The organism is Sphingobium sp. UBA5915, from assembly GCF_002431195.1.
Lineage (GTDB): Bacteria > Pseudomonadota > Alphaproteobacteria > Sphingomonadales > Sphingomonadaceae > Sphingobium > Sphingobium soli.
The window spans coordinates 33,653-90,458 of the sequence record NZ_DJDV01000057.1; the positions used below are offsets into that span (position 1 = coordinate 33,653).

Genomic DNA, 56,806 nt, shown 5'->3' on the forward strand with positions numbered 1-56,806 from the left:
TCCAGCTGAGCTACGGGTGCGTTGGAGAGGCGCAGATAGAAGCGCCCGGCCGATTGGGCAAGCCTTTTTTACACTTTTCCTTCCGCTCGATCCGCCTGCGCGGGCATGGGGCAACCTTTGCGTCCGTCCGCCGTTCAAGCCGCAGGAAAGGAGGCCATCATGAGCTTCACCATGAATGACCTGGCGCTGTTGTTGATCGCCCTGATCGTTGGCTGGTTACTCGGGCTGATGATGAGCGGGCGCGGCAAATATAAGCGACTCTGGCGCGACGAGCAGATCGCGCATCGCACCGTTTTGAAGGAGCGGGACGGGGCGATCCGGGAGCGCGATGCCCGCATAGAGGCAGCCAATGCGCGCATCGCCGAGCTGGAACGGCATAGCGGGCCGATCGGCCCGGGCACGGCCACTGCTGTTGGCGGCGCGGTCCATGGTCGGGATGACCTCAGCCGGATCACGGGTCTGACGCAGGCGCAGGAAGTTGCGTTGAACGAAGCCGGCTATCACCGCTACGGCCAGATCGCCGGATTGAGCGCGGAACAGGAAGCCACGCTGGAAGCACGTCTGGGATTGAAGCCAGGCACGATCGCGCACGAAGACTGGCGCGGTCAGGCACGGTCGCTTGAACGCGGCGACAAGCCGGGCCTGCTGGGTCGCCTTACCGGATCAGCGTAAGCCGCCTCAAACCCATGTGATCACGAGAAAGGGCGGGAGCATTCACTCCCGCCCTTTTTTGTCATTTGCTCGCCAATGCCGCCTGGGCGGCCGCTAGTCGGGCGATCGGCACGCGGTAGGGCGAGGCCGAAACATAATCGAGGCCGGTTTTCTCACAGAAAGCGATCGACGCGGGATCGCCCCCATGTTCGCCGCAAATGCCAAGCTTGATGCCGGTGCGGGTCGCGCGGCCGCGCTCGGCCGCCAGCTCGATCAACTCGCCTACGCCCTCTACGTCGATGCTGACGAAAGGATCACGGGCAAAAATGCCCTTGTCCACATATTGCGTCAGGAAGCGGCCGGCATCGTCGCGGCTGATGCCGATGGTTGTTTGCGTAAGGTCATTGGTGCCAAAGGAGAAAAATTCGCCAACTTCGGCAATTTCCCCGGCCTTGAGCGCAGCGCGCGGCAGCTCAATCATCGTGCCGACCAGATAGTCGACCGACGCGTCCTGTTCGGCGAAGACATCCTTTGCGACCTGATCGACGATCGCCTTCATCAATTCCAGTTCCTTGCGGGTGGCGACGAGCGGGATCATGATTTCGGGGATCGGTGCTTCGCCGCTGCGCTGCTTCACCAGCAACGCGGCCTCGAAAATGGCGCGGGCCTGCATCTCGTAAATTTCAGGATAGGTCACCCCCAGGCGGCAGCCACGATGGCCGAGCATAGGGTTGAATTCATGCAGTTCGCTCGCGCGGCGCTTCAACGCCTCGACACCGACGCCGGCGGCCTTGGCCACCTCCTCGAATTCCGCCTCTCCATGGGGCAGGAATTCGTGCAGCGGCGGATCGAGCAAGCGGATAGTGACGGGCAGGCCCGCCATCACCATGAAAATCTGGGCGAAATCGTCGCGTTGTTCGGGCAGCAGCTTGTCAAGCGCGGCACGGCGACCCTTCTCGCTGTCGGCCAGGATCATCTCGCGCACGGCGGTGATGCGCGCCGCATCGAAGAACATATGTTCCGTCCGGCACAGGCCGACGCCCTCCGCACCGAAATCGCGTGCAGTCTGGCAATCGAGCGGAGTTTCCGCGTTGGCGCGCACCTTGAGGCGACGAACCTTGTCGGCCCACTCCATCAGCGTGCCGAAATCCCCGGCCAGTTCAGGTTGCACGGTCGGCACTTCGCCCGCCATGACCTCACCGGTCGCGCCGTCTATCGTCAGGACATCGCCTTCCTTCAACTCGCGCGAACCGATGCGGAGGATCTTCCTGGCATTGTCGATCGACAAGCCACCCGCACCCGATACGCAGGGGCGCCCCATGCCGCGCGCCACGACAGCGGCATGGCTGGTCATGCCGCCACGCGCGGTCAGGATGCCCTTGGCCGCGTGCATGCCGTGAATATCTTCGGGGCTGGTTTCGACGCGCACCAGGATAACCGCGTCACCCAATTCGTTGCGCCGCTCGGCGGTATCGGCATCAAACACGATGAGGCCGCTCGCCGCACCCGGCGAGGCGGGCAGACCTTTGGTCAACACATCGCGCGGCGCGTCGGGATCGAGTGTGGGATGCAGCAACTGGTCGAGCGCCGCGGGATCGACCCGCGCGACGGCCTCCTCCTGCGAAATCAAGCCTTCGGTCGCCATATCGACGGCAATTTTGAGCGCGGCCTTGGCGGTACGCTTGCCCGACCGCGTCTGGAGCATCCAAAGCTTGCCCTGCTGCACCGTGAACTCAATGTCCTGCATGTCGCGATAATGGGTTTCGAGGATTTCGAACACCCGCGCCAGTTCGGCGTAGGTTTCGGGCATCGCCTCTTCCATCGACAGCGGCTTTGCCCCTGCCCGCTCGCGCGCGGCCTTGGTGAGATATTGCGGCGTACGGATACCCGCGACCACATCCTCGCCCTGCGCGTTGATCAGATATTCGCCATAATAGGCGTTCTCGCCCGTTGCGGGATCGCGGGTGAAGGCGACGCCCGTGGCCGACGTGTCGCCCATATTGCCGAATACCATCGCTTGCACATTGACCGCCGTGCCCCAGTCACCCGGGATCGAGTTCAGGCGGCGATAGACCTTGGCGCGATCCGCCTGCCAGGACCCAAACACAGCGCTGATCGCACCCCAGAGCTGATCATGCACATCCTGCGGGAAGGGCTTGTTCCACAGCTTTGCAACAAGCGCCTTATATTCGGTGACGAGCGCCTTCCAGTCGTCGGCGCTCATTTCGGTGTCGAGCGTATAGCCCTGATCTTCCTTTGCGATTTCCAGCGCTTCCTCGAACGCGCCATGGTCGAGTTCCAGCACCACGTCCGAATACATCTGAATGAAGCGGCGATAGCTGTCCCAAGCGAAACGCTCATCGCCCGACGCAGCGGCGAGGCCGAGCACGGTTTCATCGTTGAGGCCAAGGTTCAGCACCGTATCCATCATGCCGGGCATCGAAATGCGCGCGCCCGAACGAACCGATACCAGCAGCGGGTCGGCCTTGTCACCGAACGTCTTGCCGGTCACGCTTTCGATATGGGCGATGCCGTTCGCCACTTCATCGCGCAGGCTGTCTGGATAGACGCCGCCATCCTGATAATAGCGCGTGCACATTTCGGTCGTGATGGTGAAGCCCGGCGGCACCGGCAGGCCGATCGCGGCCATGCCGTCCAGATTGGCCCCCTTGCCGCCCAGAAGATTCTTGTCGCCCTCGCCCCCGTCATTCACGCCACCGCCGAACCGATAGACATAGCGGGTCATGCTGTTCATCTGGGCCTCTTGTGTCTTCACCATGTTCCGGCTCTCCCTGCACTGATTGCCGAGTTTTGTGCGTTGCAATAATATTACCGCAATTAGCGGCTCAATGCGTGGCAGGATAGGAATATCCCACCCGCCTCATCAAAATTCTTGTCACCTTTGCAAGCTTCTTGCTTCAACCCGCAATCTTCGAAAAGTCGGCGACATTGTGCACTGCGTCACGAACCTTTGCCAGCAGGGCAAGGCGACTCGCGCGCTTGTCCGGATCGGGATCGTTGACGGTCACGCTGTCGAAGAAAGCATCGATAGGCGCGCGCAGCGTCGCGAGCGCCGTCATCGCATCCTCGAACCGCTCCTCTGCTACGGCCTGGGCGGCGCGGGGTTCGGCGGCATCGAGCGCGGCGATAAGCGCGGCTTCAGCGGGTTCGGGGGTGTAGTTTGCGCTCATGCCAGCGAAGGCCGGCACCTCAGGCGTTTGCTCTCCGCCGTTGGAGACCCCAGCCTTCGCTGGGGTGACGGATGGGGGAGATTCCTTCTTGAGGATGTTTGCTGCGCGCTTGTAGCCCGCGAGCAGGGTCGCGCCGTCATCGGTAGCAACGAAGGATTGCAGCGCCTTCACGCGCGCCAGTAGGCGGACGAGATCGTCCTCCCCGCCGAGCGCGAACACCGCATCGATCAGGTCGTGGCGGACCCCCGCTTCCTTCTGCTGGACCTTGAGGCGGTCGGCAAAGAAGTCGAGCACACTGGCAGGTGCAGTACGTGCCTGGTCAAGCGTTGAAGTGATCTCGTTATCACCTCGAATCGAAGCCCATAAGCGAGCCTCCTGCAAAAGTGCTTCCAAGGCATCAACACGATATGCTGTTGATAGGGAAGAGTTATCGAAGGCAGCCAGCACAGCCGCTTGATCCTGCCATTCCCGCAGCGCTTGGAAGCCTGTCCAAACCTCTGCCGAGGCAACGGACAATATGCTATCAAGGCTTCCTCGTAGCCTGTTTTCCAGGATCAGTCCGATAACGCTGATAGCGGCTCGACGTAGCGCAAATGGATCGCGCGAGCCGGTAGGTGATTGCCCGATTACGAAAAAGGCAATCAGCGTATCCAGCTTATCCGCCAAACTCACCGCCACCGTCACCGGCGCAGTCGGCACTTTGTCGCCCTGCCCGACCGGCTTGTAATGGTCGCTGATCGCATCGGCCACGGCATCAGGCAGCCCCTCGGCGCGTGCGTAGTAGCCGCCCATAATGCCTTGAAGTTCGGGGAACTCGCCGACCATTTCGGTGACGAGGTCGGCCTTGCACAGTTGGGCCGCCTGACGCGTCAGCGCCGGGTCGCAATTCGGCACGATCCCTTCGGTGGCCAGCCATTCGGCCAGCTTCGCAACGCGCTCCACCTTGTCCGCGACGGTGCCGAGCTTCTCGTGGAAGGTGATGCGCTCCAGCTTCTTCGCGTGGTCCTCCAGCCGAGTCCTGCGGTCCTGTTCCCAGAAGAAGCGGGCGTCCGAAAGACGCGCGGCCAGCACCTTGCGGTTGCCCGCGATGATCGCGGCCCCGCCGTCCTTCGCCTCGATATTGGCGGTGCAGATGAAGGCCGGGGCCAGATTCCCGTCCGTATCCCGCAGGACAAAATATTTCTGATTGATGCGCAGGGTCAGCTGGATGACTTCGGGCGGCACCTCCAGGAAGGCCGGGTCGAAATCGCCGAGCAACGGCACCGGCCATTCGGTGAGGCCCGCATTCTCCGCGACCAGCCCCTTGTCCTCTATGACGGTGTAGCCGTGCGCGGCGGCGGCTTCGGCGGCTTTCGCCGCGATGATCGCCTGCCGTTCCTGATGGCTGGCGATCACATGGCAGGCGCGCAGCTTCTCCACATAGTCATGCGCGCCGCCGATGGTGATTTCGCCCGGATGATGGAAGCGATGGCCAAGTGTCGCATAACCCGATCGCAGCCCTTCCATCTCGATATCGACCAGCTGGTCGCCCAATATCGCGACAATGCCCTTCAATGGCCGCACCCAGCGCAGGCTTTCGGTGGTCTGGCTTGCCGCGCCCCAGCGCATCGACTTGGGCCAGGGGAAGGCGCGGATGACAGTCGGGACCGCTTGCGCCAGCACATCGGTGGTCGCGCGGCCGGGCGTGTTCACGACAGCGAACCAGACGCCGTCCCGCTCCTCCAGCTGGTCCTGGGTCAGGCCGGTCTTGCGCAGGAAACCGTCGAGCGCCTGCGCCGGCGCGCTGGTGCGGGGACCTTTAAATTCTTCGCTGACGGCGGCCGTTTCCAGGGGCAGGCCGCGCACGATCAGGGCCAGCCTGCGCGGAGTCACGAAGCTCTCGATGGCGGACGGCTTCAACCCGGCCTTGGCCAGTTCGTCCGTGAACAGGCGCGCCAGATCGTCCGATGCCTTCAATTGCATGCGCGCGGGAATTTCCTCGCAGCGCAGTTCGAGGAGGAAGTCAGTCATACGGCGGTCCATCCTGGAAATTTTTCATTCCATTCATCCCAGTTGCCGGCGATCCACTCCATGCAACTGCCTTTGGCCATCTCTCGCACCCGGCTCATGTAGCTGGCACGCTCTTGCACCGAAATGACGCCGCGGGCTTGCAACAGATTGAACACATGGCTTGCCTTGATCGCTTGGTCATAGGCTGCGAGCGGCAACCGTGCTGCAATCGACGCCCTGCACTCGGTCTCAGCATCCTTGAACCAGCGCAGCAGCTTGTCCGTGTCGGCGACCTCGAAATTCCATTTCGACATCTGCCGCTCATTTTCCAGGAAAACGTCGCCATAGGTGACGCCGGCGTCGTTGAATTTAAGGTCGTAGACGCTATCGACACCCTGAATATACATGGCAAGCCGCTCAAGCCCGTATGTCAGCTCCCCCGCGACCGGCTTGCAGTCGAAGCCACCCATCTGCTGGAAATAGGTGAACTGCGTCACTTCCATGCCGTCGCACCACACTTCCCAGCCCAGGCCCCAGGCGCCCAGCGTCGGACTTTCCCAGTCGTCCTCGACAAAGCGGATGTCGTGAACCAGCGGATCGATGCCGATTTCCACCAGCGACCCCAGATACAGCTCCTGCAAATTTGCGGGGCTGGGCTTCATGATCACCTGATATTGGTAATAATGCTGGAGCCGGTTGGGATTTTCGCCGTAGCGGCCATCGGTCGGTCGACGGCTGGGCTGCACATAGGCTGCGTTCCAGGCGTCCGGTCCCAGGCTGCGCAGCGTGGTGGCCGGGTGGAATGTGCCCGCGCCCACTTCCATGTCATAGGGTTGCAGGATGACGCAGCCCTGCTTCCCCCAATAGGCGTGGAGGGTCAGGATCAGGTCCTGGAAGGAAAGCGCCTTGCTCGTCGCCACCGATGGTCCTTTTCGCTCGAAACTTGGCCTCGCGCCTTGGCGCATGGCAGGAAAAGGGTCAAGGGGAAGCGGCCGCAAACAGGGTTAAGGGCCTTGCCCTGCGCGCCTGCGCTGCGCATGGATGGAACATGACGATTTTTTCCACCTTGCTGCGCGTCGCAGCCGCCGCGATGCTGCTGGTCGGCGGAAACGCGCAGGCCCGTTCCGATACTGTCGCCACCCCTGCCCTCTGGCGCGTCAGCGATGCGGACACCACCATTTATTTGTTCGGCACCGTCCATGTCATGAAGCCGGACGTCGTCTGGTTCGATGGCAAGGTGAGGCGCGCCTTCGACGCATCGGACGAGCTGGTGCTTGAGATTATCGAACCGGACGATCCCCGTGCTCTGGGCACGACCATGGCCGGCATGGCGCTGGCCAAGGACGAGGTGAAGCTGTCCGATCGCCTGTCGCCGCCCGCCCGCACCGCCTATCAGGCCGCGATGGAGGCCAATGGCCTGCCTTGGCAGAGCTTTGAATTGTTCAACCCCTGGATGCCCGGCATGGCGCTGTCGGTCGCTCCCCTCGCCCGCGCAGGGTTTCGCACCGATCTTGGCGCGGAAAAGATCCTGCGCGCGGCCGCCACCGACGCAGGGAAGAGCCTCGACGCCCTCGAAACCATCGAACAGCAGATCGGCTTCTTTGCCGGGCTGCCCATGGATCAGCAGATCAGCTTTCTCAACGCCACGGTCGATGGCCTGCCCGATCTAGACAAGAGTTTCGACTCTCTGCTGCGGCACTGGAAGGCTGGAGAGCCTGAACAACTGGCGCGGGAGATGAATGAGTCGCTGGAGGCCACGCCGGAATTGGCCCGCGTGCTTCTTACCAATCGCAACGCCAACTGGGCGCAATGGATCAAGGCGCGCCTCGATCGCCCCGGCACAGTCTTCGTCGCGGTAGGCGCGGGCCACCTCGCCGGCAAGGGCAGCGTACAGGAGCAACTGGGCGCGCTCGACATCAAGGTCAGCCGGGTGAAGGATTGACAGCATGACCAGCCTTATTCTCCGGTTCCTCGCGCTCTGTTCGCTGACGCTGGCCGTCGCTTGTGACAAGGCGCCGCCTTCCCCCACGCAAGAGCAGGGCGGACCGGCGTTGTGGCAGGTGGAGCGCGGCGCGCTCAAAGGCTGGCTGTTTGGCACCATCCACGTGCTGCCAACCGGCGTGGCGTGGGACACGCCGCCGATCCGCGACGCGATGGCGAAGGCCGACAGACTGGTGCTGGAGGCCGCGGACTTGCAGGATCAGCAAAAGACGCTCGGCATTTTCGAAGATATGGGCCGCAGCCCGAACCTCCCTCCGTTGGAGCAGCGCGTTCCTGCGAAGGAAAGACCGGCGCTGCTCAAGGCGATCAGCGATGGCGGCACATCCTCCCAGCTTCTGTCGGGATATGAAAGCTGGGCCGCTGCCATGCTGCTGTCCGCCGCCAGCCAGCAGGCGCTCCACGTCAGTCAGGATAATGGCGTCGAACCCGCGCTGATCGCCGCCTTCAAAACGGCCGGGAAGCCAATCAGCGGACTGGAAACCGTCGAACGCCAGTTCCGCGCGTTCGACACGCTGCCCCCGGAGGCACAATCGAAATTGCTGGTGCAGACCGTGCACGAGGCCAAGGGCATGAAGGCGCTCTACGATCGCATCCTGACCGCCTGGCTCAAGGGCGATATGGAAGCGATCGCGAAAGAGGACCAGATCGGCGAACAGCCCGACCCGGTTGTCGAGGAAGCGATATTGACCGCACGCAACCGGGACTGGGCCGAAACCATAGAGCCGATGACCGGTCGCCCCTTTATAGCCGTGGGCGCGGGCCACCTGACCGGCAAGGACAATCTGATCGAGCTGCTGAAGGACCGAGGGTTCACGGTGACGCGGGTTCAGTAGAAGCGGAATCACAACTGCCCGCTGCTGTCACTTTCGCTGTCGGCCTGCTTTGCCATCCCGGCGACGTCCTATGCTTGCCTTTTGCCCATTTTCTGCTAATGGCGCGCCTTCCCGCGATGGTCATCCCTGGAGGCGTGGCGGGAATTTGTGCAATCAAGCTTTTGGAGACACGCAATGAGCGAGCAGCTTACGCTGTCGGCCGAGGCACGCGATCGGGCAGGCAAGGGAGCCTCCCGCGCTCTCCGCCGTGAGGGCCGCGTACCCGCCGTCATCTATGGTAACAATGAAGAACCCCAGTCCATCCATGTCGAGGAAAAGCTGCTGAGCAAGCTGCTCGGCACCGGGCACTTCTTCAATTCGGTCGTCATGGTCGAGGTGAACGGCAAGGCCGTGCGCACCCTGCCCAAGGATGTCGCTTTCCATCCCGTGACCGACCGTCCGCTGCACGCCGACTTCCTGCGCGTTTCGGAACATGCCACCGTCAACGTCAATGTGCCGGTGCGCTTCGAAAATGAAGACGCGGCGCCGGGCCTCAAGAAGGGCGGCGTGCTCAATGTCGTTCGTCATGACGTCGAACTGATCGTCGATGCCGCCAACATCCCAGAAGACGTCGTCGTCGACCTCAAGGGCTTTGAAGTGGGCGATTCGATCCACATCAGCGCGGTGACGCTGCCCAAGGGCGCGAAGACCGCGATCGACGATCGCGATTTCACCATCGCCACCATCGTCGCGCCGTCCGCGCTCAGGAGCTCGGAAGGCGACACGACCAAGGAAGACGAAGGCGAAGCAGAGGCCGAATAAGGCTTTTGCCGGCCTTTCGGCTGGAAAAGATCATCCCGCCCGCCTACCCGGCGGGCGGGATTTTTCATGGGAGCGCGGGATATGCAGATATGGGCCGGCCTCGGCAATCCGGGCACGCAATATGCGATGCACCGGCATAATGTCGGCTTCATGGCCATCGACCTGATCGCCGACATGCATCGCTTTTCCGCGCCGAAAAAGCAGTTTCAAGGCTGGGTGCAGGAAGGCCGGATCGGCAATGACAAGATCCTGCTGATGAAGCCCGCGACTTTCATGAACGAAAGCGGGCGGTCGATTGGCGAAGCGATGCGCTTCTACAAGTTGACGCCCCAGGATGTGACCGTCTTTCACGATGAACTGGATCTGGTGCCGATGAAGGTGAAGGTGAAGCGCGGCGGTGGCAATGCCGGGCATAATGGCCTGCGCTCAACCGACGCACATATCGGGAATGACTTTCGCCGCGTGCGGATCGGCATCGGCCATCCCGGACACAAGGACAAGGTGCATGGCTATGTGCTGGGCAATTACGCCAAGAGCGAGATGGACGCGCTGGCCGACATGTTGGGCGCGATTGGCGCGGAAGCGCCCTGGCTCGCTGCCGGCGACGACGCGCGTTTCATGAACGAAGTCGCATTGCGCCAGGCATGAAAACAGCGCCCGGTCGTACCGGGCGCTGCTATATGGCTATGGCCTTTAGTTTCACTTAGACGATGACGAATTCCGCGTTGGTCATCGCCAGACCAGCGGACAGATGCGCGAACAGCACTGCGGCTCCTGCGCCGCTGCCATCGGCATCGTAAAAGAGATCGCCGGTCGCGCTGTTGTAGATGATCCGGTCATTGGCATCCGCAGCCGCCGCACCGATGTGGAAGGCGTTTGCCGCCAATGTGCCGGTTGGCAACCCGCCGACTGCCGCCGACAGGATGTTGATCGTATCGTTCGCGACGCTGTAGTCCGTAATCGTGTCGACATTGGTCGGACCAAAGCCGTTGAGGAACGCAAACACATCATTACCGCCACCGCCGGTCAGACTGTCACTGCCCGATCCGCCGTTGAGGTAATCGTTATTGTTGCCGCCATTCAGGTCGTCATCACCGGCACCACCATTGAGCGTGTCATTCCCATTTCCGGCCAGAATGAAGTTGCTGAGCGAGTTACCAGTCAAATTATCATTATAGGATGATCCAAATATGTTCTCGATATTGCTCAAGGTATCTGTACCAGCACCCCCAGTATTCTGAGCCACTCCCACGCTCAAATTCACCGTAACTGCGGCACTTGAGGAACGATAATCCGCAGCGTCAATTCCATTACCGCCATCCAGGATGTCGTTGCCTACGCCGCCATCCAATATATCATCGCCACCTTCGCCCAGCAGAGTATCATCCCCCCCGCCGCCGACGAGTTTATTGCCAATAGCACTTCCGGTGATGATATTATTTAGTCCATTTCCGGTGATTAAGGAAGCTGATCCAACAGCTGTAATATTTTCAACATTTGTTCCGGCAATGGAATAGGTCACCGATGCATAAACGATATCGGTCCCGGAATTTGAGAACTCGATGACTGCATCGCTGGCGCTATCCACATAATAGGTATCATTGCCCGTGCCACCGGCCATATAATCGACGCCAGTTCCACCATCGAGCAGATCGTTACCATCTTCGCCATACAGAAAATCATTTCCTCCTTGGCCAAGGAGTGTATCGTTGCCGCTGCGCCCCCATAGCGAATTGACCTCTCCAGACCCGCTAATCGCGTCCGAACCAGTGTTGCCAATAACATTCTCGATACTGGACAGGCTTATCGCTCCTGCGCCACCGGGCGTATAATTGAAGGTTCCGTCGGCCAGATCGATCGTGGAGGTCGCTACGTTGGTACCGGAGATATCAAAAGTGTCGGACCCCGCGCCCCCTACGATTATCTCTCCATAGCTGCCGTTCCATCCGTCAAAAAGTCGGAACAGATCATCGCCAGCTTCGCCATACATCAGGTCACGGCCACTGCCACCGTCGAAGACATCATCACCATCACCGCCGATGAGAAGGTCGTCTCCAGCACCGCCGTCAAGGATGTCATTGCCAGCGCCGCCATAGAGCATATCGGAACCGGCACCTCCGAAGATGGAGTCGTTTCCGCTCATCCCATCAATACTATCATCTCCAGATTGACCGTATAAAGTATTGCCGGCCGCATTTCCCGTGATCGTATCGGCCAATTGAGTGCCGTAGACATTTTCGACCCCCGTAATCGTCCACGGGCCACCATAGAGCGGGTTATACTGCCAGGTTCCGCTGGCCAGATCGACGATCGCGCCGTAAAGATCGATCTGGCTGAGATCGAGCGTATCGACCCCGGTACCGCCATTCATATTGTCGCCAAATTCTGCAACGCCGCCGATCTGGCGCTGGATGAACCAGTCGTTCCCCGCTTCGCCATAGACGCTATCGGTTACGAAACCGCCATAGATGATGTCGTTACCATTGCCGCCATAGATGACATCGGTGCCGCCCGCGCCGTCCAGGATATCGTCACCGTCACCACCATAGAGCGTATCGTCGCCCTCGCCTCCGGCCAGATAGTCGTTTCCAGCATTGCCGTAGAGCGTGTCATTGCCGTCATTGCCATAGAGGCTGTCATCCCCTCCATTGCCGCGCAGCACGTTGTCGATGCTGTTGCCGCTGATGACGTCATTGCCCGACCCGCCATTGGCATTTTCGATCATCGATGCGGTATTGCCCTGATAGAGCATCGCATTGAAGATATTGCCGCGCGCATAGACGCTGCTGCCATTATTGCCGAGATAGGCAAGCTGCGCCTGGCTGAAGACGGAATAACCACCGGGATTGAGGTCCAGCGTCAGGTTGCTGGAGTAATTGGACAGGTCATAGGTATCGACTCCGCCGCCGTCCCAGATGGTCGCGAAGATGCGATTGCCACCCGGATCGATCGCGACTTGCCCGTTGATATAGGTTTCACCGGTTGTCGGATTCCACGAATAGGTGGTGTTGCCCGAGTTCACCGTGAAGTCAGCGCCATACATCGCCTGCAAGGCCGCAATGTCGAGCATCATATAGGTTTGGGGCGCCCCCCACTGCTCGTAGGAGTAGCCGCTCAAAGGCGCGCCGACGTAGCTGCGATAGGTCATGACCGTGAATTCGATCGAATCCCAGGCGGTTGGCAATGGGCCATAGGCGCCGCCCGTCTGACCATGCGCCAAGCCCAGCGAGTGGCCCAGTTCATGGAACATGGTGTGCCAGGCATAGTTGCCGGCGACGGGCGTCTTGTAGGAATAGATCGTCCCATCATAGCCATTGCCGAAGAATGTATCCCCGCCATAGATGCTGCTGCTGGGATAATAGGCATAGGCCGTGCCCGGATCGCTGGAATTTGCGCCGCGGATCGTCGCGATCGACGAGCCTGCTCCATCGTAGGACAGGCTCAATCCCGTGAAGGACTCTACGCCGAAAGCGGTAGCCGCGCTTGTTTGGGTATAGGCGACTGAATTGAGAGCCGTGTGAAAGGCTACCATCTGCATAGCAGTGAATTGAGAGAAACCCTCATTTTGCGCGCTGACGCCGTCGCCATCCGAATCCGAAAAATAGCCAGACTGATAATCCGCCGCAGAATCCGTGTCGCTATAATAGACGGTTTGCGAGGTGTCCCATTTGATCCCGCTCAAAATACCGTCAATCAACTGATTGCCGGTCGCAGCCTGCGCCAGCGTGGTATTGCCATTCCCATTGAATTGCGGATCGCCCAGACTGCCTGGCTGCCCGACAGGATCGCCAGGGTCTTCCATGACATCCTGGGGATACAGCAGCAGAATATCGCTGCGGACGGCTTCGTTGCCCATTATCGACCAAAGGTCGGCGGTGCTGCTGATGGAATAGGAAGTAGGCAAAACAGACGCGCTATTGTCGTCTTCGTTAAAGATGATCTTGGCCGGCCCGGCCCCCGAGAGCTTGAGCATACATCCTCCTGCAATGTGAGTTGGATGACACGTTCACTGTGCCCGTTGGCGACCCCTTACCAAGCCGATATAATCTTTATTTCATTTTATTGCCAAACATTAGTTTTTGATGATTTTTCATTATGATAGCATGTAGTAAAAACCAAGATATTGAAATGTTTTGACTTATTTTCTACTTGATTGTCAATTAAAGTTTCACAATATTTCAATTGGTTAGCGTTTGATTGTCAGGGCGATGGCCATAGTTGCCATGAGCAAGATTTTTCCTAGGGCTTTTCCGTCTATCGGCGCGGTGAACCCAGCACTGAGTCGAGCCTCTTTTCCGCGTCGCTAGCCAGCGGATGATCAGGATAGCGGGAGATGAACAGCTGGTAGGCGGTAACTGTGTTTCGCTTCACTGCTTCTACATATTGATCGCGGATCGCCTTTTCGGCATCGCCCGGCGGCGGCATCACGCCGCCTGTTCCCGGGGGTGCATGCGGCATGGTGGCAGGGACGGCATCATCGGTTGAGGCGGAACTGGCGGCATTGCCCGCACAACCGCTCACCGCGACAAGGATCATCAAGACCGGATTGGCACTATGGACAAACATGGCGCGTCCCTCTCCACTTGATCATATCAGCGCAGATGCGCGCATATCGACCCAAGCAGCCCGCAGTCTTTATTCGCGGAATGCCGTTTCGCTCAAGCGCGTCAGCGGTGTCAAAATATAGGCCAGCACGGTTCGCTTGTCGCCCAGAAGATTGACTTCGGCACCCATGCCGGGGCCGATCGGCAGCCGGCGCCCGGCGTCATCCGTGATGGCGTTGGCTGTAGTGCGAACCCTGACCAGATAATGGCTTTCCCCGGTTCGTTCGTTGAGCACCGCGTCGGGCGACACAGCGACCACCTTGCCCTTCATCGATCCGTAGACGGCGCTGTCATAAGCAGAAATTTGGACCTTGGCCTGCTGACCCAGCTTGACCGATGCGATATCCTTTGCCGCCACAGCGGCTTCGATCAGCAAAGTGTCGTTAATCGCCACCATTTCGAGCAGCGGATCTCCGGGGCGGACGCTGCCGCCCACTGTCGTGACGAACACCCGATTGATCCGGCCATCCAGCGGCGCGCGAACCACCGTCCGCCGCAGCTTATATTCATAAGCTGGCATTGTCGCCTGGCGTACGGACAGGTCAGCGCGCGCCGCCGTCAACTCGTCTGCCGCGCGCGTCAGCCAGTCGCGCCTTTGCTGCTGCGCGCTTGCCTGCGCCTCCGCCAATACCGATCGTGCCCGGGCAAGGGCCGCCGCTGCCCCCGCCGCCTCGCTCGTCGATACGGCATAGCTGCTTTCGGCCTGCAACAATGATCGGCGTGGTTCAATGCCCTCCCGGACCAGAGGTCGAACGAGATTGAGGTCGGCTTGGGCCGCATCGCGCGCCGCAATCCGCGCTTGCTCGGCCGCGCTCGCCTCCGCGATCGCGCGCCGGGCCTGATCGACCCTGGCCGACGCGACATTCGATATGCTGGCCAGTTCGGCCATTCGCGACCGATAAAGCCCCTGCTCGACCGCGATCTGGGCTGCCATCATCGCGTTGCGGGACTGGGGAAATTTCGGTGTCTGCCCCGTTATCTCCGCTGTCAGCCGGACGATCTTGAAATTGAGAGCATCGCTGCTGGCAAGATTGCCTTCCAATTCTGCGCCTGGCTGGACCGGGCTGAGACGGACGAGCGGCGTTCCTTGCCTCACATCCTGCCCCACCTTGACCATGATCTGCTCGACAACGCCGCCTTCCAGGTTGGACACAACCTGCAATTGCGAGCTGGGAATGACACGGCCGTTGGCGCGAACCGTGCGATCGATTTCGGTCAAGGCGGCCCAGCCTATGGCGACGAGCACGAACGCCAGGATGATCCACAGGATGATGTTCGCCGGAACCTTTGGCTTTATGGTCATGGGATGGCGGAAGCCAATCTGCGCGGTCATGCTGCTTTCCCCCGCGCCAGGCGCTGCAGCATTGCATCGCGGGGGCCGTCCGCCACAACCTTGCCACCATCCAATATGACTATGCGGTCCACCAGAGCGAGGAGCGAGGTGCGATGGGTGATCAGGATCATGGTCTTGCCGGCGATTTCCGGTTTCAGCCGGGCGATCAAATCCGATTCTGTCTGTGCATCCATCGCACTGCTGGGTTCATCGAAGATCAGCACCGGCGGGCTGCCCGCAAGCGCGCGCGCTATGGCGATTGACTGACGCTGCCCACCTGAAAGGCCATCGCCTCTGTCCGCCAGGCGCAGGTCATAGCCATTGGCGATCTGCCCCATGAAACGGTGCGTCCCGCTGATTTCTGCGGCGCGAATCATTTCGTCCTGATCGACGACGGCCCTATCGAGGCAGATATTCTGCCGGACGGATCCGGCAATCAGGACATTGTCCTGCATCGCCGATCCTATCAATGCGCGAAGCTGCGCCGGCGCATATTGGCGCACGTCGATCCCGTCGATCATCACCACGCCCTCTTCCGGCTCATACAGCCCGAGCATCAACCGCGCGAGCGTTGACTTGCCGGAACCGACGCGGCCCAGAAAGCCGACGCGCTCGCCGGGTTTGATGGCCAAGTTGACGCCATCGAGCGCGCGTTCAGGCGCGCCTGGATAGCGAAACCCGACATTGCGCAGCTCAATGGCCCCCTCCAGCCGGGCTGGGTGCAGCGCATCGCCCGTTGGCCCTTCCGTCGGCGTATCCATCAGCGCGCTGATTTGCCGGTAGGCCACACGCGTCGCGGATAGGCGCGAGAGCAGGGTGGCGATCTGCGCTAAAGGCGCCAGGGCCCGCCCGCACAGGATGGAACAAGCCAGCAGCGCACCTGTCGTGATCGTGTTGCTGCGCAACAGGCCCACGCCTACGATGATGATGCCGCAATAGGCGATGGTCGAGGCGCTGTTCGCGACTGTCATGGGAACAGCGGCGGCAAGGCGCTGGCCCAGCGAACTTTCCGAGTGGCTGACGAGGGCAGCCTGCCAGCGACGGCTGAGCATGGGGCCAGCGCCGATCGCCTTGACGGTTTCAAGGCTGCCGATCGCTTCCACCAGCACGGACTGCTTGACAAGGCCATCCCCCAGGCTGCGCGAGGACAAGCGATCAAGCGACGGCGTGGCCAGCAGTCCGGCGCCGATGACCACGGGGATCATCGCCAGCGGCAGCACAACCAGGATGCCCCCCAGCATCGCGATCACCGCCAGTGTCACAATGATGAACGGCACGTCGATGATCGCCGTCAACGTCACCGACGCGAAGAAGTCGCGGAGCGTTTCTAGCTCGCGCATCAGTCCTGTCAGCGTGCCGGTGGACCCACGCTTCTGGTCCAGACGCAGCGCCAGCAGATGCGCGAACAGCGTTTCGCCCACATCATGGTCGATATTGGCGCCGGCGATATCGACGAAATAGACGCGCAGCAATCGCAAGACGAAGTCAAAAATGATGACGAAGATGAGCCCGATGCTCAGCCCGATCAGCGAAGACGACCCTTCGTTCGGCACGATACGGTCATACACCGTCATCGTGAAAAGCGAGGAGACAAGCGCGAAAATATTGATAAGCGCGGCTGCGACCGCGACCTTCATATAGGTTGCGCGATTGCGTAGCATCGGCTCCACCAGCCAGGGAGCGAAACGCGGCTTGTGGTCCACGAGCAAGCGATCTTCCCTCATGGCATCTGCCTTCCGTCGGTGTGCTCGGTGGCCGGGTCCACCTGAATATGCAGTTCGTCCAGCAAGGCGCCCGCCTTGGCGAGGAGCACGAACCGGGACAGATCCCGTTCCGCCAGCGTCTGGACATAGGTGGCGATCGAATAGAAATAATTATCTTCGGACGTGACGAGGTCGAATAGGGTGCCGCCGGACGTTTCGAAACGCGCCGCATAGACGTCGCGGTTATTCCGACTGGCCAGATAAGCGGCCTCGGCTGCCGCAAGCTGAGCCTCCAGCCCCTTCACATCGCTCCATGCCATTTGCGCGTCACGCAGCGCCTCTTGCCGGACACGCAGCGCGTAGGCATCGGCCGCGTCCGCCCGAGCTATGGCCTGATCAGCGCGCGCATTGAAGCCCGCACCGATCTGCGCCCGCATGATCACGCGGCCTCGCACGTCATAGTCGCCGGAATTTTCGAAAACGCCGTAGCGGCCTGCATCGACCCCGGCGGCAATGGTGGGCAGCCGTTCCGACCGCGCGGCGCGCGCATCCTGCCGCGCCGCCCGCGCTTCAGCTTCAGCCTTCTGCACGACCGGCGCGCGCAGAGCCATGGCCTCCACGACATCCTGACCGAGCCGGTCGGCCAAAGACAATGGCACGCGATAGACATTCGCTGGCGCATCGTGGCCAGAAAGAGCGCGATATTGCGCCTCGGCGCTGGCCCGGTCGCGGCGAAACATCGCCAGCCTCGTGCGGACATTGGCGATGGCGCTGTCAATGCGCGGAAGGTCACCGGTTGCTGAAAACCCTTGCGTGATTCGGCGTTCAACCGCGGACCGAAGGTCTGCCTGACGCATGCCATAGTCGATGGCAGCTTGCTCCATGAGGCGCTGAGCGAGAATGCTGTACCAAGCCGTGACGAGCCGCAGCGCCACATCAGCCCCTGAAGCGAAGGTAGCGGCGCGCGCTGCGCTGACCCGCGCATTACCGGCATTGATCCGGCTCGACGTCGCGCCGAAATCCAGTAATCGCTGACGCACAGACGCGGTCGCGTCGGTACGCCCCTCGGGCCTTGATCGCTCAATGATGTTACCGGGATCGTTCGAGAAGTTCCGTGCAAACGAGCGATTGGCATCGACCGTCAGGTCAAGCGAAGGGAATAGCGCGGCGCGCGATTGCATGCGCGCGGCTTCAGCCTCCCGCTCTCCGGCACGGGCTTCCTGGATCAGCATATTGGTCTGAACGGCAGCTTCGACCTCGCTGCGGAACAACGCTATTGGGCCGACCTGTTGCGACATTTGCAGCAAGGGGTCGGATTGCACAGGCTGCGAAAAAGGCTCAGGATTGGGCGGCAGAAGCAGGCTTTTGTCGGCAATCTCGGTCGCACTGACGGCAGGCGCGATCAGAAGGGCGAGCGTCGCGGCAACCCGCTGCGCCCAACCGGCATGGAAGGCCGGCCTTCCCCAAGGCCGAAACTCTCTAAACAAAATGTCTGGCACCCCAAAGCCGCACACATTTTCGCCCGCGCAGAATCCGTTGGCGACAACGTATCCCGCATGAGTGCGACCAAGGCGATTATGCCCTAGACTAGAGTGCCGCGCAATGCGGGTTTCCAGCGTGAACAGCCTTTGTCATCAACAGGGGAGCCGGCCGACATCGGGCCAATGGTGCGGGTGGTCGGAATCGAACCGACACTCCTTTCGGAACCGGATTTTGAGTCCGGCGCGTCTACCAGTTTCACCACACCCGCATCGTCACTGCGCAGCGGTCGTCACACCTGCTGCTATGTGCTCAGCGCCGTGGGGTACTTCAGAAGGTTCCCAGCGACGCCGGTCCGCCAGATGGCAAAATCTGCTCTCTGCGTCCAGCCGAAAAAGGACTTGGCGAGGGGCGATGTGAACAAAAGAAGTCGATATGCCTTGTCCCATGGGTCGGCAACGGCCGGCAACGAGACATGATGCTCAGGCCACACCTTGGCCGGGGAAAGGGTTTGCAGCGAATAGCTGCGCGAGGTGGGCTGCATTGCCGGCCACCATCTGCGCGGTTTTGGCGACAGGCTCGGGGGTCTTGTCGAGATCCTGGAAATCTTTCGATCCCATGGCTTCTCCCACCCAATAACAGGCGCCCACGGCTGGAATCGTCCAGCCCACGTCATTGAGCGCCTGAAAAATCTGCGCCGAGGCGAAATGGGCGCCATCTTCATTCCCCACAATCGCTGCGACAGCGACCTTGGAATAGCTGGGCATCCGCCCCTGATCATCGGTTTCCGACAGAAACGCATCCATTCTTTCCATCGCCCGCTTGGCGACACTGCTCGCCTGGCCCATCCAGATGGGCGTGCCGAAAATAAGGATGTCGGCTGCCAATATTCTTTCCCGGATCGCCGGCCATTCATCGCCATCGCCTTCATCCGATGTCACGCCGGCCGGAACATTGTGCGCTGCCAGGCGGATCGTATCCGCGACCTCGACGCCCAGAGCGCTGAATTCGCGCGCCAGGACGGCAATCATCGCATCCGTCGAGCTTGGCGTCGAATCATCCCGCTTGAGCGTGCAGTTGAGGGGCTGGGCTTTAAGCATCTCATTCTCCTGTCTTCTGGCTCCAAGCGCAGCGCGACCGGCTAAGTTCCGGGGCAACCAAAGCCCGCCGCCAGGCGTAATGTTGCGACGGACGCCTTCGGGCGATACCCTGCTTGCGTAACGATCCGCGCCCGGTATAAAGGCGCCATCGTGCAGACATGACAAACACCAACCGGAGAAGGATCATCCTTTGACCGAACCGTCTGCCACGTTCCTGCTATTCGGTGCCACCGGCGACCTCGCCCGGCGCATGATTTTTCCATCGCTCTACAATCTTCTGGCCGATGGGCTGTTGCCCGATGATTTCATGATCGTGGCCTCGGGCCGATCGGAAATGTCGGATGACGCATTTCAAAAGGATGTCTGCGCGGCATTGCGGCAGTTCCTGCCCAAGGATCGTTATGACGACGATGTCGCCGCCCATTTACGTGAAATGATCTGCTACCAGCCGGTGGATGCGGCGAAGCCTGAGCAATTCGCGGCGCTAGCGCAGAGGATCGACGGCAGGCTGGAGCGCGGCCTGTCAATCTATCTTTCGACGCCCCCAGCGCTTTTTGCGCCCACGGCGCAAGGCCTGGCCGACGCCGGCCTGATCGCCGCCAATACGCGAATCGCCATGGAAAAGCCCATCGGCAAGGATCTGGCATCCTCCAAACAGGTGAATGACGGCATTGGCGCCCTGTTCGTCGAAGAGCAGATTTTTCGCGTCGATCATTATCTGGGCAAGGAAACGGTCCAGAACTTGCTGGCGCTGCGCTTTGGGAATGTCATGTTCGAGCCGCTCTGGAATACCGGGGCGATAGATCATGTTCAGATCACCGTTGGGGAAACCGTCGGCCTGGAGGGTCGCGTCTCCTATTATGACGGGGTCGGAGCGCTGCGCGACATGGTGCAGAACCATATCCTCCAGATCCTGTCGATCATCACGATGGAGCCGCCGGCGCGCATGGATCCGACGGCAGTGCGCGATGAAAAGGTAAAGGCGCTGCGGTCGCTGCGGCCGATGACGGCGGAAACGGTCAAGACCCATAGCGTGCGCGGCCAATATACGCCGGGTGCAGTGCAGGGGGAAATTGTCACTGGCTATGCCGACGAACTGGGTCAGCCGTCCGACACGGAAACCTTCGTCGCGCTCAAGGCCTACATCGACAATTGGCGTTGGCAGGGTGTCCCCTTTTACCTGCGCACGGGAAAGCGGATGCCCGCGCGCCAGTCGGAAATTTTGATCCAGTTCAAGCCAGTGCGTCATTCCATCTTCTGGCGCGCCGGGCACGGCACGGGTCTTGAGCCCAACACGCTTATCATCCGGTTGCAGCCCGAGGAATATATCCGCCTGCTGATCATGAGCAAAAGGCCGGGGCTGGAGCGGCAGGTCCATCTGGAGGAAGTGACGCTCGACGTATCCCTCACCGCAGCCTTCGCCGGGCAGCGACGTCGCATCGCCTATGAACGGCTGATCCTGGACCTGCTGGCAGGCGACCAGACGCTGTTCGTCCGCCGCGACGAGGTGGAAGCGCAATGGACCTGGATCGACAGCATCATCGATGGCTGGAAAGAGGCGAATATGAAGGTCGCCCCCTATAGTTCGGGGAACTGGGGTCCGTCCTCGGCCATTGCCCTGATCGAACGCGACGGAGCAAGCTGGCATGACTGATCTTCACCCCACAATCGCCAAGGTGACGGAGCGCATCGTCAAACGCAGCGCACAAAGCCGTCGCAAATATCTCGACCTCATCGAACGGGGCCGCGACGCCGGCACCAATCGCGACCAGCTGTCCTGCGGCAATCTGGCCCATGGTTTTGCCGCCAGTGGCGAGGACAAGCCCGTGATCCGCACCGGCAGCGCCATGAATATCGGCATCGTCACCGCCTATAATGACATGCTGTCGGCGCATCAGCCCTATGGCCGCTACCCCGAGCAGATCAAGATCGCCGCCCGCGAGGTAGGAGCGACGGCGCAGGTGGCCGGTGGCGTGCCCGCCATGTGCGATGGCGTGACCCAAGGCCAGGCAGGCATGGACCTTTCCCTGTTCAGCCGTGACACGATCGCGCTCGGCACCGCTGTTGCCCTGTCCCATGCAATGTTCGAGGGCGCGCTGCTGCTTGGCATCTGCGACAAGATCGTGCCGGGCTTGTTGATCGGCGCTTTGCGCTTCGGTCATCTGCCGACCATCCTGATCCCAGCCGGGCCGATGCCATCGGGCCTCGCCAACAAGGAAAAGGTCCGGATCCGCCAGCTTTATGCGGAAGGGAAAGTTGGGCGCGACGAACTGCTCGAGTCGGAAAGCGCCTCTTACCACGGCGCAGGCACCTGTACCTTCTACGGCACCGCCAACAGCAATCAGATGATGATGGAGATGATGGGCCTGCACATGCCCGCAGCGTCCTTCGTCAATCCGGGCACTAAGTTGCGCGCCGAACTCACCCGCGCGGCAACGCATCGGATCGCGCAGATTGGGTGGGATGGTGATGATTACCGCCCGCTTGGGCACTGCATTGATGAAAAAGCGATCGTCAACGCGATCATTGGCCTGATGGCCACAGGCGGATCGACGAACCATGCGATTCATCTGCCCGCGATTGCCCGATCGGCTGGCATTCACATCGACTGGACCGACTTTGCCGACATTTCCAATGCAGTGCCGCTACTGGCCCGCGTCTATCCCAACGGATCGGGCGACGTGAACCATTTTCATGCAGCCGGTGGCATCAGCTTTGTCATCCGGGAATTGCTGGATGCCGGGTTGCTCCATCGGGATATCATGACCGTTGCGCGCCAGGATATGACCGACTATGGCAAGGAACCAGCGCTGGAGAATGAAGCGCTGACGTGGAAGGACGTACCTTCGTCCCGCGATGAGGCCATGCTGCGACCGGTGTCCAATCCGTTCCAGGCCGATGGCGGCATGAGGCTTTTGCAGGGCAATCTTGGCCGGTGCGTCATGAAGACGAGCGCGGTCGATCGCGAACGCTGGACGATCGAGGCTCCAGCCGCCATTTTCCATGATCAGGATGACGTGCTGCGCGCGTTCAAGGCAGGCGAGCTTGAGCGCGACGTCGTGGTCGTCGTCCGCTTCCAGGGGCCGCGTGCCAATGGCATGCCCGAATTGCACAAACTGACCCCGGCGCTCGGCGTATTGCAGGATCGCGGCTTCAAGGTCGCGCTATTGACCGACGGCCGCATGTCCGGTGCGTCCGGCAAGGTGCCCGCCGCCATTCACCTGTCGCCAGAGGCGCTTGGCGGTGGGCCCATCGGCAAGCTCCGCGATGGAGATATGGTCCGCGTCTGCGCGCAAAGCGGCTCGGTCGAGGCGTTGGTTGACCAGGCCGAATGGGACCGCCGGGACCATCCCGAAGCCCCGCCCCCGCCCTATGATACGGGTCGCGAACTGTTCGCGCTGTTCCGTCATCATAGCGACCTTGCCGAACAGGGCGCGTCGCCAATCCTGGCGGCGATGGACAGCGAAGTTTGATTTGATCCCGTTCGCGCCGAACCTGTCGACGCCCTTCTCCCTTTGAAGAGAAGTGCGGCCTTTCGACGGGACCCGGGCGAACGGAGGGAGAGTGACATGACCGACATCATCGCCGCCGATATCGGCGGCACCAATGCCCGCTTCGCCCGCGCCGCTCTTGATGAAAAGGGTGTGCCAACGCTCGGCACCGTACGCAAGTATAAGGTGGAGGATTATCCCAGCCTCACCGCTTGCTGGGCGGCCTTCGCCGCTGATGAGAAAAAGGATGGCGCTGGGGACCTGCCCGACGCGGCCTCCATCGCTTTTGCGACCGCAATCGGGCGGGACGTCATCAAGCTGACCAACAGCAACTGGATGATCCGGGCCGATACGCTGGCTGCTGACATCGGTGTGCGCACGGTTAGGCTGGTCAATGATTTCGAGGCGGTGGCCTTTGCGGTGTCGCGGCTGCCCCAGGAAAATCTTCCGCTGCTGTTCGGAGAGGACAAGCCTTTCCCCTTTGATGGCGGCGTGACCGTCATGGGGCCGGGCACAGGTCTGGGCGTGGCCATGATCGCGTTCGACAACGGCCATCCGCATGTCGTTGCGACCGAGGGCGGGCACCTCGACTTCGCGCCGCTGGATCATATGGAAGAGCGCATCCTGTCCTACCTGCGGGACAAATTCCTGCGCGTGTCCACCGAGCGAATGGTATCGGGGCCAGGCCTCAACAATATCTACAAGGCAATGGCGACGATCGGACATGAGCGCGTGGTGCTGATGGAAGATCCCGAATTATGGCAGGCAGCGCTCGACGGGACGGATGATTTCGCCCGGCGGGCGCTGGAGCGTTTCTGCCTTTGCTATGGATCAGTCGCGGGCGATCTGGCCTTGGCGCATGGGCCGCACAGCGTCGTGCTGGCTGGCGGCCTCACCCAACGGATGCGCGATTTTCTGCCGCAGAGCGGTTTCCATACGCGGTTCAAGGCCAAGGGCCGGTTCGAGAGCCTGATGGCGACCGTGCCGATCCGCTGCGCCATTCATGACGAAATCGGGCTATTCGGCGCTGCCGCGGCCTTCAGGGAGAAATAAGAATGAGCAAGCTGACGGTCGAACAGGTGATGGGGCTTGCCCCGGTTATTCCGGTGCTGGTGGTCGAGCGCGTAGAGGATGCGTTGCCGATCGCGCAGGCGCTGGTGAAGGGCGGCCTTCCCGCCCTGGAAGTCACTCTGCGCACACCCGCAGCGCTGGACGTGATCCGCGAAATGTCACAGGTCGAAGGCGCGGTCGTGGGCGCAGGCACCGTGCTCAACGCAGCGCAACTCGACGCTGCGATGGAAGCGGGCGCGCGCTTCATCGTTAGCCCCGGCCTGACCGAACCGCTGGGCAAAGCGGCCATCGCCGCGGACGTGCCTTTCCTGCCGGGAACCGCCACGGCGGGGGACGTCATGCGCGGCATGGACATGGGCCTGTCCCGCTTCAAATTCTTTCCGGCCGAAACGTCGGGCGGACTGCCTGCGCTCAAGGCCCTGGCCGCACCGCTCCACGCCGCCCGTTTTTGCCCGACCGGCGGCATCACGGCGCAAAGTGCGCCGGAATGGCTGGCACAGCCCTTCATCACATGCGTCGGCGGCAGCTGGGTCGTGCCCAAGGGACCGGTCGATGCGCAAAAGATCGAGGCGCTGGCGCGAGAGGCAGCGGCGTTGCAGCGCTGAGGCGGTTGCCACGGCGCGCGGCCCGTCTTAAATGCGAGGGATGACACCCCGACGCCTGCTCGCCGCCCTTGCCCTGATGCTGTCGGGTTGCGCCAGCGCGCCGCAAAATTATCCCTCGCTTGCCAAAAGGCCGATCGAAAGCGCGCCTGTAGCCGACGTTGCGCCGCCCCCAGCGCCGCAGCCCGCCGACGCGGCTTTATCCGCGCAAATCGCCCGCTACGCCGAACAAGCCGACAAAGGAGCATCCGCGTTCGATGCGGCCTATGCCAAGGCTGACCGACTGGTCGGCGCCGCACGTACTGCCGGCGTGTCGAGCGATGCCTGGGTCAGCGCCCAGGTCGCAATCAGCGCATTGGAATCCGCCCGAAACGACAGCGTATCCGCGCTTGCAAGCCTCGACACCCTTTATGTCCAGCGCAGCAATGATGTGGCCGACGGACAAGCCGCAGGCGGCGTGCAGGATATTGACGCTGCCCGCAGCGCTGCGCTGGCGTTGGTCGATCAGCAGAATGACCGGATCGACGCGCTGAAGGCCCGTCTCCCCCAGCCCTGACCCGTCACCCATAGCTCGCCTTGACAGAGCCTTTGTGGGCTTTGCCATTATGGACATAATGATCGACGCCTTCGCGCATGTCGATCAGTGCTTCATCACTGAGATCACGCATATATTTGGCCGGACGACCCGCCCATAATTGCCGGTGTGCCACCGTCTTGCCCGATGTCAGCATGGCGCCCGCCGCCAGCATGGCGTCGCTTTCCACTGTGCAGCCGCTCATGACGATCGCGCCCAGCCCGACAAAGGCGCGGTCCTCCAGCACGCAACCATGCACCATCGCCATATGGCCGATCAGCACATCGTCACCGATAATCGTGGGCCATCCATCAAGCGGTCGGCCGTCAGCGCGGTCACCGGGACTGTCGCAGTGAACGACCGTTCCATCCTGGATGTTGGTCCGTGCGCCGATCCGGATGCGGTTCACGTCGGCTCGCAGGACGCAATTATACCAGATGCTGGCATCCTCGCCGATTTCTACGTCTCCGATGATCCGGCAGCCGGGCGCGATGAAGGCGCTTGGATGAATGACAGGCGTCCTGCCGTTGAAAGGAATGATGCTTGTTTCAGGATGGGCCGTCATGCCGGATGCTCCAATGTGTAAGTAATATGCCGGCGCAGGGGATGGCCGGGTGGCAGATCGGGATGGTCGAAATCCATGTTCGGTTGCCGCTGCATTCCCAGCGCCGTCATCAGACCCCGGGACGCGCTGTTGCCGGGAACCGTATAGGCAATCAGCCGGCCGTCGAGCGGACGATGCTGGCGGCACCATTGCACAGTTGCGGCTGCGGCTTCCTTGGCATAGCCCTTGCCCCAATGCGACGAGGCCAGCCGCCACCCCAGTTCCAGGGCGCCATGGATGGGCGTTCCGAGATGCCGCCCGCGCCGCGGCCCGCAAAATCCGATGATCGCCCCTTCGGCCTTGTCTTCCATGATCCAGAAACAGTGGCCGTGCTCAGCCTGGCTCTGCTGCATAGCCGCGCAAAGACGGTCATAATATTCAGCCGGCTGCCGGCCGCCGAGCCAGCGCGTGACCTCATCCGTATCCAGCGATCGCCTGAAAGGTTCAGCGTCGCCCGACCGCCATGCGCGCAACCATAGCCTGTCCGTTTCCAGACAAAATTCAGCCATGCAGCAACCGCGCGGCGTGGAGCGCGTGGTAGGTCAGCACGCCCGAACAGCCCGCCCGCTTGAACGCCATCAGCGTTTCAAGGATCAGCGCGTCGCGATCGCCCGCGCCTGCCGCGGCAGCATGTTCGATCATCGCATATTCGCCCGACACCTGATAAGCGAAGACCGGGACGGCGAACCGGTCGCGCACGCGCGCGACGATGTCGAGATAGGGCAGGCCCGGCTTCACGATGACGCTGTCCGCGCCTTCAGCCAGGTCGAGCGCCACTTCGCGCAGCGCTTCTTCGCCATTGGCGGGGTCCATCTGATAGTTTTTCTTGTCGCCTTTGAGCAAGCCGCGCGACCCTACCGCGTCGCGGAAAGGACCGTAAAAGGCGCTCGCATATTTGGCGGCATAGGCCATGATCTGGACATTGGCGTGGCCGGTTTCCTCCAGCGCCTCGCGGATCGCACCGACACGGCCGTCCATCATGTCGCTGGGCGCGATGATGTCCGCGCCCGCTGCCGCCTGGTTCAGCGACTGGCCGATCAGCACGTCCACCGTCGCGTCATTGACGACATAGCCGGTGGGGTCGAGCAGGCCGTCCTGCCCATGGACGGTATAGGGATCGAGCGCGACGTCGGTCAGAACGCCGATATCGGGAACGGCATCCTTGATGGCGCGAATCGCGCGGCACATGAGATTGTCGGGATTGAGCGCTTCGGCGCCATCGTCGCTGCGCCGGTCCGCCTGGGTATTGGGGAAAAGGGCGAGGCATGGAATGCCGGCGTCGTGGGCTTCGCGCGCGCGGGCCACGATGCCATCGACGGACCAGCGCGACACGCCGGGCAGCGCGCCGATCGGCTGTTCCGCCCCCTCTCCATCAGTGACGAACAAGGGCCAGATGAAGTCGCTGGGAGACAGGCGGTTTTCCGCGTGCATGGCGCGGCTCCACGCCGATGCGCGAGTGCGGCGCAGGCGCAGCGCGGGATAGGGAGCATAGGTCATGGATCGGGTGTAGGCGCGGCCGCAGGGTCGATCAAGCATGGCCGCGTCGCTTGCACTTGAAGCACGCGAGGGGGGCGCTATCGATAGGTCCATGACCGCCAAATCCGCCTTTCCCAACCGCCGCCGATCCCGCTGGATCACGATCCCGCTGCGTGTCATCGCGGGTTTCGTTCTGCTGTCGCTGCTGCTGGTGACGCTGTACCGCTTCGTGCCGCCGCCGGTCACGATGACGATGCTGCTCGACCCCAAGGGCATCACGAAGGACTGGACCAGCCTGAAGGATATTGACCCCGACATGGCGCGCGCTGCAATCGCGGCCGAGGATGGCAAATTCTGTAGCCATCACGGGTTCGATGTGGACGCCATCGCCAAGGCGGCGATGCACAATGCCAGTGGCGGGCGCATCCGGGGCGGATCGACGATCAGCCAGCAAACGGCGAAAAACGTGTTCCTGTGGCAAGGGGGCGGGTTCGTCCGCAAGGGGCTGGAAGCCTGGTTCACGGTGTTGATCGAGGCGATCTGGGGCAAGCGGCGGATCATGGAAGTCTATTTGAACGTCGCGGAGACCGGCATCGGCACCTATGGCGTGCAGGCCGGCGCGATCCGCTATTTCCGCCATGGCGCGGACCGGCTGAGCCGGGCGGAGGCGGCGCGGATCGCCGCGGTCCTGCCGCTGCCCAAGAAACGCGCCGCGGTGGCGCCGAGCGGCTTTACGCGGCGCTATGGAAATACGATTGCGACACGCATCGGCGTGGTGCAGCGCGATGGGCTGGACCGCTGTGTGAAATAGCCGACCCGGACTGTCGAAGTTCACAGTGTCGTCGGGCTTTTTCGGCCCGAAGCGACCAGTAAGCGACCACGAAGCGACCACAAGGCGACACCGAAGCGACAGGTGAGCGGAAGGCGCGGCAGCGCTGTGCGCTGGCGGTCGATCGGGGGCATGGGACGTGGCGGCCTGTTCCATCCAGCAGGATAAACCGCGAAATTTCCAACATTTCCAGCGAAATAGGAAAGCTGGAGCGCAGCCCGCAATGGGCCATGTCGCGCACCCAAAGAAAAAGGGCGGGGATCGCGCCCCGCCCTTTCCTTTTACCTGCGTCGGTCGATTAGAACGCGACGACCAGCGATCCGCTGATGGCGCGCGGGGCGCCATAGTTGACGAAGGTGCTCGACGCCGTGGTCAGGCCACCGCTGAACGAACCGATGTAGAATTTATCAAACAGGTTCGACACGTTGAACTGAACAAAGGACTTTTCCAAGCCCAGATTGGCCAGGTTGTAGCGCAGGTCGAGATCGACGACCGTGTAGCCAGCAACCTTGAACGTGTTGATGTCGTTCAGGTAGCGCGAACCGGTGCGCTTGATCTGCGCGCCAAGATCGACCGGGCCCAGCGTACCCTGGATACGACCGCCGACCAGATAGGACGGCGCGCCACGTTCGCGATTGCCCTTGGTCGCGGCGAAGTCGGTCGGACCGGTCTGAACGTCAGAACCGATTTCCGATTCGATCCACGAACCGAAGGCGTAGACCAACAGGCCGGGGGTCGGACGGACCGACACATTGGCGTCGATGCCGTATTTCTTCACGCCACCCAGATTGGTGTCGATCGAGCAATCGCATTCGATGCTGTAGGCCGATGCGATGCGGTTCTTATACTTGGCATACCAGCCGGTGACGGCCGCCTGCACGATGTTGTTCTGGTAGCGCAGGGCGAGGTCGAAGCTGTCCGACGTTTCCGCAACCGGCTTCGACGCGGCATTTTCGGCCGGCAGATAGATCGAGTTGTAGAGCGTGTCGGTGCCGGGAACCGAGATGTTTGCGGCATAGCTGCCCGCGATGCTGATTTCCGGCGTGATCTTGAAGATCGCACCGACGTTCGGCAGCAGCTTGTCATATTTATAGTTACGCGACTGCGGCGCGGCGAAGGTCGGGTTGGCAGCGGCATAGGCCGCCACGTCGCCACCAGCGACGCAGTTGACGTTGCCGTTGGGCGCCGAAGTGAAGCAATATTGGTTCAGTTCGCGCTTGAAGAAGGGCGCACGGACGCCAAGGTTGACGGTCAGAAGATCGTCAAAGAAGGTGCCGCGATATTCGCCCGCGACCTGGTTGAGCGTCGCATAGGATTTGCGGTCACGCTTTTGCAGGACATTGCCGTCCGCGTCGGTCAGCGGATCATTGACCGGGAAGACGTCGGTCGGTTCGCCGTTGAACAGCACGCGCGCGCCTTCGCCGGTCTGGCGGTGACGGGCACGGTCGAAGCTGTACGACAGACGGACGCGGTTGTTTTCGTCAATCTCGTAAGAGAGGTTGGCGATCGCGACATAGCGCTTCGTCTGCGTCTGGCTGGGATTGTTGATGAGGACGCGGTCGGATTCACGCACGGTCGTACGGGTGCCGTCAGGGTTGGTGACGGTATAGTCCTGGATCACGCCGTCGCCGTTGACGTCCACGCCGAGCGTGCCGTCGCCGTTCAGATCGCGGTTGAAATAGGCGCTGCCATTGAAATAGCCCGACAGAGCGTCGCCGCCCTGAACGAAGGGCGATTCATAGGCAGAGGTCGTGCCGCCGCCGTTCGCCTTTACATATTGATAGGCCGCGTCCGCCGAGAAGATCAGGCGATCGGTCAGGGTCAGGCGGGTGCTGAGACGCGCGTTGCCGGTGTTCGACGGGTTGTAGCGACGTTCGAACTGCGTGCCGCAGCTGTTGGTCTGATCCGCGATCGCCGGATTGGCTTCGGTGTTGATTTCGCACGGAATGCCGCCCGAAACATTGTAGAAGCGCGCGCTCTTGTCGCCGCTGAACGCCGCGGCCGAGGCAGGTGAACCGCCGAAATTGTTGCGATTGACGTTATAGTGGCCGGCGAGCGAGATGAAGTCGCCATTCGCACCGATGTCCTGCCAGATCTTGCCGTTATACTGGGCCTTTTCAATCCTGCCATAATCCGCGAAGCTCGCCTTGTTGTAGGCGCGCGAGGCGGACACCCATGCCTTGGTGCCATGGCCGGTGAAATCGCCGGTCTGGATCATGCCGAACACGCGATGGAAAGGACGGTCGCCCGAGCCGTCGGCGACGATGTTGCCGTAGCTGACGCTACCCATCGCGCCGAAATCATCCTTAGGCACCATGGTGTTGATGTTGACGGTGCCGCCAACCGCAGCGGCGGTTGGGCTGTCGACGTCGGTCGCACCGAGGTTGACGTTGATGCTTTCGACGATTTCCGGGTCAACCTGCTGGTTGGTGTAGATCGCGTAGTTGCCCGAGTCGTTGAGCGGAATACCGTCAAGGATCTGCGCGATACGATCCGAGCTGAAGCCGCGGATGGTGAAGCTGCCGCCCGACGAACCCCAAGGATCGTTGTTGGTGAAGCTGACGCCCGGCACCAGATTGATGATTTCGTTGACCGACTGGCCAGGACGCTGACGTTCGATGATTTCCTGCGTCAGAACGACCTTCGCCTTCGGCGAGTCCGGGATCTTCACGCCGCCGACGCCCTGGTCGACGGTCGCGCCAGTCACGACGATCGTGTCTTCGAAATCCTGCGAACCGGTCGACTGCGCGAGCGCAGCACCAGGAATGGCAACGGCGAGGACCGCCGCGCTGCCCATGAGAAACTGTTTCATTTGACCCTTGTCCCTTTGCAAGAGTGGCGTCCGCCACGCTTCAAACTGCTTTGCTCTCTCAAGCTGACGCCGCTCTTTGCGGCTTCTGGCGTCGCCCCTGTGATGCTCCTTTTGCATTTTTGTTACAGCGCATCATCGGGATTGTCACATTCCCCCCACCGCCTGCGCCCATGGCGTCGACGGCAGCGTCCCTATTGTCCTAATATGTTGAAATTGTGTGACATTGGAGGAACTGCAAAGGTTCCTGCGCGTATGATGCAATTTTGCAACGCAGCGAAATTATTTGTGCGATGGCGAAGAAAAATGCAAAAAGCCGGCAATCGCTTGCCGGCTTTTTCCTAAATTTTGGAACGGATGACGCTGACAGGGATCAGGCTGCGTCGTCGGCGCGCTTCTTGGTTTCGCTGAAGACGCGAATCGGCTCCTTCGTGCCGGCCACGACATCCTTGTCCACAACCACTTCGCCTACGCCCTCCATCGAGGGCAGATCGAACATCGTGTCGAGCAGAATCCCTTCAAGGATCGAGCGGAGACCGCGTGCGCCCGTCTTGCGCTCGATCGCCTTCTTCGCAATCGCGGTCAAAGCGTCGTCGGTGAAGCTCAATTCGACATTCTCCATGTCGAACAGCTTGGCATATTGCTTCACCAGAGCGTTCTTGGGTTCGACCAGGATCTTCACGAGCGCGGACACATCCAGATCTTCCAGCGTCGCGATGACGGGCAACCGGCCGACAAATTCGGGGATCAGGCCGAATTTGAGCAGATCCTCAGGCTCGCTTTGACGCAGCAATTCGCCGGTCTTGCGCTCCTCGGGCGCGGCAACATGAGCGCCGAAACCAATCGACTTGGCTTCCAGACGATCGCCGATGATCTTTTCGAGGCCAGCGAAAGCGCCGCCGCAGATGAACAGGATGTTGGTCGTATCGACCTGGAGAAACTCCTGCTGCGGATGCTTGCGGCCACCCTGGGGCGGCACGCTGGCAGTAGTGCCCTCCATCAGCTTGAGCAGTGCCTGCTGCACGCCTTCGCCCGACACGTCGCGCGTGATCGACGGATTCTCGGCCTTACGGCTGATCTTGTCGATCTCATCGATATAGACGATGCCGCGCTGCGCCTTTTCGACATTATAGTCGGACGCCTGGAGCAGCTTGAGAATGATATTCTCCACATCCTCGCCGACATAGCCCGCTTCGGTCAGGGTCGTCGCGTCCGCCATGGTGAAGGGCACGTCGAACGTCTTGGCGAGCGTCTGGGCCAGCAGCGTCTTGCCGCAGCCGGTCGGCCCGACGAGCAGGATGTTGGACTTGGCGAGTTCCACCTCGCCTGGCTTGGAGCCGTGGTTGAGGCGCTTGTAATGGTTGTGGACCGCGACAGAGAGGACGCGCTTGGCGCGGCTCTGGCCGATCACATAATCGTCGAGCACATCGCAGATTTCCTGCGGGGTCGGCACGCCGCCATCCTTCTTACCGACGAGACCGCCCTTGGTCTCTTCGCGGATGATGTCGTTGCACAGTTCCACGCATTCGTCGCAGATGAAGACGGTCGGCCCTGCGATCAGCTTGCGCACCTCATGCTGCGACTTGCCGCAGAAGGAGCAGTAAAGCGTGCTTTTCGAGTCCGAACCGGTAAGCTTAGTCATTCGCCATTCTCTCTATCCCCCCCGGAAGTTAATCACCAGATCCGCGCCGGCGGGAGATTTTTCTGGTCCAAAGGCCATTCTAGCCCGCAGCGCGTCCGTTCCACAAGGGGAGAAAGTGACGCGCTGCGGTAAAGATAGTCTTTAGGCCTCGTTGGGGTCCGCCATTTGCGGGCGGCGGTCGAACACTTCGTCGACCAGGCCAAACGCCTTGGCTTCGTCCGCTTCCAGGAAGGTGTCGCGGTCCATTGCCCGCTCCACGGCCTCCAGCGTCTGGCCGGTATATTGGACATACAGGTCATTGAGGCGGCGACGGATACGCAGGATTTCCTTAGCCTGAATCTCGATGTCCGAGGCCATGCCCTGCGCGCCGCCCGAAGGCTGGTGCACCATGATGCGCGCATTGGACAGCGCGATGCGCTTGCCCGGCTCGCCAGCGGCGAGCAGGAAGCTGCCCATGGACGCGGCCTGACCGATGCAGACAGTGCCGACCTGCGGCCGGATATATTTCATCGTGTCATGGATCGCCATGCCGGACGTCACCACGCCGCCGGGCGAATTGATGTACATCCAGATATCCTTCTTCGGATTTTCCGATTCCAGGAACAGGAGCTGGGCGACGATCAGCGAGGCCATATGATCTTCGACCTGGCCGGTCACGAAGATGATCCGTTCCCGCAGCAGCCGCGAAAAAATGTCGAAGCTGCGTTCGCCGCGGTTCGACTGTTCGATGACGATGGGGACCAGCGCGGCCATGGGGTCGGACATGATATCGGTCATTTTTCTCTTTTCCGGGTAGTTGCTTTTGCCCACGCCCTACATCGGCACAAAAAGCCACGGGTTCAAGGGGGAACCAACCATCCCGCAATCTATTGATCGGCCAGCATCCAACCGAAGGAAAGACCCGTGTCCGATCAGTCCCCGCCCTTTGCCACCGTCGCCGGCGGTCGTTGGCCCTACTCCTCACGGTGGAAGGCGCTGCTGGCGCGCGGGGTGATCGGCGTACTGCTGGGCATCGTGGCGATGCTGTATCCCTTCACCGCGCTGGTGGCCTTCACGATGGTGTTTGCCGTCTATGCCTTTGTCGACGGGGTGTTTTCGTTCATCGCCGCAATTCGGCGCGCTGGCGAAGGCGCGCACTGGATCGCGATGCTGGTGCGCGGCCTTCTGGGCATAGCGCTGGGCGTGCTGTTCGTGATGATGCCGCTGGCGGCGACGGTCAGCTATGCGATGCTGACGCTGTTCTTCGTGGCGGGCTGGGCAATATTGGCTGGAATGCTGGAAATCGCCGCCGCCATCCGGTTGCGCGACGAGATCGAGGGCGAATGGCTGCTGGCCGTCAACGGCCTGCTCACGCTAGCGCTGGGGATCGGCATCATCATCCTGTTCACGCTTAATCCGGTGGTCAGCATCCTGTCGCTGGGATGGGCGATCGGCGCCTATGCGCTATTGTCCGGGCTATTGCTGATCGTCCTGGCCTTCCGCCTGCGCCGGAAGGCTCAGGGACGGGCGTAATCCGACGGCGCGCGGAAGGCGAGATAGGCAAGCCGGCGCACTTCCCGCCGGCCGCGCACGACTGTATCGAGAATGAGCCCGCAAGTGGCGGACAGGGTGGCGAGGATCATGAGGCCCGTCACGAGGATCGCGGTCGGAAAGCGCGGCACCAGGCCGGTTTCGAGATAGGTGACGATGAGCGGCGCGGCGAGACCCAGCGCGAGAACGGCTAGCAGCGCCGCGATGATCCCGAAAAACAGCACGGGCCGTTCGATCCGGTATAGCGTGATGATCGTGCGCAGGATGCGAAAGCCGTCGCGATAGGTGCTGAGCTTGCTGACCGATCCTTCGGGCCGCGCGCCATAGGCGGTGACGACTTCGGCGACGGGCATGGCCAGTTCCAGCGCATGGACCGACATTTCCGTTTCAATCTCGAAACCCGCGGAGAGGACGGGAAAACTTTTCACGAAGCGGCGGGAAAAGACGCGATAGCCAGACAGAATGTCGGTGAAGCTGCGTCCGAACAGTTGCTTGAGCAAGGTGGTGAGCGCCCAGTTGCCGAAGCGGTGGCCGCGGCGATAGGCCGCCTCCACCTCGTCCCGGCGGCTGCCCACGACCATGTCGAGATTATCCTCCAGCATGGCCGCGACCATGCGGGGCGCGGCGGCGGCTTCGTAGGTCGCATCGCCATCGGCCATGACGTAGATATCGGCGTCGACGTCTGCGAACATGCGACGCACGACATGGCCCTTGCCCTGTTGGCTGACGCGGCGCACGATGGCCCCTGCCCCGGCCGCCAGCTCACGGCTGTTGTCGCTGCTGTTATTGTCGAACACATAAATGTCGGCATGCGGCAAGGCTCGGCGGAAATCCTCCACCGTCTGCACGATGGCGCCGGCTTCATTATAGCAGGGCAGAAGGACGGCGATGCGCGGGGTGGCCGCGCCGGTTTCGCTGTTCACTGCGGGAAATTCCTTCATCGCCTTCTCATGCCCTGCCTTATGCGTGCGACAGCCATGGCGCATCATGATTAAAATTTCATCTGCCATGCCGGTCCCGAAATGAAAAGCGCCCGCGCTTCCGTAGAGGAAGCGGGGCGCCTGTTCATCTGTGGCCGTAAGGCTTATTCAGCCTTGGCAGCAGCCTTCTTGGGAGCAGCCTTCTTCTTGGGCTTTTCCTCGGTCGTGGCATCGGCCTCTACGGCATCGTCCTTCTTGGCCGCAGCTTTCTTGGCAGCCGGCTTCTTGGCAGGCGCTTCTTCGGCGGCCGGCGCAGCGTCTTCATCAGCCTTGGCGGGTTCGGCGGCCTTTTTCTTGGGGGCAGCCTTCTTCGCTTTGGGCTTGTCGTCATGATCATGGTCATGACCGCAGTCGGGGCCATGGACATGCGGCTTGATGTCGCCATCTTCCGCCTCGATTGCCGCTTCCAGTTCCTCACGGGTCACGGCGCGATCAGTGATTTCCGCCTTTTCGAACAGGAAGTCGACGACCTTGTCCTCATAGAGCGGAGCGCGCAGCTGAGCGGCGGCCATCGGGTCCTGACGGACATATTGCACGAAGCGCTCGCGATCCTGCGGGCCGTACTGCTGCGCAGCCTGCATGATGAGGCGATTCATTTCCTGGTCCGACACGGTCACACCATTGGCCTGGCCGATTTCCGAGAGCAGGAGGCCCAGGCGGACGCGACGCACGGCGATGGCGCGGTAATCCTCCTTTTCGGCTTCCATTTCCTTGAGCGCGGCTTCGGGATCTTCCTCGTGGCTCGCTTCATGCTCAAGCTGCTGCCAGATCTGGTTGAATTCGGCCTCCACCATGCTGGGCGGGACGTCGAAATCATGATTGGCGGCCAGCTGGTCCAGCAGCTTGCGCTTCATATGGGTGCGGGTGAGGCCGTTATGCTCCTGCTCGATCTGGCCCTTGAGCAGTTCGTTGAGCTTGTCGAGGCTTTCCAGGCCCAGCGACTTGGCGAAATCTTCGTCGACCTTGGGCTTGTCGCCGTTCAGCACCGCCTTCACCGTGACATCGAAGGTCGCAGCCTTGCCGGCCAGATGTTCAGCGCCATAATCTTCGGGGAAAGTGACGTCGATCGTCTTTTCCTCACCCTTCTTGACGCCGGTCAGCTGCTCTTCGAAGCCCGGAATGAACTGGCCCGAACCGATCTTCAAGCGGATATCCTCGGCGCTGCCGCCTTCGAACGCTTCGCCGTCGACCTTGCCGACGAAATCGATCACCAGCGTGTCGCCTTCGGCCGCGGCATGATCATCGGCATGGTCTTCCAGCGCGCCCTGCTGGCCGGCGATACGGGCGGCGGCTTCGGCGACCTTGTCGTCGGCGACTTCGACGGTCAGCCGCTCAAGCTTGAGCCCGTCGATGCTGGGCGCCGTGATTTCAGGCAGCACTTCCAGCTCGACCTTGACCTCAGCATCCTTGCCGAATTCGAACCCTTCGTCCAGTGCGACCGACGGCTGCATCGCGGGACGCAGCTTTTGGTCGGCGATCAGCTTCTGGATGCTGTCCTGGATGCTGTTGTTGAGTGCATCGCGCTGAAGCGATTCACCGTGCATCTTCTTGACAAGGTTGGCCGGCACCTTGCCGGGGCGGAAGCCGGGCATCCGCACCTGCGGCGCGATCGCCTTCACTTCCTTGTCAACGCGAGCGTCGATATCCTTCGATGTGATGGTCACGGTGTAGGCGCGCTTCAGGCCCTCGTTCAACGTCTCGACAGTCTGCATCTCTTCTCTCAAACGCTTTCTTCAGCTGAATTTCGGTGGCGCCTGCGATGGCCTGGACCTGGCGCACTGGTGCGGGCGAAGGGACTCGAACCCCCACATCTTGCGATACCAGAACCTAAATCTGGCGCGTCTACCAGTTTCGCCACGCCCGCATCGGTCGCCGGTCGGCGCGGCATAGAGAAAAGCGCGGTCAGTGGCAAGGGATAGTGGATAAGCCGGCGGAACTGGCTGAACGCGCCATGCGTAACTGTCATGACAAACCCCCGTCAAGGAGAGGCCCATGGCCACCCAGCCCGACCCCAACCCCGCCGCCGTTCCGCCGCCCGACCGCATCCAACCGCAATCACCCGACGAAATGCCCGCGCCCGAACGGCCTGCCGAAACGCCGATGACCGAGCCGGACGAAATCACGCCTGTATCCCCCGATTATGACCAGCCCGATCGGGCACCGACCGAGCTGCCGCCGCCGCCAGATTGATGCGCGGCGCATCAACTGTGCGCCATATGCCACAGCAGGATAATAAATTTACTCGGATTTGGAACTTTTGGGTCGATCGTTAAAAATAGGCTTCCGTTCGGGTGGACAGGCCCCTGCATCCATGATTGAACTATGACAGATAAAAGAAATCGGGAGAGGCGCGGCTGACAACGATCAGGGGGTCCATGTGCAACGGGTTCGCGCCAAACTGGAATGGTTCAAAACGGTCATATTACCGCAGGAGGCTGCGCTTCGCGGTCGGCTGCGGCGAATATTGCCGTCCACCCATGAACTGGAAGACATGGTCGCCGAGGTTCTGGCCCGCGCCTATGCCACTGAAAATTGGGAAAATGTGACGACGGGCCGGGCCTATCTGTTCACGATTGCCCGCAATCTGGTCATCGACACCGCCCGCCGCAACAAGGTGGTGAGTTTCGAGACGATCGCCGATCTGGAACTGCTGGGCGGCGAAAATAACATCGAGGCGCAGCTTCATGCTCGCGAAGCGCTGCGCCAGGTCGAGGTGATCGTCGAGTCGCTGCCGCCGCAATGCCGCCGCGTCTTCATCCTGCGACGCATTCACGAAAAATCGATGCTGGAAATAGCGGAGGAAATGTCTCTGTCCGTTTCAACAGTTGAAAAACATCTGGCCAAAGCAATCGCAATAGTTATGCGGGCCTGGGCGGAACGTGAGGAAACGGACTTCGAACGTGCAGGCGTCGGAACCAGGTTCAAGCTACGCGGGCAGGGACGCGATCGAGGCGGAAGCCGCGCGCCTGCTGGCCAGGCTTAACAGCGATCCCAGCCCGGACGATGAAGCAGAAATCTGCGCCTGGATCGAGGCCGATCCCCGTCATGCCGTAGCCTTTGCCCGGGCGGAAGCCGCCTGGGACGCATCGGAACGGCTGAAAAGCGCAGCCGCCGACATCACGCTGCCCCCGATGCAGCAAATCATCAGCGAAGCCGACCAGCGCCGCCTGTCGCGCAACATCATGGTCGCCGCCGGTGTCGCCATATTATTGTTCGTCGTCGCCGCGATCGTGACCGTGCGTACGTTCAGCGGCGTGGAGCGCTACGAAACCGGCGTGGGCCAGATGCGCGACATCGCGCTGGAAGATGGGTCCATCCTGCACCTCAACAGTGACAGTGAGGTCGAGGCCCGGTTCACCAGCAATGGCCGCAAGGTCCGGGTGATGAAGGGCGAGGCGTCGTTCGAGATCAGCCATGATCCCGCGCGCCCGTTCGATGTGGAAGCGCGCGCTGCGGTGATCCGCGCGGTCGGCACCGCGTTCAACGTCCGGTTGCGACCGTCGCTGGTGGAACTGACCGTCACCCATGGGAAGGTGACCGTCCATTGCGGCGACAGCCCGTTGCAACAGGTGGCGGCCGGCAGCGGGGCGGTGATCCAGCCGCGCAGCATTTCCCTCACCCGACTGGGTCCAAAGATCGTCGAGCAGCGCACCGCCTGGCGCGCGCAGATGGTGGAACTGGACGGCGAAACCGTCGAGCAGGCGGCCGATGAGTTCAACCGCTATCGCAAGGCCCCGATCCTGATCGGCGATACCCGCGTGTCGGCGCTGCGGATCGGCGGACGATTTCGCACCACCGACAGCCAGGAGTTTCTGTCCGCCCTGCAATTGAGCCTGCCGATCCGAGTGGTGGATGGCGAGGATGGATCAGTGATGCTGCTGTATCGCGACAATGCCGCGGATGGTGAGCCCCCTCCTCTCGCCTAGGCGCGCGGATTTGGAGCCCGGCGCCGCTTGCGGCGCGGATAGGGAGTCGAACGTCGCTTGCGCCTAGCGCAGCAGCATGTCGACCAGTTCGGGCACAAGCCGCGTGGCGGGGCCGAGTCGGGTTTCATCGAACAGGGCGCTGCCCGCCGACGGCTCCAGATTGAGTTCGATGGTGCGAGCGCCAGCGTCACGGGCGGTCTGGACGAAACCGGCGGCGGGATAGACTGCGCCGGAGGTTCCGATCGACACGAACAGGTCCGCCTGTTGGAGCGCGGCGAAAATTCGATCCATCTGATAGGGCATTTCGCCGAAAAAGACGATGTCGGCACGCAGCCGTGGTTCGTTGCACTTGGCGCAGGTCGAAGCCGGCGGCAGAGCGTCAGTCCAGGGCGCAGCCGCCCCGCAGGCGGCGCACAGGGCGGACTTCAGCTCTCCATGCATGTGGAGCAGCCGCGTCGCGCCGGCGCGCTCATGCAGATCGTCGACATTCTGAGTGACGATCAGCAACCGGCCCGGCCACTCCCGGTCAAGACGGGCCAGCGCCTGATGGGCGGCATTAGGCGCGACCTGCGCCAATTTGGCCCGCCGTTCGTCATAGAAACGGTGAACCGTCACCGGATCGCGCGCCAGCGCTTCGGGCGTGCAGACGTCTTCTACCCTATGCCCCTCCCATAGGCCGTCAGGCCCTCGGAACGTCGCAAGGCCGCTTTCGGCCGAAATGCCGGCGCCAGTCAGAATGACGATCGAGTCGGAGCGGTTCATCTGCATGACCAGGACCTTAAGAGCGCTGGACGGACGCTTCCACCGTCAGGTCGATCGGACGCGCTAAAAAAGCCTATGCCACCGGCGCCAGCTTGCGCGCGCGGTCCCGCCATGTTTCCGCCAGGATCGGCATGTCCGCGAGGGCGCGCACACCGGCAGGGTCCTTCTTGTGCCCGCCGCCGATCAGCAGCCGGAATACGCGATCGATGGTCCATTCGGGAAAGGGTCGTTCAAGCAGGGTCATTCGGGTCCCCGCCTCCGCCTCGCCTTCCTGGATGACGCGGAAATAAATGCCGCACCGGCCGGTCTTGACGATAGTCGCCATGACGTCGCGGGTGCCGAAACGATGGTCAAGTTTCCAGCAGGGCTGGCGGCCATGGCTGATTTCTACAACGGCGCTGCCGAAGGTGAAGCGGTCGCCAAGGCAAAGTTGCGATTCGGTGAGGCCCCGCGCCGAAATATTCTCGCCAAAGGCACCAGGGCTTTCAAGCAGCCTATGGCCAGGCAGACGATCCCGCCACCAGCCATAATGATCCTGCGCATAGAGGTGGATTGCTTTGTCCCAGCCACCATGATGGACGCGGTCGGCAACCGCATCGCCTTCCAGTCCGTCCCACCCGACGCGGACCGGCCCGGTCACGGGCTGTTTGGCGATGGCGCTATAGGCATCGTCCCGAAACGGCACGGGCGTCCCGACGAGGAGCGCATCGACGGTCATGAAATTCACGGTCATTACGCCCGGATGCCATGATGGCAGGCAGGATGCCATGGCCGATCGGCGGCCACCGGCCCCGTCAGGGGGACCTGGCCGGCGTTCCTAGCTGGCGCTCAGTTCCGATCCGAGCTTGAGCACTTCCCCGCCATCGTCCACCTTGATCAGATAGGCGGGATTGTCCTTGCTGCCATTACGGCGGATTTTGGAGCCTTCGATCGTGCGTTCGACATGGCGATCGAACCGCTCTTCCACGCGCCCCCGGCCGACGCCCTGCCCCCAGTTCCACTTGACCCTTTTTCCTTTGCGGAAACTATCGGTCATAGGGGCATCCTCTCCTTTATGGGGCGCATGCCGCGCCGGCCGGTTCATCAACGTGCGAAAGCAAAATTCCCAAGGGCTTGCGCGGTTCCCTTGGGTTTTCATTTCTGTTCGGCTAAGGCGCTGCGATGGATGCTACCGGCCTTCGTGTCGCCCTGTTCAGCGGCAATTACAACTATGTGCGCGATGGCGCGAACCAGGCGCTCAACCGGTTCGTATCCTATCTGCTGCGCCAGGGAGCCGCCGTGCGCGTCTATTCGCCGACTGTGGACACGCCCGCGTTCGAGCCGACCGGCGACCTGGTCAGCGCCCCCTCCTTCGCCGTGCCGGGGCGAAAGGAATATCGCGTCCCCTATCGCCTGTCCGGCGCGTTACGCCGCGATCTCAAACAGTTCGGCCCCAATCTGGTGCATGTGTCGAGTCCCGATCCGCTGGGACATCGTGCGGTCAGCTGGGCACGGGCACACGGCCTGCCCACGGTCGCGTCGGTGCATACGCGCTTCGAAACCTATCCGCGCTATTATGGTCTGGCCTTTCTGGAGCCGCTGATCGAATCGATGCTGCGGCGCTTCTACCGGCGGTGCGACGCTATCGTCGCCCCGTCCGAATCCATGGCGCAACTGCTGCGCGATCAGCGGATGAGCTATGATGTGGGCATCTGGACACGCGGCATAGATCGCGAGATTTTCTGCCCGGCGCGGCGCGACATGGCGTGGCGACGATCGCTGGGTATCGGCGACGACATGCCGGTGATCGGCTTCATCGGCCGGCTGGTGATGGAAAAGGGACTGGACGTCTTTTCCGACACGGTCGATCAACTGGCGCAGCGGCAGGTGCCGCATAAAGTGCTGGTGGTGGGCGAAGGCCCGGCGCGCGAATGGTTTGAAAACAGATTGCCCGGCGCGGTCTTTACAGGCTTTCAAAAGGGCGTGGACCTGGGCCGCGCGGTGGCCAGCATGGACATGCTGTTCAATCCTTCGGTCACCGAAACCTTTGGTAATGTGACGCTGGAAGCGATGGCATGCGGCCTGCCAACGGTTGCCGCGCGCGCGACCGGCAGCGAGAGCCTGGTGACGGAAGGCGTGACCGGACGGTTGATCCGGCCTGGCGCGATCAGCGCATTCGCGGACGCCTTGCAATATTATTGCGTGGACACGGCCGCGCGTGCAGCGGCAGGCCAGGCGGCGCAGCAGCGGGCGGAGCGCAACGGATGGGATCAGGTCAATCAGGCGCTGGTCGATACCTATCTGCGCGTCATTCGCCAGCGCGCGCAGGGACTGGCTCCGCGTTCCAGCCCTGTTCCCTGATCGCCCGCCCGCCCCTATATCCCTGGCGATGGCCGACCTGTTCGCTTCCCCAGATGACGCCGCCGCCGGTGGCGCGCCCGATACCGCACCGCTCGCCGACCGGCTGCGCCCGCGCACGCTGGGCGATGTCGTCGGGCAGGAGCATCTGACCGGGCCGGACGGCGCGATCGGCCGGATGGTCGCAGCGGGGCGATTATCCTCCATCATTTTCTGGGGCCCGCCGGGTACGGGCAAGACGACGATTTCGCGCTTGCTTGCCCATGCGGTCGGTATGCGGTTCGAACCGATATCCGCGGTGTTTTCGGGCGTCGCCGATCTGAAAAAAGTGTTCGCGGCGGCCAAGGATCATGCGCGCCACGGTGAAAAGACGCTGTTGTTCGTGGACGAGATTCACCGGTTCAATCGCGCGCAGCAAGACAGTTTCCTGCCCTTCGTCGAAAATGGCACGGTGACGCTGGTCGGGGCGACGACCGAAAATCCCAGTTTCGAACTGAACGCGGCGCTGCTGTCACGCGCGCAGGTGCTGATCCTGCGCCGGCTGGACGCCGCTGCGCTGGAGCAATTGCTGGACCGCGCCGAAGGGTTGATGGAACGGCCCCTGCCGCTCGATTCGGCTGCGCGTGAGGCGTTGCTGGCGAGCGCGGACGGCGACGGGCGCTTCCTGCTGAACCAGGTCGAAACCCTCTACGCCATCGACATTCCAGAGCCGCTCGATCCGGCCGGGCTGTCCGCGCTGCTTCATCGCCGGGTCGCGGTCTATGACAAGGACCGGGAGGGCCATTATAATCTGATTTCCGCGCTCCATAAGTCGCTGCGCGGGTCCGATCCGCAGGCGGCGCTCTATTATCTGGCGCGGATGCTGACGGCGGGCGAGGAGCCGCTTTACGTGCTGCGCCGGCTGGTCCGGTTCGCGACGGAGGATATTGGCCTCGCCGACCCGCAGGCCGTGGTGCAATGCCTGGCCGCCAAGGATGCCTATGACTTTCTGGGCAGTCCCGAAGGCGAACTGGCCATCGTGCAGGCCTGTCTTTATTGCGCCACCGCGCCAAAATCCAACGCGGCCTATATGGCGATGAAGGCGTCGTTCCGTTCGGCGCGCGAGACCGGATCGCTGATGCCGCCAATGAATATCGTCAATGCGCCCACCAAGCTGATGAAGCAGGTCGGCTATGGCAAAAATTACCAATATGACCATGATGCGGCGGAAGGCTTTTCCGGCGCGAATTATTGGCCCGAAGAGATGGAGGCGCAGACTTTCTACGCCCCCACCGATCGCGGTTTCGAAGCGCGCGTGGCGGAGCGCATGGCCTATTGGGACAGGCTGCGCGCGGAGCGCGGCACAGGGTGACGCCCCGGTTCGAGCGATTTGCCGCTATCGACTGGTCTGGTGCGAAGGGCGCGCGCCACAAGGGGATAGCGGTAGCGCTTTGCGGGGCAGGCGACGCCGTTCCGCAGTTGATCACCGCGCCGGAGGGCCTGTGGTCGCGGCAGGCGGTGGCGGATTGGGTGAGGGCGGAGGCGACGCGCGGCAACACGCTGTTCGGGTTCGATTTCAGCTTCGCCCCGCCCTTCGTTGAGCGAGGCGGCTATCTTCCCGGAGACGTGGTGCCCGATGATGGGCCGGCGTTCTGGGCCTATGTCGATGCGATCTGCAACGACGCAGATCTGGGCGCGGCGAGCCTGTTGGAGATTACTCATCGCCGCCATTTTTATTTCGGCAAGGCGGATGGGGTGAAAGCAGCCTTCATGCATCATCGCATCTGCGAGGCGCGCTATAATGCGCGCGGGGGCGGCAAGCCGTCCACCGTCTATGACGCAATCGGCGCGGCACAGGTCGCGAAGGCGAGTTTCGCGGGCATGCGGATGCTGCACCATGTGCGGAAGCAGGTGCCGGTCTGGCCATTCGACCCCTGCCCCACCGCCGGCTCGCTGATCGTCGAAATTTATACCAGCATCGCCGCGCGCGCGGCCGGGCGGCCCAAGGGGCGGACGAAAATGCGCGACGCCAATGCGCTCGATTCGGCGCTGGCGGCGCTTGGGTCGAGGCCGCATGACGGGCCCATGCCGGATGACCATGGCGCGGACGCGATCGTCACCGCCGCCTGGATGCGCCGCACGGCGACGACCCCCGCGCTCTGGGTTCCGGCCATGCTGACGGACGAGATCGCGCGCGCCGAAGGGTGGACCTTCGGGGTGGTGTGACACGGTTTCAGGAGAAATGGTGCCGGCTGAGGGGATCGAACCCCCGACCTTCGGTTTACAAAACCGCTGCACTACCGCTGTGCTAAGCCGGCTGGATGGCGAGTGCCCTAATGTCGGGCGGCATTGCGGTCAACGGCGAAATGCCGATGCATCGTCAGACGAACAGACGCGCTCTAGCTGCCAGGCGACCAACCGGGCGGCGCGAGGGTGAAGCCGGCAAATTCGAAGCCCGGCGTGACGGTGCAACTGACCAGCGTCCATCCGCCCATCGGCCTTGCCGATTGCCAGTGATGCGCAGGGACCAGCATCTGGGGCATCTGGCCACCGATGATGTCGGCCCCCAGGATGGCTTCGGATGCCGGGCCGTCCGCAGACGCGATGGAGAGGATGAGTGGCGCGCCGGCGTGCCAGAACCAATGTTCGTCCGCATCGACCCGATGCCAATGCGAGTGTTGATGCGCCTCCAGCAGGAACAGGATCGCGGTGCCGGCCGCCCGCCCGTCAGCAGCCGTCGCCGCGCGCCAGGTCTCACGATACCATCCGCCTTCCGGATGGGGCGACAGGTTAAGGGCCGCGATCAGCGCCCTCCCATCCTGCTCATCGACGCTGCGCATCATTTCACCTCAAATTTTATGGCTGTGGAAACAAAGGCTTGGGCTGTTGCCGCAGGTTCATGCAACCTCAATCAATAAAAGGGGGTTCAAGCGTCAAATCACGCTAATGGAGGAGATACTCATGCGTAAAGCTCTTATGGCCCTCGCCGCCGTGTCGCTGGCGGTTCCGGTTTCGATGGCAGTCCCCACCGATGGCGCGCAAGCGCGCAAGCATCATCGCTACAAGGAATGGCGCGGTCGCGACGGACGCACCTATTGCCGCAAGTCGGACGGGACCACGGGCCTGATCATCGGCGGCGTCGGCGGTGCGCTGGTCGGCCGGGCGATCGACACGCGCGGTGATCGCGCCACCGGCACGATCCTGGGTGCTGCTGGCGGCGCGCTACTGGGCAAGGAAATCGACAGCAAGCGCCGCTGCCGCTGAACGGGCGTTGCCCGCTTAGCTGAAAGCAACGCGAACGAAAAAAGGGACGACATCCAGTACGGATGCCGTCCCTTTTTTATCCTTGAAAGCGGGCGTCAGTTGGATGCGGCGCCGCGGGCTTCCTCGACGGGGAAGCTGACCGACTGGCCGTTCGACACACCCGAAACCTTGCCATCCTTCACCGACAGGTTGAAGGCGACCGAACCGGGGTAGCGACGGCCCGAAATCTTCTGGCCGGTCTTGGTATCCTTGACGTCATAGACGTAGGTATAGCCTTCATGCGTGAAGCGCTGCTTGGTAGCGTCTTCAGCCTGGGCAGCGGTGGCGGCGATGGCGCTGAGCGCGCCGGCAACAATCAACTTGGACAGCATTCGCATAGGGTTTCTCCTTGTGAATGCCGATCAAACACCTCTTGATTATATTATTATCTGCTTGCCGTCACACTATGTTGCAGCGCAGCAGGACCGCAATCGCAAAAAAGGGCATGCCGGTTGCAGTCGACGCAACCAGCCAAAACGACCGGCATCAAGCCTTTGACATAGCGACAATATGGTCGAATTGCGCCGGTGTCAGGGGGCTGACGGACAGGCGCGGCTGCCGGATGATCGCCATGTCCGACAGGGCATCCTGCGTCTTCATGGCCTTGAGTGTGACCGGATTGGCAAGCCTTTCCTTCGGCGCGACATGGACCGCGATCCATTTGCCCGAGGAATCGGTGCTGTCAGGCGCGGCTTCCTCCACGATGGACATGATGCCGACCGCCGCGAGGCCGATATTGCTGTGGTAGAAGAGGGCCAGATCACCCTTGCGCATCGCGCGCATATGACCCTGCGCGGCATGGTTGCGCACACCGTCCCACTCCGCCTGGCCCTTCGCGACCAGGTCATCGTAGGAGAAGACATCAGGTTCGGATTTCATGAGCCAATAGTGCATTTTGCCTTCTTGCAACAGCGGCCCGGGACGATCAAGGATGCGGCCATACACGGCCCTGCCCCCTTGGCGGAAAAGGGTCATTCAAGAATGTGGAGATAGCAAGGTGTCGCAAACGGTGCTGGATCAGGTGCCTGTCCTGTCCATGGCGGAGATGTCCAAGGCGGAATTCGCCCAGGCCTTTGGCCAATCCTTTCAGCAGTTCGGATTCGCGATGGTGCGCGACCATGGCATGGACCCCGGCCTGATCGACGAAGGCTGGGCCATGGCACGGCGCTTTTTCAAGCTGCCTGAAGACGCAAAGCGGCGCTACGACGCGAAATATAATGGTGGGCAGCGCGGATATACCGCATTCGGGACAGAAATCGCCAAGGGCGCAAGCGAGAATGACCTGAAGGAATTCTGGCATGTGGGGCGCGACTTGCCAGAGGGCGACCCCCTGGCGCAAACAATGCCGCCCAATGTCTGGCCGGACGAGATGCCGGAGTTCAAGCCGGTATTTGCCAACCTGTATCGCGAGTTCGACCGGGTAGGCGCTGAGCTTCTGTCAGCCATCGCCCTTTATCTCGGCCTGCCCGAACGCTGGTTCGACGGGCCGATCGACAATGGCAATTCGATCCTGCGCCTGCTTCATTATCCTCCGGTGTCGCCGCAAGCGCCCGGCATTCGCGCGGGTGCGCATGAGGACATCAATCTCATCACGCTGCTGCTGGGCGCCGAGGAAGGCGGTCTGGAACTCAAGGATCGCGACGGCAACTGGTTGCCGGTCGTGCCGCCGCCGGGCGCTTTGGCGATCAACGTCGGCGATATGCTCCAGCGGTTGACCAACCATGTCCTGCCCTCGACCAGCCATCGCGTGGTCAATCCTCCGCCCGAAAGGCGGGGGCATTCGCGCTATTCCATGCCCTTTTTCCTGCATCTGCGCCCGGATTTCATGATCGACGCCCTGCCCCAATGCGTGAGCGCCGACAATCCGCGTCGCGATCCGCCGATCAGCGCGCATGATTATCTGACCGAGCGGTTGATCGAGATCGGGTTGATCAAGAAGGGGTAGCGAAGTCCCGCCGTCGAGGAGGCGGCGGGACGGTTTCACCCTGCGTTGCGAGAACGGCCCTCTGCCCCCAAAAAGGCGATAATCGGGGCTGTTTTCCGCGCGCGCTATTTCCGCCCGCGGCCCAGCGTAATGCCGATTTCCTCGCCGCGCTCGCTCAGCGCGAGCTTGACGATCTTCACTTCGACATGGCTGACCTTGTCGTCCTGAAGGAAGATGGTGTCGATGATATGGTCGGCCACCGCCTCTATCAGTGTGAAATGCACGCCTTCGGGCAGCGCGGTCGATGCCGCATGCTTGAGGTCCATATAGTTTTTCGACTGACCGAGCGGCGTTTCCGGCTCGTAATGTTCAGCGATTCGCAAGCGGGCGCGAATAGATATGCGCAGCGGCTGGGGAAGATGCGTCTCCTCCGAGTAAATGCCGGTGAGCACGTCGACATGGAGATTATTGACCTCCAGCGTCAGAAAATCGTCAAAACCCGTATGCATAGCCTGCCAACCATCGCCCACAGCCTGACCCCAGACAGGGACTATTTTTCTTTCCTTTTGCGAGGCGGGCGCTAAAGCCCCCGCTTCCGGCGCTGCCCCATGCGCCATTGATCGCGGATCGGCAAGGCGTGTCTGACATTATCCCTCTGGACACTGTTGCATCTGACGCCATCGAGGCTTTGCTGGACGCCGCTTTCGGGCCCGATCGCCACGGCCGCACCGCCTATCGTATCCGGGAAGGCATGGCGATCATTCCGGCCCTGTCGGTGGCCATTGCCGGTCGCGGCGGCGAGTTGATCGGCACGCTGCAAAGCTGGCCTGTCGCCCTGACGCAGGCGGATGGCCGGCAGATACCGCTCATCATGATCGGGCCGGTCGCGGTGGCTCCTGCGCATCAACAGGACGGCCATGGCCGGGCGATGATGGATGCCGTCATCGGCAAGGCACGCGCGCTCCGCACCGAACCGTTGATAATGATCGGCGATCCGGAATATTATGGCCGTTTCTGGGGCTTTACAGCCGCTGGTACGGGCGGATGGGATGCGCCCGGTCCGTTCGAGAAGCGCCGTCTGCTCGCCCTGTCGCTCGATGGCCGACCGGTGGGCGGCGAAGGCATGCTGACCCCCCGGATCACGATTTCGGCCTGATTCCCCCTTTGCCTTCGGCGGCTTGGGCTCCTATCTCGAAGCCATGCCGATGGACCCCTTGCCCGATCTCGCCACCCTGTCGCTGCCCGACATTGCCCGGCTGCTCTCTGAAAAGAAGCTGCCGCCGGTCGAGCAGTGGAATCCCGACCATTGCGGCGACAGCGAAATGCGGATCGCCCGGGACGGCACTTGGTATCACCAGGGATCACCGATCGGGCGAGAGGCGATGGTGCGGCTATTTTCGACCATCTTGCGGCGGGAGAACGATGGCACCCATGTGCTGGTGACGCCGGTCGAGAAACTGGACATCGAGGTTGAGGACGCGCCCTTTGTTGCCGTCGAGCTCAAGAGCGAAGGCGAAGGCCGGGATCGCGCGCTCGCCTTCCGGCTCAACACCGGGGACCTGGTAGCTGCCGGGCCGGACAATGCGCTGGCCTTGCGCGATACCGATGACGGCCCGCGCCCCTATCTGCACGTGCGCGGCGGGCTGGATGCGCTGATTTCCCGCAGTGTCTATTATGAGCTGATGAACCTGGCGCTGGAGGAAGGCGGGGAGCCCGTCGGCTTGTGGAGCCATGGCACCTTCTTCCCGCTGGACAACGCCCGATGACGCTGGCGCTGCAGCTGCGCGCCGCGCTGCAAGAAGGGCATAGCCTGGGCGACACGCTGCCGCTGTCGGACGTGCGCGATCCACGGATCCAGGGCGACATCCTGCTGGCACCGGCAGCTGTGCTGGTCGCGATCACCGATCGGCCCGAGCCGGGGCTGATCCTGACCGAACGATCGACCGCGTTGCGCAAACATGCCGGGCAGGTCGCCTTCCCCGGCGGCCGCGTCGATCCTTCCGATGCCGACGAAATCGCCGGCGCGCTGCGCGAGGCGCAGGAGGAAATCGCGCTAGCGCCAGACCAGGTCGAGGTGGTCGGGATATCCGATCGCTACCAGACCTTCACCGGTTTCGACATCGTGCCCGTGCTGGGCGTGATTCCGCCCGACCTGCCGCTCCGCGCGCAGGAAAGCGAAGTGGCTGCCTGGTTCGAGGTACCGCTCGCCTTCGCGCTCGACCCTGCCAACCGCATCCGTCGCGAGGTCGAATATGCCGGTGCGATGCGCCCTTATTATGAGATATTCTGGGAAGGTCGCCGCATATGGGGCATCACCGCCGCCATTCTCGCCAATCTGTCCCGCAGGCTAGGCCATGACCGTCTCGCTGCCTGATGCGCCCTGGCGTCATCGCGGGGGCCTTTCCGCATTGCTATCTGCCCTTGGGGCCGCCGAAGGCACGGCGCGCTATGTCGGCGGCGCGGTACGGGACGGACTGCTGGGCCTGCCGGTCAATGACCTGGACATCGCCACGTCGCTGCCACCGTTGACGGTCATGGAACGCCTCCAGGGGGCAGGGATCAAGACGGTGCCGACCGGGATCGAGCATGGCACGGTAACGGCCGTGCTGGCCGATGGGCCGGTAGAGATCACGACCCTGCGCCGCGACGTCAGCACCGATGGCCGGCGCGCAACCATCGCCTATACCGACGACTGGCGCGAGGACGCGGCCCGGCGGGACTTTACGATCAACGCGCTCTATGCTGACCCGCTGACCGGCGCGATCAGCGATTATTTCGGCGGGATCGCGGATTTGGAAGCCCGGCGACTCCGTTTCATTGGCGAGGCGGACGCGCGTATCGCCGAAGATCATTTGCGCATCCTGCGCTATTTCCGCTTCCTGGCGCGCTATGGCGACAATGACGTGGACAATAGCGCCTATGCCGCCTGCGTTGCCGCCGCAAACAGCCTGATGGCGCTGTCGCGCGAGCGGATTGCGGACGAATTGCTCAAGTTGATGGCCGTCGCAGCGCCCGGCCAGGCGCTGCGCCTGATGATCGAGGGCGGCATATTGCGCCCGGTGCTGCCGGAGGTGGCGATGGACGGCGTCGATCGTATGGAGGCGCTGATCGAAAGAGAAGCGCAGGCGGCGCTGCCGCCATCGCCCGCGCGGCGGCTTGCGGCCCTTTTGCCGCCCGACGCTGCTGTGGCCGATCAGGTCGGCGCACGGCTGAAATTGTCGAACAAGGCGCGCAAACGCTTGGTGCTTGCACTCGGGCAGGACGGCGTAGGCGAGCGGCCACGGGCGCTGGCGTTTCGCATCGGCACCGAAGCCGCGATCGACCGCCTGCTGCTGGACAGCGCCCGGCCCATCGACATGCTCGACCAGGTGATTGGCTGGACGCCGCCCAAGCTGCCGATCAGCGGAGGCACGTTGATCAGTCGAGGCCTGACGCCGGGCCCGGATGTGGCGAAGGCGCTGCGCCAGGTCGAACAGATATGGGTGGAGGAAAATTTTCCCGACGACGGCCGTGTCGATCAGATCGCCGATCAGATCGTTTCGAAATTCCAGCGCGCGCGCCAATAGTCGAAGGCGTCGGCTTCGTTCATCGGGCGTGCGAAATAATAGCCCTGCCCCTGCCAGCAACCCAGATTCTGGAGTTGCAGCGCAAGAGCCTGGGTTTCGATCCCTTCCGCCGTCACCTTGAGGTTCAGCGACTCCGCGAGCGAGAGGATGGTGCGGACGATCACCATCTTGTCGTGATCCTCCAGCATGGAGGACACGAAGCTGCGATCGATCTTGAGAATGTCAATCGGGAGGCTGTGCAGGCTTGCAAGGTTGGAAAAACCCGTCCCGAAATCGTCCATGGCGATGGACATATCGAGATCCTTGAGCGCAACCAGCCATTTGCGCGCCTTGTCGGGATCGGCAACGATCGCGCTTTCGGTCAGTTCGGCGGTCATGCGCCGGCCGTCTATTCCGGCATAGCGCAGCGCTTCTTCGAACATGCTTTCCACGTCGTCGCGCGCGATCTGGATGGCCGATACGTTGACATTGACGCTGACGGGCAGCGGCTGGCCATATTTCGCATCCCAGCGCGACAGGGCCTGTGCGGCTTCATAGGCGGCCCAGCGTCCAAGGGACGTGATCAGGCCGCTTTCTTCTGCAACCGCGATAAATTCGGTCGGCGGCACATTGCCCAGGTCCGGGTCGTTCCAGCGGGCCAGCGCTTCAAAACCCGTAATCTCCCCAGTTTGAAGGTGAATGAGCGGCTGATAGGCCAGCGACAATCCACCCTGTGACAAGGCGTCACGCAGCCGGCTTTCGATCGAGAAGCGGCGTTGTGCTTCCTTGAGGACGCCGTTGCGATAAATTTCGACCTTGCCGGTTCGCTTGGCGATCTTGACCGCGGCCTGCGCCTTGCGGACGACGTCATCGGGATCATCATCCAGGTTCAAAGACAACGCGCAGCCAATGGCGCAATCGACGCGAATTTGCAGATCGCTCAGCCGGATGGGCGATCCCATGGCGTCCTGAATTCTCTGAACAATGTGAAGAACGTCCGACAAGCCATTGTTCAAACGGGCAAAGATCGCGAAATCATTGCCACCGATCCGCGCCAGCACGTCACCCTGGCGCAGGCTGGACTTCAGGCGCTTTGCCACGGTGATAAGCAATTCATCCCCGGCCATCGGTCCCAGCGATTCATTGACCCGGCTGAACCGGCTCAGGTCGATGGCAATGATGCCGAACTGCGCCGTGTCGGGCCAGACGCCATTCCTGAGCCGGTCGTCAATTTCTTCGCCAAAGCCCGTGCGATTGGGAAGCGCGGTGAGACCGTCTGCCAGCAGTTCCCGCCGCAAATTCTTTTCGATCGCCCGTTCATTGGTGTGGTCGGTCGCGGTGAACAGGAGCAGGTTTTGCGCCGGATCCTGGCTATGCAGCCGACCGATCGTGCACATATGATATTCCGGGCCGAGCTTTCCTTCACGCCGCGTTTCGAAAAAGGCGTTATCCTTGCCGGAAGCGATGAATTCGCGAATGCGTTCAGCCCAGGCGGAGTTGGGCAGTATATCTGCGGGACTGACCCGGCCCTGTTCAAGCGCGCGATTGAAACGCGTGTTACCCGCGATCACGGAGAGGCCATCGTCATGATAGGCCACGATCGCCGCAGCCTGGGGCAGCGCCATCAGGAATTGGGCAGGGTCATCGATGGTGCAGACACAGGGGTCCGCGCCACCGCAGCTCGCTTTGCTACGGATCGTCTGAGCCAGGCGAGGACGCACGGACGCGGATTCCATGGGACCGGGCTAAAGCGATTAGGTAAATATTCTGAAAACGAGATTCCGAAATCGAATAATTCAAAACCGGTTATCGCGCGGGAATCCGTTGGGCGGCATTCGGCCGGCAGCGCCGCGCGCGACCTTCCACGGCGTCATATCGGTTTCATTGCGGGTGCGGCCCGAATCGCCCCCCATCGCCCAGGTCAGCCCGTCGGCCAGGCGGAAGGCGATGGCGTCAGACAGGCCGCCATCGCGATAGCGCTGCAGCTGGACGCCCTGCCCGCGCGCCATGCGCGGCATTTCGGAGATGGCGAAGACCAGCAATTTCCGGTTCTCGCCAATGACGGCAATGCTGTCCGCGTCGGCTGTCACAGGGTGGACGACCGCGAGCCGCGCGCCGGCGCGGACATTCACGACTTGCTTGCCCTTGCGCGTTTCCGCCATGATGTCGGCCATCGCAGCGATGAAGCCGCGCCCGTCGGACGAGGCAAGCAGCAGGTCGCCGCCAGCGCGCGCGGGCATCAGGGCAACGATCGCCCCTTCATTATCCATGTCCACGAGCGAGCGCACCGGATCGCCGAACCCGCGGCCACCTGGCAGCTTATCCGACGACAGGGTGAAGACGCGCCCTGTGGACGTCGCCAGCAGCAGCTTGTCAGTGGTATAGGCATGGAAGGCGAATTGCGGGCCGTCCCCTTCCTTGAACTTGAGCGTATCGGCCGCCGCCAGATCGCGATGGCCACTCATGGCGCGAATCCAGCCGCGTTCAGAGAGGATCACGGTGATCGGCTCGCGCTCGATCATCGCTTCCAACGGGATTTCGCGCGCGGGCGCGGCTTCCTCGACCAATGTGCGGCGGCGCCCCAGATCGGTTTCGGGACCATAGCGCTTGCGCAGGGCGGCGAGGTCCTTCTTGAGCCGGGTGCGCTGCCGGGCCGGGCTTTCGACCAACTTTTCCAGTTCGTCGCGTTCCTTGAGCAGTTCGTCATGCTCGCGGCGAAGCTCCATTTCCTCCAGCTTGCGCAAGCTGCGCAGGCGCATGTTGAGGATCGCTTCGGCCTGGCGATCGGTAAGGCCAAATTCGGCCATCATCACCTCTTTTGGCTCGTCCTCCGTGCGGATGATCTCGATCACCCGGTCGAGGTTCAAATAGGCGATGATATAGCCGTCGAGCAGTTCGACCCGCGCCGCGATCTTGTCGAGCCGGTGACGCGCGCGCCGGACCAGCACGTCAATCTGGTGCCGCAGCCATTCGACCAGAAGAGGCTTCAATCCCAGCACGCGCGGCGTGTGCGTGGAGTCGAGCACATTGAGATTGAGGGGAAAGCGATTTTCGAGGTCAGTCAGGCGGAACAGGCTGTCCATCAGAACCTGATCGTCGACGGTGCGGGCGCGCGGTTCGATGACGATGCGGATGTCCGCGTCGGATTCGTCGCGCACATCGGCCAGGATCGGAAGCTTCTTGTCGTTGATCAGCGCCGCGATCTGCTCGATCAGTTTCGACTTCTGCACCTGGTAGGGAATTTCGGTGACGACCGCGATCCAGGTGCCGCGCCCATGATCCTCCTTGTGCCAGCGCGCGCGGGTGCGGAAGGCGCCGCGCCCGGTGGCATAGGCTTCGGCGATGATCGACGGACTGTCGACCAGCACGCCGCCGGTGGGAAAGTCAGGCCCGCGCACGATCTGCATCAGCGCGCCATGATCGGCGTCGGGATCGTCGATCAGCAGGTTGGCGGCGTCGATCAACTCCGCAACATTGTGCGGCGGGATGCTGGTCGCCATCCCGACCGCGATGCCGCTGGCGCCATTGGCGAGCAGATTGGGGAAGAGGCCGGGAAACACCTCCGGCTCCTCATCCTCGCCATTATAGGTGGGGCGAAAATCGACGGTGCCTTCGTCCAGGCCCGCCATCAGATCGGCCGCCGCCTGGGTCAGGCGCGCTTCGGTATAACGCATGGCCGCGGCGTTATCGCCGTCGATATTGCCGAAATTCCCCTGCCCGTCGACCAGCGGCGTGCGCAAGGAAAAATCCTGCGCCAGCCGCACCATGGCGTCATAGACGGACGCGTCGCCATGCGGGTGATATTTGCCGATCACATCGCCCACGACGCGGGCGCATTTCTTGTAGGCGGTGGTGTTGCGCGCAGGATTGGCGGTGAGCACATCGGCGCTGGCCCCGCCCGGCTCCATCCGCAACAGCCGCATCGCCCAGAGCAGGCGGCGATGCACGGGCTTCAAGCCATCACGCAGGTCCGGCAGCGAGCGTGCGGTAATGGTCGAGAGCGCATAGACGAGATAGCGCTGGGACAGCGCTTCGTCGAAGGGATGGTCCTTGATGGCGTCGAACGGGTCGCGGAAGTCTGTCATTCCGTCCGGGATAGCAGCGCGCAGCGCTTTGGCAAAGATGGCGAACGTCAGTGAGACGGGGCTCTGCCCGCCCATCGCTGACGGGAATATTTTGCGTGCGGTGCACCATAAGGGGGGTTGCGGTTTGGGAGGAAAGCGCCACTTTGCGCCGGTGTCTGATTCTCCCCCTTCCCCAGCCGTCACCCCGCTCCGGGCCCCATCCGTCAGCTTGCTGGAGGGCGCGGCGCTGTTTCTGGATTTTGACGGAACGCTGGCGCCGATCGCCGATACGCCCTGCGGCGTCGAGGTGGACGAAGAACTGATCGGGACGCTGCTGCGGCTGCGCGACGCGCTGGACGGGCGCCTGGCGATCGTCAGTGGCCGGTCGGTCGCGACACTGCGGGACTTTGGCTTTACCGACTTCCTGATTGCCGGCACGCACGGACTGGAGTTCGCTGCGCCGGGCGCGGACGTGGACGCGCCCGCGCGCCTGCCGGCGATCGACGCGGTGGAGCATGCGTTCAACGCTTTCGTTGCGGACAAGCCGGGCCTGCTGGTCGAACGCAAGACGATCAGCGTCGGGCTGCATTTTCGCGGCGCGCCGCAATGGGGCGACGAGGCCCGCGCGCTCGCCATGGCGCTCGCCAACGATCACGACCTAGCGGTGCAACCGGGCAAGATGCTGTTCGAATTGCGGCCCGGCGGCGCGGACAAGGGCAGCGCGGTGCGCCGGCTGATGGCGCAGGCCCCGATGGCGGGCGGCGTTCCCGTCTTCATCGGCGACGATGTGACCGATGAGGAAGGCTTTGCCGCCGCCGCCGAGCAGGGCGGCGCGGGGATATTGGTCGGCGTGCCGCGATCGACTTTTGCCGCCTTTGGGTTGGAACAGGTTGCCGCCGTCAGGCATTATCTGGCTGAAGGGGCTGCCCGGCTCGGCTGAACGGCGGCCTATTGGCTTGGTTGCAGTCAAAAAGGGGGCATAAACATCAGCAACAGCAACGGCGAAACGCATGCCAGCGAACAGACGCTGGACCTTTGGCCCATCGGCAATTGCCAGGCGTCGGCTCTGATCGACCGCGCCGGGCGCATGGTTTGGGGCTGCGTGCCCCGCGTGGATGGCGACCCGGTCTTTTCCGCCCTGCTCGACGACCAGTCCTGGGATGATCCGGACGCACGCGGTTTCTGGGCGATCGAACTGGAAAATGTCGTCGCGGTCGAACAACATTATATCCGCAACACCCCGATCCTGGTGACGCGCCAGCGCGATGCGCAGGGCAACGCGATCGAAACCTATGACTTCTGCCCGCGCCATCGGCACAAGGGGCGCATGTACCGCCCGGTCGCCTTCGTACGGATCGTCCGGCCGGTCGCGGGAAGCCCGCGCATTCGCGTGCGACTGCGCCCGACGACGAGCTGGAACGCGGAAACGGTGCCGATCAGCTACGGATCCAACCATATCCGCATGGTGCTGTCCTATATGGCAATGCGCGTTTCGACCAACGCGCCCATCGGCCTTATAAGCCAGGAAAGCTGGTTTCGGCTGGAAGCCGACATGCATTTCTTCATGGGGCCGGACGAAGGCTTTTCCGACGCGCTTCGCCCCGCGATCGAACGGATGCTGGACGATACGATCCTGGAATGGCAGGTCTGGGTCCGGGGTCTTGCCATTCCCG

At 62.2% G+C, this 56,806-nt stretch carries 52 protein-coding genes and 3 tRNA genes (1 of these 55 only partly in view); 26 read left to right on the forward strand and 29 right to left on the reverse strand.

Translation table 11 applies throughout. The features are described 5' to 3' along the window. Nucleotides 1-159 precede the first annotated feature (159 nt). Nucleotides 160-672, forward strand: coding sequence for a hypothetical protein (locus tag B2V90_RS09265; RefSeq protein WP_228222218.1), 513 nt, complete (start codon nt 160-162; stop codon nt 670-672). Between the two features lie 61 nt (nt 673-733). On the opposite strand, the gene ppdK is transcribed toward B2V90_RS09265, so the two are convergent. The 3 genes from ppdK to B2V90_RS09280 all read right to left on the reverse strand — a co-directional run bounded on the left by ppdK (nt 734) and on the right by B2V90_RS09280 (nt 6,751). After that, complete coding sequence (ppdK, locus tag B2V90_RS09270) at nt 734-3,430, reverse strand: pyruvate, phosphate dikinase (RefSeq protein ID WP_228222217.1); 2,697 nt, start codon at nt 3,428-3,430, stop codon at nt 734-736. A 139-nt stretch (nt 3,431-3,569) separates the two neighbouring features. After that, nucleotides 3,570-5,852 carry a glycine--tRNA ligase subunit beta gene (gene glyS, locus B2V90_RS09275; RefSeq protein WP_228222216.1) on the reverse strand — a complete coding sequence of 761 codons (2,283 nt, stop codon included), beginning with the start codon at nt 5,850-5,852 and terminating at the stop codon, nt 3,570-3,572. Continuing rightward, a complete protein-coding gene (locus B2V90_RS09280; protein ID WP_228222215.1) occupies nt 5,849-6,751 on the reverse strand; it encodes a glycine--tRNA ligase subunit alpha in 903 nt (300 codons plus the stop codon). Before B2V90_RS09280 ends, glyS begins: the two co-directional genes overlap by 4 nt. 128 nt (nt 6,752-6,879) lie before the next feature. Between B2V90_RS09280 and B2V90_RS09285 the strand changes: the two genes are divergently transcribed. The 4 genes from B2V90_RS09285 (at nt 6,880) to pth (ending at nt 10,114) form a co-directional block, all read left to right on the forward strand. Next, complete coding sequence (locus tag B2V90_RS09285; protein WP_228222214.1) at nt 6,880-7,773, forward strand: TraB/GumN family protein; 894 nt, start codon at nt 6,880-6,882, stop codon at nt 7,771-7,773. Nucleotides 7,774-7,777: 4 nt separating this feature from the next. Beyond that, entirely contained in the window at nt 7,778-8,665 is an 888-nt protein-coding gene (locus B2V90_RS09290; RefSeq protein ID WP_228222213.1) for a TraB/GumN family protein, read from the forward strand. Nucleotides 8,666-8,839: 174 nt separating this feature from the next. Then, nucleotides 8,840-9,466 carry a 50S ribosomal protein L25/general stress protein Ctc gene (locus B2V90_RS09295; RefSeq protein WP_228222212.1) on the forward strand — a complete coding sequence of 209 codons (627 nt, stop codon included), beginning with the start codon at nt 8,840-8,842 and terminating at the stop codon, nt 9,464-9,466. Between the two features lie 81 nt (nt 9,467-9,547). Beyond that, entirely contained in the window at nt 9,548-10,114 is a 567-nt protein-coding gene (pth, locus tag B2V90_RS09300; RefSeq protein ID WP_228222211.1) for an aminoacyl-tRNA hydrolase, read from the forward strand. Nucleotides 10,115-10,169: 55 nt separating this feature from the next. Here pth and B2V90_RS09305 read toward each other — a convergent pair whose 3' ends face one another. The 7 genes from B2V90_RS09305 to B2V90_RS09335 form a co-directional block, all read right to left on the reverse strand. Then, nucleotides 10,170-13,439: a M10 family metallopeptidase gene (locus tag B2V90_RS09305; protein ID WP_228222210.1), complete on the reverse strand. Its 3,270-nt coding sequence runs from the start codon at nt 13,437-13,439 to the stop codon at nt 10,170-10,172. Nucleotides 13,440-13,720: 281 nt separating this feature from the next. Beyond that, entirely contained in the window at nt 13,721-14,032 is a 312-nt protein-coding gene (locus tag B2V90_RS09310; protein WP_228222209.1) for a hypothetical protein, read from the reverse strand. A 69-nt stretch (nt 14,033-14,101) separates the two neighbouring features. Further along, entirely contained in the window at nt 14,102-15,403 is a 1,302-nt protein-coding gene (locus B2V90_RS09315) for an HlyD family type I secretion periplasmic adaptor subunit (protein ID WP_228222208.1), read from the reverse strand. Beyond that, nucleotides 15,400-17,127, reverse strand: a complete 1,728-nt coding sequence (locus B2V90_RS09320; protein ID WP_228222207.1) for an ATP-binding cassette domain-containing protein — start codon at nt 17,125-17,127, stop codon at nt 15,400-15,402. Before B2V90_RS09320 ends, B2V90_RS09315 begins: the two co-directional genes overlap by 4 nt. After that, nucleotides 17,124-18,605, reverse strand: coding sequence for a TolC family protein (locus tag B2V90_RS09325; protein ID WP_293920963.1), 1,482 nt, complete (start codon nt 18,603-18,605; stop codon nt 17,124-17,126). Before B2V90_RS09325 ends, B2V90_RS09320 begins: the two co-directional genes overlap by 4 nt. Nucleotides 18,606-18,771: 166 nt before the next feature. Further along, nucleotides 18,772-18,856 (reverse strand) — tRNA-Leu (locus B2V90_RS09330). A gap of 211 nt (nt 18,857-19,067) precedes the next feature. After that, on the reverse strand, nt 19,068-19,685 hold the full coding sequence (locus B2V90_RS09335) for a flavodoxin family protein (RefSeq protein WP_009821928.1): 618 nt from the start codon (nt 19,683-19,685) through the stop codon (nt 19,068-19,070). A 190-nt stretch (nt 19,686-19,875) separates the two neighbouring features. Here B2V90_RS09335 and zwf point away from each other — a divergent pair, with 190 nt between their 5' ends. The 5 genes from zwf to B2V90_RS09360 all read left to right on the forward strand — a co-directional run bounded on the left by zwf (nt 19,876) and on the right by B2V90_RS09360 (nt 25,405). Then, nucleotides 19,876-21,339 (forward strand): glucose-6-phosphate dehydrogenase, encoded by a 1,464-nt coding sequence (gene zwf / locus B2V90_RS09340; protein ID WP_228222205.1) that lies wholly within the window; start codon nt 19,876-19,878, stop codon nt 21,337-21,339. Next, nucleotides 21,332-23,158 carry a phosphogluconate dehydratase gene (edd, locus tag B2V90_RS09345; protein ID WP_009821930.1) on the forward strand — a complete coding sequence of 609 codons (1,827 nt, stop codon included), beginning with the start codon at nt 21,332-21,334 and terminating at the stop codon, nt 23,156-23,158. Before zwf ends, edd begins: the two co-directional genes overlap by 8 nt. 96 nt (nt 23,159-23,254) lie before the next feature. Then, nucleotides 23,255-24,229 (forward strand): glucokinase, encoded by a 975-nt coding sequence (glk, locus tag B2V90_RS09350; protein WP_009821931.1) that lies wholly within the window; start codon nt 23,255-23,257, stop codon nt 24,227-24,229. Between the two features lie 2 nt (nt 24,230-24,231). Continuing rightward, nucleotides 24,232-24,852: a bifunctional 4-hydroxy-2-oxoglutarate aldolase/2-dehydro-3-deoxy-phosphogluconate aldolase gene (eda, locus tag B2V90_RS09355; protein ID WP_228222204.1), complete on the forward strand. Its 621-nt coding sequence runs from the start codon at nt 24,232-24,234 to the stop codon at nt 24,850-24,852. A gap of 40 nt (nt 24,853-24,892) precedes the next feature. Next, the gene (locus B2V90_RS09360) at nt 24,893-25,405 is read left to right on the forward strand and encodes a hypothetical protein (RefSeq protein WP_228222203.1); all 513 of its coding nucleotides are present in this window, start codon (nt 24,893-24,895) and stop codon (nt 25,403-25,405) included. A 4-nt stretch (nt 25,406-25,409) separates the two neighbouring features. Here the strand turns inward: B2V90_RS09360 and B2V90_RS09365 are convergent, their stop codons facing one another. The 3 genes from B2V90_RS09365 to hemB are packed head-to-tail and all read right to left on the reverse strand — an operon-like array spanning nt 25,410 to nt 27,524. Beyond that, the gene (locus B2V90_RS09365; RefSeq protein WP_228222202.1) at nt 25,410-25,988 is read right to left on the reverse strand and encodes a gamma carbonic anhydrase family protein; all 579 of its coding nucleotides are present in this window, start codon (nt 25,986-25,988) and stop codon (nt 25,410-25,412) included. Then, nucleotides 25,985-26,536, reverse strand: coding sequence for a GNAT family N-acetyltransferase (locus B2V90_RS09370; RefSeq protein ID WP_228222201.1), 552 nt, complete (start codon nt 26,534-26,536; stop codon nt 25,985-25,987). The genes B2V90_RS09365 and B2V90_RS09370 overlap by 4 nt, the downstream gene beginning before the upstream one ends. Continuing rightward, complete coding sequence (gene hemB / locus B2V90_RS09375) at nt 26,529-27,524, reverse strand: porphobilinogen synthase (RefSeq protein WP_228222227.1); 996 nt, start codon at nt 27,522-27,524, stop codon at nt 26,529-26,531. Before hemB ends, B2V90_RS09370 begins: the two co-directional genes overlap by 8 nt. A 91-nt stretch (nt 27,525-27,615) precedes the next feature. On the opposite strand from hemB, the gene mtgA reads away from it, so the two are divergent. Next, a complete protein-coding gene (gene mtgA / locus B2V90_RS09380; protein WP_228222200.1) occupies nt 27,616-28,314 on the forward strand; it encodes a monofunctional biosynthetic peptidoglycan transglycosylase in 699 nt (232 codons plus the stop codon). Between the two features lie 316 nt (nt 28,315-28,630). On the opposite strand, the gene B2V90_RS09385 is transcribed toward mtgA, so the two are convergent. The 3 genes from B2V90_RS09385 to clpP all read right to left on the reverse strand — a co-directional run bounded on the left by B2V90_RS09385 (nt 28,631) and on the right by clpP (nt 33,560). Beyond that, entirely contained in the window at nt 28,631-31,144 is a 2,514-nt protein-coding gene (locus B2V90_RS09385; protein ID WP_228222199.1) for a TonB-dependent receptor, read from the reverse strand. A 370-nt stretch (nt 31,145-31,514) separates the two neighbouring features. Then, nucleotides 31,515-32,783: an ATP-dependent Clp protease ATP-binding subunit ClpX gene (gene clpX, locus B2V90_RS09390; RefSeq protein ID WP_062731282.1), complete on the reverse strand. Its 1,269-nt coding sequence runs from the start codon at nt 32,781-32,783 to the stop codon at nt 31,515-31,517. A gap of 141 nt (nt 32,784-32,924) precedes the next feature. Further along, nucleotides 32,925-33,560: an ATP-dependent Clp endopeptidase proteolytic subunit ClpP gene (clpP, locus tag B2V90_RS09395; RefSeq protein WP_009821941.1), complete on the reverse strand. Its 636-nt coding sequence runs from the start codon at nt 33,558-33,560 to the stop codon at nt 32,925-32,927. Nucleotides 33,561-33,686: 126 nt separating this feature from the next. On the opposite strand from clpP, the gene B2V90_RS09400 reads away from it, so the two are divergent. Continuing rightward, nucleotides 33,687-34,295 (forward strand): HdeD family acid-resistance protein, encoded by a 609-nt coding sequence (locus B2V90_RS09400; protein WP_293920972.1) that lies wholly within the window; start codon nt 33,687-33,689, stop codon nt 34,293-34,295. Here the strand turns inward: B2V90_RS09400 and B2V90_RS09405 are convergent. From B2V90_RS09405 to B2V90_RS09415, 3 genes are all read right to left on the reverse strand, one after another. Next, nucleotides 34,280-35,254, reverse strand: a complete 975-nt coding sequence (locus tag B2V90_RS09405) for a glycosyltransferase family 2 protein (RefSeq protein ID WP_228222226.1) — start codon at nt 35,252-35,254, stop codon at nt 34,280-34,282. The genes B2V90_RS09400 and B2V90_RS09405 overlap by 16 nt on opposite strands. 143 nt (nt 35,255-35,397) lie before the next feature. Then, a complete protein-coding gene (gene tig / locus B2V90_RS09410) occupies nt 35,398-37,005 on the reverse strand; it encodes a trigger factor (RefSeq protein WP_228222197.1) in 1,608 nt (535 codons plus the stop codon). 67 nt (nt 37,006-37,072) lie between these two features. Continuing rightward, nucleotides 37,073-37,157 (reverse strand) — tRNA-Leu (locus B2V90_RS09415). 128 nt (nt 37,158-37,285) lie between these two features. Here B2V90_RS09415 and B2V90_RS09420 point away from each other — a divergent pair. From B2V90_RS09420 to B2V90_RS09430, 3 genes are all read left to right on the forward strand, one after another. Next, the gene (locus B2V90_RS09420; protein ID WP_228222196.1) at nt 37,286-37,483 is read left to right on the forward strand and encodes a hypothetical protein; all 198 of its coding nucleotides are present in this window, start codon (nt 37,286-37,288) and stop codon (nt 37,481-37,483) included. 187 nt (nt 37,484-37,670) lie between these two features. Further along, complete coding sequence (locus B2V90_RS09425; RefSeq protein ID WP_009821946.1) at nt 37,671-38,276, forward strand: RNA polymerase sigma factor; 606 nt, start codon at nt 37,671-37,673, stop codon at nt 38,274-38,276. Next, nucleotides 38,194-39,219, forward strand: a complete 1,026-nt coding sequence (locus B2V90_RS09430) for a FecR family protein (RefSeq protein WP_228222195.1) — start codon at nt 38,194-38,196, stop codon at nt 39,217-39,219. Before B2V90_RS09425 ends, B2V90_RS09430 begins: the two co-directional genes overlap by 83 nt. Nucleotides 39,220-39,282: 63 nt before the next feature. Here B2V90_RS09430 and B2V90_RS09435 read toward each other — a convergent pair whose 3' ends face one another. From B2V90_RS09435 to B2V90_RS09445, 3 genes are all read right to left on the reverse strand, one after another. Further along, on the reverse strand, nt 39,283-39,987 hold the full coding sequence (locus B2V90_RS09435) for an NAD-dependent deacylase (RefSeq protein ID WP_414711592.1): 705 nt from the start codon (nt 39,985-39,987) through the stop codon (nt 39,283-39,285). A gap of 67 nt (nt 39,988-40,054) precedes the next feature. After that, nucleotides 40,055-40,714: an MOSC domain-containing protein gene (locus B2V90_RS09440; RefSeq protein ID WP_228222194.1), complete on the reverse strand. Its 660-nt coding sequence runs from the start codon at nt 40,712-40,714 to the stop codon at nt 40,055-40,057. 84 nt (nt 40,715-40,798) lie between these two features. Further along, nucleotides 40,799-41,017, reverse strand: coding sequence for a DUF2945 domain-containing protein (locus B2V90_RS09445; protein ID WP_037542312.1), 219 nt, complete (start codon nt 41,015-41,017; stop codon nt 40,799-40,801). Nucleotides 41,018-41,142: 125 nt separating this feature from the next. Between B2V90_RS09445 and B2V90_RS09450 the strand changes: the two genes are divergently transcribed. The 3 genes from B2V90_RS09450 to B2V90_RS09460 are packed head-to-tail and all read left to right on the forward strand — an operon-like array spanning nt 41,143 to nt 44,523. After that, on the forward strand, nt 41,143-42,321 hold the full coding sequence (locus tag B2V90_RS09450) for a glycosyltransferase family 4 protein (protein WP_228222193.1): 1,179 nt from the start codon (nt 41,143-41,145) through the stop codon (nt 42,319-42,321). 28 nt (nt 42,322-42,349) lie between these two features. Then, nucleotides 42,350-43,669 (forward strand): replication-associated recombination protein A, encoded by a 1,320-nt coding sequence (locus B2V90_RS09455; RefSeq protein ID WP_228222192.1) that lies wholly within the window; start codon nt 42,350-42,352, stop codon nt 43,667-43,669. After that, nucleotides 43,666-44,523, forward strand: a complete 858-nt coding sequence (locus B2V90_RS09460; protein WP_228222191.1) for a hypothetical protein — start codon at nt 43,666-43,668, stop codon at nt 44,521-44,523. Before B2V90_RS09455 ends, B2V90_RS09460 begins: the two co-directional genes overlap by 4 nt. 17 nt (nt 44,524-44,540) lie before the next feature. Here B2V90_RS09460 and B2V90_RS09465 read toward each other — a convergent pair. Both B2V90_RS09465 and B2V90_RS09470 read right to left on the reverse strand, forming a co-directional pair. Next, nucleotides 44,541-44,615, reverse strand: a tRNA-Thr gene (locus B2V90_RS09465). 81 nt (nt 44,616-44,696) lie between these two features. Continuing rightward, on the reverse strand, nt 44,697-45,137 hold the full coding sequence (locus B2V90_RS09470; RefSeq protein WP_228222224.1) for a cupin domain-containing protein: 441 nt from the start codon (nt 45,135-45,137) through the stop codon (nt 44,697-44,699). A 121-nt stretch (nt 45,138-45,258) separates the two neighbouring features. Between B2V90_RS09470 and B2V90_RS09475 the strand changes: the two genes are divergently transcribed. After that, nucleotides 45,259-45,561 (forward strand): glycine zipper 2TM domain-containing protein, encoded by a 303-nt coding sequence (locus B2V90_RS09475; RefSeq protein ID WP_031297471.1) that lies wholly within the window; start codon nt 45,259-45,261, stop codon nt 45,559-45,561. A 95-nt stretch (nt 45,562-45,656) separates the two neighbouring features. On the opposite strand, the gene B2V90_RS09480 is transcribed toward B2V90_RS09475, so the two are convergent. Then, complete coding sequence (locus B2V90_RS09480) at nt 45,657-45,932, reverse strand: hypothetical protein (protein WP_009821956.1); 276 nt, start codon at nt 45,930-45,932, stop codon at nt 45,657-45,659. A 154-nt stretch (nt 45,933-46,086) separates the two neighbouring features. Further along, complete coding sequence (locus B2V90_RS09485) at nt 46,087-46,494, reverse strand: EVE domain-containing protein (protein WP_037542766.1); 408 nt, start codon at nt 46,492-46,494, stop codon at nt 46,087-46,089. Between the two features lie 103 nt (nt 46,495-46,597). Here B2V90_RS09485 and B2V90_RS09490 point away from each other — a divergent pair, with 103 nt between their 5' ends. Further along, entirely contained in the window at nt 46,598-47,545 is a 948-nt protein-coding gene (locus B2V90_RS09490) for an isopenicillin N synthase family dioxygenase (protein WP_228222190.1), read from the forward strand. A gap of 104 nt (nt 47,546-47,649) precedes the next feature. Here the strand turns inward: B2V90_RS09490 and B2V90_RS09495 are convergent, their stop codons facing one another. After that, nucleotides 47,650-48,033, reverse strand: a complete 384-nt coding sequence (locus B2V90_RS09495; RefSeq protein WP_228222189.1) for a dihydroneopterin aldolase — start codon at nt 48,031-48,033, stop codon at nt 47,650-47,652. A 128-nt stretch (nt 48,034-48,161) separates the two neighbouring features. Here B2V90_RS09495 and B2V90_RS09500 point away from each other — a divergent pair, with 128 nt between their 5' ends. From B2V90_RS09500 to B2V90_RS09515, 4 genes are read left to right on the forward strand one after another with little or no spacing between them, the layout of a single operon-like run. Beyond that, a complete protein-coding gene (locus tag B2V90_RS09500) occupies nt 48,162-48,680 on the forward strand; it encodes a GNAT family N-acetyltransferase (protein ID WP_228222188.1) in 519 nt (172 codons plus the stop codon). Between the two features lie 43 nt (nt 48,681-48,723). After that, the gene (locus tag B2V90_RS09505; protein ID WP_228222187.1) at nt 48,724-49,290 is read left to right on the forward strand and encodes a DUF1285 domain-containing protein; all 567 of its coding nucleotides are present in this window, start codon (nt 48,724-48,726) and stop codon (nt 49,288-49,290) included. Further along, nucleotides 49,287-49,898: a CoA pyrophosphatase gene (locus B2V90_RS09510; protein WP_228222186.1), complete on the forward strand. Its 612-nt coding sequence runs from the start codon at nt 49,287-49,289 to the stop codon at nt 49,896-49,898. Before B2V90_RS09505 ends, B2V90_RS09510 begins: the two co-directional genes overlap by 4 nt. After that, nucleotides 49,879-51,090 (forward strand): CCA tRNA nucleotidyltransferase, encoded by a 1,212-nt coding sequence (locus B2V90_RS09515; protein WP_228222185.1) that lies wholly within the window; start codon nt 49,879-49,881, stop codon nt 51,088-51,090. The genes B2V90_RS09510 and B2V90_RS09515 overlap by 20 nt, the downstream gene beginning before the upstream one ends. Here the strand turns inward: B2V90_RS09515 and B2V90_RS09520 are convergent. Both B2V90_RS09520 and parC read right to left on the reverse strand, forming a co-directional pair. After that, nucleotides 51,054-52,694 carry a putative bifunctional diguanylate cyclase/phosphodiesterase gene (locus B2V90_RS09520; RefSeq protein ID WP_293921044.1) on the reverse strand — a complete coding sequence of 547 codons (1,641 nt, stop codon included), beginning with the start codon at nt 52,692-52,694 and terminating at the stop codon, nt 51,054-51,056. The two genes, B2V90_RS09515 and B2V90_RS09520, sit on opposite strands and share 37 nt — an antisense overlap. A 171-nt stretch (nt 52,695-52,865) precedes the next feature. Next, a complete protein-coding gene (parC, locus tag B2V90_RS09525; RefSeq protein ID WP_228222184.1) occupies nt 52,866-55,154 on the reverse strand; it encodes a DNA topoisomerase IV subunit A in 2,289 nt (762 codons plus the stop codon). 151 nt (nt 55,155-55,305) lie between these two features. Between parC and otsB the strand changes: the two genes are divergently transcribed. Both otsB and B2V90_RS09535 read left to right on the forward strand, forming a co-directional pair. Then, on the forward strand, nt 55,306-56,073 hold the full coding sequence (gene otsB, locus B2V90_RS09530) for a trehalose-phosphatase (protein WP_228222183.1): 768 nt from the start codon (nt 55,306-55,308) through the stop codon (nt 56,071-56,073). A gap of 87 nt (nt 56,074-56,160) precedes the next feature. Beyond that, nucleotides 56,161-56,806, forward strand: partial view of a glycoside hydrolase family 15 protein gene (locus B2V90_RS09535; RefSeq protein WP_266103145.1) — the 5' portion only. 1,139 nt of this gene lie beyond the right edge of the window; only the first 646 of its 1,785 coding nucleotides appear in the window; the start codon lies at nt 56,161-56,163; the stop codon falls past the right edge of the window.

What these genes read in the sequence shown, in the direction of transcription:
- B2V90_RS09265 (WP_228222218.1), top strand. Translation starts at nt 160, where the DNA reads ATGAGCTTCACCATGAATGACCTGGCGCTGTTGTTGATCGCCCTGATC.
- ppdK (WP_228222217.1), bottom strand. Translation starts at nt 3,430, where the DNA reads ATGGTGAAGACACAAGAGGCCCAGATGAACAGCATGACCCGCTATGTC.
- glyS (WP_228222216.1), bottom strand. Translation starts at nt 5,852, where the DNA reads ATGACTGACTTCCTCCTCGAACTGCGCTGCGAGGAAATTCCCGCGCGC.
- B2V90_RS09285 (WP_228222214.1), top strand. Translation starts at nt 6,880, where the DNA reads ATGACGATTTTTTCCACCTTGCTGCGCGTCGCAGCCGCCGCGATGCTG.
- B2V90_RS09290 (WP_228222213.1), top strand. Translation starts at nt 7,778, where the DNA reads ATGACCAGCCTTATTCTCCGGTTCCTCGCGCTCTGTTCGCTGACGCTG.
- B2V90_RS09295 (WP_228222212.1), top strand. Translation starts at nt 8,840, where the DNA reads ATGAGCGAGCAGCTTACGCTGTCGGCCGAGGCACGCGATCGGGCAGGC.
- pth (WP_228222211.1), top strand. Translation starts at nt 9,548, where the DNA reads ATGCAGATATGGGCCGGCCTCGGCAATCCGGGCACGCAATATGCGATG.
- B2V90_RS09305 (WP_228222210.1), bottom strand. Translation starts at nt 13,439, where the DNA reads ATGCTCAAGCTCTCGGGGGCCGGGCCGGCCAAGATCATCTTTAACGAA.
- B2V90_RS09310 (WP_228222209.1), bottom strand. Translation starts at nt 14,032, where the DNA reads ATGTTTGTCCATAGTGCCAATCCGGTCTTGATGATCCTTGTCGCGGTG.
- B2V90_RS09315 (WP_228222208.1), bottom strand. Translation starts at nt 15,403, where the DNA reads ATGACCGCGCAGATTGGCTTCCGCCATCCCATGACCATAAAGCCAAAG.
- B2V90_RS09320 (WP_228222207.1), bottom strand. Translation starts at nt 17,127, where the DNA reads ATGAGGGAAGATCGCTTGCTCGTGGACCACAAGCCGCGTTTCGCTCCC.
- B2V90_RS09335 (WP_009821928.1), bottom strand. Translation starts at nt 19,685, where the DNA reads ATGCTTAAAGCCCAGCCCCTCAACTGCACGCTCAAGCGGGATGATTCG.
- edd (WP_009821930.1), top strand. Translation starts at nt 21,332, where the DNA reads ATGACTGATCTTCACCCCACAATCGCCAAGGTGACGGAGCGCATCGTC.
- glk (WP_009821931.1), top strand. Translation starts at nt 23,255, where the DNA reads ATGACCGACATCATCGCCGCCGATATCGGCGGCACCAATGCCCGCTTC.
- eda (WP_228222204.1), top strand. Translation starts at nt 24,232, where the DNA reads ATGAGCAAGCTGACGGTCGAACAGGTGATGGGGCTTGCCCCGGTTATT.
- B2V90_RS09360 (WP_228222203.1), top strand. Translation starts at nt 24,893, where the DNA reads ATGACACCCCGACGCCTGCTCGCCGCCCTTGCCCTGATGCTGTCGGGT.
- B2V90_RS09365 (WP_228222202.1), bottom strand. Translation starts at nt 25,988, where the DNA reads ATGACGGCCCATCCTGAAACAAGCATCATTCCTTTCAACGGCAGGACG.
- B2V90_RS09370 (WP_228222201.1), bottom strand. Translation starts at nt 26,536, where the DNA reads ATGGCTGAATTTTGTCTGGAAACGGACAGGCTATGGTTGCGCGCATGG.
- hemB (WP_228222227.1), bottom strand. Translation starts at nt 27,524, where the DNA reads ATGACCTATGCTCCCTATCCCGCGCTGCGCCTGCGCCGCACTCGCGCA.
- mtgA (WP_228222200.1), top strand. Translation starts at nt 27,616, where the DNA reads ATGACCGCCAAATCCGCCTTTCCCAACCGCCGCCGATCCCGCTGGATC.
- B2V90_RS09385 (WP_228222199.1), bottom strand. Translation starts at nt 31,144, where the DNA reads ATGAAACAGTTTCTCATGGGCAGCGCGGCGGTCCTCGCCGTTGCCATT.
- clpX (WP_062731282.1), bottom strand. Translation starts at nt 32,783, where the DNA reads ATGACTAAGCTTACCGGTTCGGACTCGAAAAGCACGCTTTACTGCTCC.
- clpP (WP_009821941.1), bottom strand. Translation starts at nt 33,560, where the DNA reads ATGACCGATATCATGTCCGACCCCATGGCCGCGCTGGTCCCCATCGTC.
- B2V90_RS09405 (WP_228222226.1), bottom strand. Translation starts at nt 35,254, where the DNA reads ATGAAGGAATTTCCCGCAGTGAACAGCGAAACCGGCGCGGCCACCCCG.
- tig (WP_228222197.1), bottom strand. Translation starts at nt 37,005, where the DNA reads ATGCAGACTGTCGAGACGTTGAACGAGGGCCTGAAGCGCGCCTACACC.
- B2V90_RS09420 (WP_228222196.1), top strand. Translation starts at nt 37,286, where the DNA reads ATGGCCACCCAGCCCGACCCCAACCCCGCCGCCGTTCCGCCGCCCGAC.
- B2V90_RS09435 (WP_414711592.1), bottom strand. Translation starts at nt 39,987, where the DNA reads ATGCAGATGAACCGCTCCGACTCGATCGTCATTCTGACTGGCGCCGGC.
- B2V90_RS09440 (WP_228222194.1), bottom strand. Translation starts at nt 40,714, where the DNA reads ATGACCGTGAATTTCATGACCGTCGATGCGCTCCTCGTCGGGACGCCC.
- B2V90_RS09445 (WP_037542312.1), bottom strand. Translation starts at nt 41,017, where the DNA reads ATGACCGATAGTTTCCGCAAAGGAAAAAGGGTCAAGTGGAACTGGGGG.
- B2V90_RS09450 (WP_228222193.1), top strand. Translation starts at nt 41,143, where the DNA reads ATGGATGCTACCGGCCTTCGTGTCGCCCTGTTCAGCGGCAATTACAAC.
- B2V90_RS09455 (WP_228222192.1), top strand. Translation starts at nt 42,350, where the DNA reads ATGGCCGACCTGTTCGCTTCCCCAGATGACGCCGCCGCCGGTGGCGCG.
- B2V90_RS09470 (WP_228222224.1), bottom strand. Translation starts at nt 45,137, where the DNA reads ATGCGCAGCGTCGATGAGCAGGATGGGAGGGCGCTGATCGCGGCCCTT.
- B2V90_RS09475 (WP_031297471.1), top strand. Translation starts at nt 45,259, where the DNA reads ATGCGTAAAGCTCTTATGGCCCTCGCCGCCGTGTCGCTGGCGGTTCCG.
- B2V90_RS09480 (WP_009821956.1), bottom strand. Translation starts at nt 45,932, where the DNA reads ATGCTGTCCAAGTTGATTGTTGCCGGCGCGCTCAGCGCCATCGCCGCC.
- B2V90_RS09485 (WP_037542766.1), bottom strand. Translation starts at nt 46,494, where the DNA reads ATGCACTATTGGCTCATGAAATCCGAACCTGATGTCTTCTCCTACGAT.
- B2V90_RS09495 (WP_228222189.1), bottom strand. Translation starts at nt 48,033, where the DNA reads ATGCATACGGGTTTTGACGATTTTCTGACGCTGGAGGTCAATAATCTC.
- B2V90_RS09505 (WP_228222187.1), top strand. Translation starts at nt 48,724, where the DNA reads ATGCCGATGGACCCCTTGCCCGATCTCGCCACCCTGTCGCTGCCCGAC.
- B2V90_RS09510 (WP_228222186.1), top strand. Translation starts at nt 49,287, where the DNA reads ATGACGCTGGCGCTGCAGCTGCGCGCCGCGCTGCAAGAAGGGCATAGC.
- B2V90_RS09515 (WP_228222185.1), top strand. Translation starts at nt 49,879, where the DNA reads ATGACCGTCTCGCTGCCTGATGCGCCCTGGCGTCATCGCGGGGGCCTT.
- B2V90_RS09520 (WP_293921044.1), bottom strand. Translation starts at nt 52,694, where the DNA reads ATGGCGCTGCCCCAGGCTGCGGCGATCGTGGCCTATCATGACGATGGC.
- parC (WP_228222184.1), bottom strand. Translation starts at nt 55,154, where the DNA reads ATGACAGACTTCCGCGACCCGTTCGACGCCATCAAGGACCATCCCTTC.